The organism is Paenibacillus terrae (assembly GCF_005217525.1).
Taxonomy (GTDB): domain Bacteria; phylum Bacillota; class Bacilli; order Paenibacillales; family Paenibacillaceae; genus Paenibacillus; species Paenibacillus terrae_C.
The window spans coordinates 381,948-431,851 of the sequence record NZ_PNXQ01000016.1; the positions used below are offsets into that span (position 1 = coordinate 381,948).

Here is a 49,904-nt window from a genome sequence, read left to right on the forward strand (position 1 = left end):
ATAATAGTTGAATTGCACTTTTGTCGTGTCTTTGCCTAAAAATTCAATATCTATTTCATCCCATTTCGTGCCATTAGCAGGTCCCGTATATGTGAAAAAGGAAGATACGATTCCTGTATTTTTAGCAGGTTTCATGCTGACCTCGTATAAGCCGTATCCGTAAGTATTCTTCGAGCGATACTCTCCGCCGTCAAATTTATTGTACGCAGGACTTGTTAAGCTAAGCTTCATTTTGCCATCGTTAGTAAAATTGACATTATTGGCACGCCAAGTGCAATTAAACATGCTCCCATTGGAATATCCATCTGCCTTTTGCCATGTACTCGAATTAAAATAACTTAATGGTTCCCAGAACACATCCGCCGCCAAAGCGCTTACCGAAAAAAACAGAGAAACTACACCCGTGGTTACCAGCGTAAACCAATACTTCTTCTTCATAAATACACCTCCATGTAATTCCAAACATGAACAATGTTGTGGAAATACGGTTTCCAGAAAATGTGGTACGGGCTGCCGGAAACCAAATAATAGAGCGCTTACATATTTGGTGTCCTCATTATATATGGACATAGTGCAGTAAACTATAGAAAACTTTAAAGAAGTATATTCACTTTTTAAGATTCGTGTCAGGACGACGTGAAAGATCTGTTCACGGATGTCCCGGTTTCACAAAAGGTCCAAAACAACTACTGTTTATACGAGCGATCATTATGAAAATTCAATGAAATCCACGTAGGCATCCCAAGTGCCGTCATCGCTCGTCAAGGTGAGTTTGACCTCCTGATCTCCGGTAGCGTGAGTAATATTGGACAAGGTTTGGACAGTCGGCGTTTTGCCCGTGAAATAGAAGGAACCTACAGTTACTCCTCCAATAACCAAGTCCACCTTGGCCGTACCAGCATTGCTTGAAGCCCCCCGCACTGAGATATTATGCGTAGATTTAGCAAAATACTGTGAATATGATGCGTAGTCAGCAGTGGCTTACAAGGCGACCCCGTCAAACGGTGCACTGATCTTGCCCGCATAAGTGCCGCCAATATTCATATTTTCAGCTTCAACCTTTGTCCCCGTATTGCCCCCCGTGTTGGGAGTGAACTGCCAGGCATCCAGATTGAAGAGATTGCCGCTGCCTGCCCCAGTAAACACCAGATATATGTTGTGAACTCCAGTGGCATTGCTAATCGTGGTCTGTACTTCTCTCCAGATTTGCATCCCTCCAGTTGAAGGTACGTTCAAGGTACCGACCAGAGGGCCTGTCTCACGATCAAGCCGTACTTCAATATTGCCACCAGCATTCGTGGCCACATTAGCTTTGAAGGTTTTCGCTCCGTTAGAACCAAAATCGGCTTTCCCGACAGCGATCCAGTCCCCATTGTGGATGTTGGTTACATTCAGATTACTAATCGGCCCACCGCTGGCTTGCGTGGGTTCGGTCGTAACGCCTGCTTGCCATGCAATGGTCTCCGCTTCAACTCTGGTATACGGATTCAGATTGGATAGTTGAGCGATTCCTGTCATATTCCCCTGCACCTCAGAGATGCTCCCGTCCGCATTATGCACCAGCTTATTAATATGCGGAGAGCGATAGCCTTTTCCATCTCCAATTTGAGCCTTGCTGACCGTTTGGGCATGGTACACGACATACCATTCATTCTTAAAATTAAATACTGCATGGTGATTGTTGCCGCCAACGCCGAAGAACGTATACGGATTTTTTAGGAAATGGCCTTTATAAGTGAAAGGACCCATCGGGTTGTCGCTGACCGTATAGCCGATTTCACCTGCAGGGTACTGCGGCGGATGTGATCCGGCAAAATTGATACAGTACGAATAGTAGTACTTGCCGTTGTGCTTATGAATGCCGGAATCCTCAAACAGGTAAGGAGCATCAATGGTGGTAGCGCTCCCAATCACACTGATCATATCCGCGCCTAATTTGATGACTCTGGCAGTTTTCGGATTAGCAATGGAAGCCGAATCGGATTCATTAGGAATTCCTCCACCACTATACAGGTATCCTGTACCATCATCATCCACCAGTACAGCCGGATCAAAAAGCCAAGTCACGCCAGCCATCCCAGGTGTACTATGTGTCACAAGTGCTTTGCCAAGCGGGTCTGTCCAAGGTCCGATAGGCGTGTCCGCTGTCAGGACGCCAATACCTGCTCCGCCATTGGCGAAATATAAAAAGAACTTGTCTCTGCCATTTATTTTTTTATGCGCAATGGCTGGAGCCCAGGAGTTAGAAGCCCATTTGGCAATGCCTCTACCGTTGTTCTTGTTGTTGGCACCTGCGACTGGTATCGTTCCGTGATCCGTCCAGTTCACCATGTCCGCAGAGGATATGACCTGGATGCGATCCAGTGCACTGAAGTCATTGTCTTTAATCGACCCATTCTTGTTATACACATACGTATCACTTGACATGTAGATATACACCCTTCCGTCATACACCAATGCATAAGGGTCAGCTCCCAATTTATGATCCATCAGAGGGTTGGAATTTCCTGGTAGTTTAGCCAGTGGTCGATTGGCAGCATTCACATTTAGCATGGGAAAGACACCGAGCAATAAAGCGAAGGAAAGAAATAAAACTAAACATTTTCTAATCATAACATTACCTCCGTTTTTTTATATGGTAAGCCGAGCTACCCGTAAATTCATCAAATTCAGGAATATGCTCAGACCTCTACCCGTAAGGGGAACGGCTGTGAAGAATGGTTAGAGATAGAAACAAAAATGAAATCGCTTACAAAATTATTATTTAGGAGCGCTCTACGAGAGGGGAATCGCTACATACTTATCTCTGTTCTTCTATTGGCAGCTCCAGTTATTGATTGAAAATAATGGGTTTTATTTGGCGTAATTGTAACATGCTCTATTAAAAATAACAATATCATTCTATTTTAAAAAAGAGCAAACCGAAAGGGATGAAACTCAATGGTTTACTCCGTAAAATACTGACATCAGATCAGGCGATCTTGGCTCCACTCTTGAGACCTCTGACTCTCAATCAGCATGACCAGTTTGAGTCTAGAGTCATAGCGAGATATTGTGAGGAGACCAATTCCCACAAATTATGATAACTGTCAAGCATGGTGCCCTACTGGGGGTAAATCCTGTTCTGCGTTTCTTATCCATTACATACGGTCTAAAAACAATCAGCACCTCCAACACCAGCTTTTTGGTCGGTCTTACGACGACCATACAACGAACCATGTCGCTATAATCCATGAGCATTCATATAGTTCACTGCTGTTCTAAAACGACCAATTTATCTATTACCATCATTATTCAGCTTACCAGTTTTAGACCAACTGCTGAACCGAGTACCATTGCAATGAACAGAATTCTCGCGGTATTATGCGGTTCACCGTAAAAGATCATACCTAATATGGCCCCGCCCGAAGCTCCAATACCGGTCCAGACGGCATAGGCTGTTCCCATTGGTAGTGTTTCCATGGCCAGGTTTAGGAACAAAAAGCTCAATCCAAAGCCTCCAAGCAAGTAGAAAGCGGACAGGAAATTCCGGTCTTTATGGAGTTTATTAATCATGAGAACTCCAATCATCTCAAATACGCCTGCCAAAATTAGAAAGACCCAGTTCATATGTCAGTGCACCTCTTCTCCTTCTTTCTTCTCTTTGCTCTGTATTTTGAGTCCTACAACCCCGAGCAGAAGCAGCCCGATCAGCATCAATTTAGATCCCTGTACCTCAGCACCAAACAACAAAATTTCTGCCAATACAGTGCCGGCCGTTCCCAAACCGACAAACACTGCATATACTGTTCCTACCGGAAGTGTACGGGAAGCCATAATCATGAGTATGAAACTGACAAAAATGGCGACTAAAGTCCCCACCCACTCTAACCATCCACTGGCATGTTTCAAGCCGATAACCCATCCAACTTCAAATAATGCTGCAATTACAACAGATAACCATGTCTTGTTCATTCTGTGCTTCCTCCTTTTTGATAACGCTGCAAATGTAGTATGGATTTAAAGCAGCAAATAAAAAAAGCCTGAGATCATACTGCATACAGCAGTTTTTCTCCCAGGCTTTTATCCCTCCGTGACACAGTACGACGACTGTGAGTTTTCTCTCGGACCAGCCGATATTACATCGCGGAACCCTAGAAAACATTTTTGAATTCAATTATAGTTAATATTATACATATTAGTGAATAAATAACAACATAAAATTAATAAGGACTTGGATATCATCAGGTAGTGCTAAGTAAGCTGTCCCAATATCACATATCCCAATGTATATTTCTTTATGCAACTATGTGCCTTTTGTATCATGATCATTTGGATAATGCTTTGTTTTGGTCATTATGAAATCAATTTGTTCTTCATCACCCATATAAAAAGAGTGTGCTCCAGTTTGAACAAACCCCATTTTCTTATAAAAAGAAATAGCATTTTCATTTTTTTTCCATACGCCGAGCCAGATTTTGTTTTTATTTTGTTCCATTGCAATTTCCATAGCTTTATTTAGCAGATACTTACCAAGTCCATGTTTTTGAAATTTGTTCTTTATATAGATTCTCTCAATTTCGAGTGACTCATCACCCATATTTTCGGATTGGGCATCATTCATATTTACTTTTAAATATCCAGCAAGTTCTTCATTAAAATAGATGAAAAAGATTTCTGAAGAGACATTGGACAATTCCTCCTCCAACTGTTTAGAGTTAAATGCTCTTTCCAGATAGGCTTTCATATTTTCATGTGAATTCTGATCTTTAAAAGTATCGTTGAATGTTTCAACACTTATTTCTTGGAGTATTTGTAAATCTTCACGGCTGCACTTTATTGTTTTTACAGTCATTTTTTGGGTATCGCTCCTTCATATAAATCAATCAATAATTTCTTTTGTTCCCCTTTTTCACGAATTCCCAGTCATTTCCTATGTTTTCTCTTACTCTTTGAAGAAGATTGAAAATGGTTTCTACTTCTCTTTCCGAAAATCCCTCTAATGCAACGTTATTGGAATAAACATTTTCTCTTTTTATAAAAGGATAAACATTGTTCCCTTTCTCTGTTGGAAAGAGTTTTTTGATTTTTTTGTTATGGTTATCCTCTTTCTTTTCAATAAATCCATTAATTACAAGTTTCTTTATGGCACGAGATGCTGTTGTTCGATCTACTTTTATCATCTCAGCTAACTTTTCTTGAATGATTCCTGGGTTTTCGCATATTCGCACAAGGTACAAATACTGCCCTTTTGTAAGGTCATATTCCTTAAATTCGATATTACTTATAGAATCCAATGCCCTTGCTATCATTCCAATTTCACGAAGTACTTCCTTCATAATTAACTCCTTTGTCTCTATTTTGTTGCAAATGCAATAAAAATGGTATGTATTAAATTTACTCTAATTTTGTTGTATTTGCAACATGTAATTATGATAAAGAGGTTTGGTAGGACTGTCTATAAATGTGGGGATTGCACAATTTAATAACATCTGAACTATGGTACAGCAAAGCTGTTTGTTTTGGAATTGGTTTAATGGACCCATTGGTGTTGGAACTTTGTTAACCGTTTGCTTAGGGGGGCTAATACTCAATTGCTTTATGCCATTTACTGGGAAAGTACTAGACCGCATATTAACACACTCTGGTACATCACCAAATCATGAGAAAGATAAAAAGCATTCTATATAGGTAACTTTATAGCTCTTGCAGTAGTAACTTTATCCCAAAATTTCATGTTCGATAGTTCTTCTTGGTTAATTCCCTCATTATCATAGAATGGCTGGATGGTTGTTATCAAATCCAGTTGCAGTATTAAGGGCCATTATGCTCTCACACCATGAAATAGTAATTCGCCCTTTCCGGTAGTGGAAAGATTGTTACAATAAAGAAGACTGCCGATAAATTTCACCGACAGTCCTTCTCTTCCAAGTAGTATACTCCTCAATCCTATTCGCTGGATAACTCCTTGAGCGATTTGATTTTACCATGGGGATGCTGTTCTTGCTTTCGTGACTTCCAGGCAGCTTCTTTTCTTCTCTTCTGGTGAGCCATAACAGATATCCTCCTTTGGAAATTGTGATGTATACCACTTCCTTATGTTGTCATTTCTCGGCTCTGTTCATTCATAAAACTAAATTTGTTGGATTTTTTGTTATAACTCAGGGTGATACCTGCCCCGTTTTTACAATTCCAAAGTAGCTGGAACTGCTGTTAGTAGCTTCCAGAAAATATGAAAACTGCTGCTTTCCGATGTTCGACTCATCTGCGAATTCCTACTTCGGATTCCAGTTATCGCTCCCCATTTCTTACCTTGATAAAAGCGCAAAGGGTTACTTTTTCTGGCAACAAGCGATCGACAAGCTCACGAAATCCGGAGTGATCATCGGCTATGCCAGTGCAATCAGCACGAGCTGCTGGGATACAATACCGCCGTCGATATGGATGACTTTTTACAGGCTTTCTTCCGGTATCCGCTAGGACGCGCTATTTAGTTTGATTTGGACGAAAATCTATATTCTCAGACTCTCCATAAAAAAGCTCAATGCGTTGGACACCCACTTTTTGGGATGAAGAACAAGCTGGATCTCCAGCTTGAGCTCGGTATGCTCAAAGGGTAACACCTTTAGCTCTTCCCGTTCAATCTCCTCCAGCGCGGCCATTAGCGGTAGAATGGATATACCTTCTCCGGTTTTGATGCTCCGCTTGATCGCTTCCGGATTACCCAACTCTAGGCCCACTCGATAGGCGATTCCATTTGCGCGAAGCACCCTTTCCAGCAGCTGCCTGTAGTTGCACGTATGCTCGGGCATGATCCACTCCGCATCCACCAGATCGTCCAGCCTGATTCGCTCTTTAGCGATAAGCGGATGGTTCGGATGGACAATCAGCACAAGCGGTTCTTCGCGAATCCTAATCCACTGTAAGGCCGGATCGCTTGAATCGTCCGCGAGGATCAGCCCGACATCAGCCTCCCCTTCCCTGACCTGGTGCAAAATCATCTCTTCGCGATCCGTATGCAACCGTATGTTCAGATCAGGGTATTCTTTGCGGGTCGCCTGCATATACGGCGGCAAAAAATACGAAGCGATGGAATCCATGGTACCGATCATCATGGAACCCCCGCCCTGCTTGGCCAATTTTTCTTTGGATTGCTCGAAGAGCTCCAGCATTTGTCCGGCAAGCTTGAACAGCTCTTCCCCGGCGGAGGTAAGACGAATCTTGTTGTTGCTGTAGCGATCGAACAATTTGACCTGATACGCTTTCTCCAGCTTCTGAATCTGGGTCGTGACACTGGATTGTGCGTAACCGAGCACTTCTGCTGCTCTCGTAAAGCTTTCACGAATGGCAACTTCCCGAAATGTCTGAAGATAGATGAAATCCAAGCTGATCACCCCATCGAAATTATTGATGAGAATTATCACTTATTATAGATAACTCTGATGCTATCTCCTATGTTACATTAGATTTAATTCAACGGGAAGGGATAACTGATGATGATGAACGAACAACATATTCATGGGATTTTTATACCGCTGATTACACCTTTTTCGCGTGACTATAAGCTGGACATCAATTCGTACCGGAAGTATGTTACCTATCTTGCAGGCCATGACATCCAGGGTCTGGTGGTTAACGGTACGACGGGAGAGTCACCGACCGTATCCTGGGATGAAGTCAAACAGATGGTACAGGTAACGCAGGATGTTCTGAAGAGCATGAACAAAACTATTCCGATCATCATTGGCACGGGAACGAACGATACCTATTCAACGGTGCATCGGACGGAAATGGCGGCTGAATTAGGAGCGGATGCAGCCATGGTGGTCACTCCGTATTACAACCGGCCGACGCAGGAAGGAATCTTGGAGCATTTCCGTGTCGTATCTCGTGTAGGCCTGCCTGTGCTTGTATACGAGATTCCGGTTCGCACTGGCAGTCGCATGACATTAGATACAATACGCAAAGTACTCGACCTGGATGGCGTAATTGGGCTCAAGGACAGCACGGGCGGTCTTGATCTGCTCTTGAAATTGACCCAGTACGAGACTAAGCCTATCCTCTGCGGAGAGGATGCCTATTTCCATGCCATGCTATGTCAGGGGGCTGCTGGCGGTATGCTTGCATCCGCTCATATCAACATCCAGAAGTATGTGGAGATATACCAACGTTTTGTGACTGGTGATATGAACGGGGCGCGAGACAGTTTCATGCTACTGGAGCCGATGATCCAGCATGTATTTGCAGAGCCAGCCCCGGCCGCGATCAAGTGGTGGCTTGCCCAGCAAGAGATTATTGCCGCCGAGCAATTACGTCTGCCACTTATGCCGCTGTCGGATCAGGTGAAGCAGGGTCTCCTGAATTCGATCGTATCCTGATAAATCAACTTGTCTCAGACTTCCCAATCATAACGTAGAAGAAGGGGCTGTCCCAAAAGCAGCTTTTTCATTAAATAAGGACAGTCTCCTAAATGAAAAAAACACCGAACCGGGCAAGGAGGTCATTCTTGTCTGGTTCGGTTGTTTTTTTCGTCCACTTTGTGCTTTTTTAGCAGATTATGGGCAAGGGATACAGTGTTGCCCTCATCTTCCGTTTATACTGGAAGTACGGTAGACTGACCTGGATTTTGCGGTTACCGGCCGTCTTGGTACAAGAATGCTTTATATATTGTTATCAAAGAGTAGGCAGGCCTTTCATTAGCTATTTGTCATCATCCTCTTGTCGAGCAGCTCAAGTACAAACGGCCATGCCTGTTCATGCTGGTTTCTCGAATTCTCATCTGGAAAACCTGCGTGGGTTAATCGAAGTAACGTGCCATTTCCACTAAGTTCAAGCTCAACGGTAAGCACCGTTTCATATCCCTTGGTGCCTCCTTCCCCGGTAACCCAGGTCAGTTCGATAAGGCGATCTTGTTCTAGTCTCAGAAATCGTCCGTAGTGCGGATGGCGTTTCCCCTCAAAATGTGTTTCGAAAAAAAAGGCCGTATTCACTCGGGCCTCCATGATTACAGACCCTGGGGCTGCAAACCAATGGTCAAACCGCTTGGTCCACGCTTGATACAGAACATTGGGTGACGCTTCCATTTTTCGTTCCACTGTTAGATTAGACGGTCTTTGTGAAATATCCGGCAAAGAAATAATAACCGTTTTGACAAAGGATAGTCCACCAAAAATCAAAACTAAGGCCCCCGAGATGATCCAGGGGGTACTATCCGCGAAAAGTGAAACGATCAAAAGTCCCGCACCGAGCAGCAATAGTCCGGCAACCATGACAAAACGTGCTCCCCGCCTGTCGACTAAAGAACCACCAATGATCCCGAAAAGAATCACGCCAATCGTTCCAGGAAACAGAACACTGCCTCCAATGAGGCTTGTCGACATCCGATGTACTTCTCTCATCATGTAAGGGATCATGGACATAAATCCTGCAACGGTCGATCCGATCATTCCAAAAGCCTTTCCTTGATGCTGCTTTTCGATACTTCTGGTAACGATGACCATAATCAGCCCGGGAACGGCAGAAGCACCCGCTCCTTGAATAAATCGCGCGGCAAGTAAAGCCGGAAACCAGAAATGAAAAAGCAAGCCGATTAGCGATCCCCCGCCGTATATCAGCACACTGATGAAAAACAGTTTTTTTATGCCATAGATGTCCGATATTTTTCCGTAAACGGCCGTTCCTACTGCAAAAGAAAGAACGAAGCTGGTATTGACGTAATTTGCGACGGATGGCTCAATTCCAAATTGAACAGCAATATCGGGCAACGATACGTTGAACACCGTCTCATTCAATACACTGAAAAATGCAAGCACGCACAGCCAAATCAAGGATTTAGGGATGCGTTCCTCAACCGATTTTTCCATCATGCAAACCCCTTAAAAATGCCAGGGGAACACGCAGTTTATAGGGCCAGTGATGCGATGTCCCCTTTATTTTGTGCCCTTCTTTTCACTATGTACTTCATTCTAGCGCCTCCAAAAGTAAAAATCAGTTTAATCAAAACGACCTAACCATATTATCATAAAAATAATAAAAATATTACCTGCTATCAAATGATTCTCAAGATCAGAAAGAGTCATATTTGTGGTATCGGAATCCTTCCACAATTCATAGTAGTAGCCGTCTTGGGTATGATGTACAAAAATAAATGGGTTTCTCCAGCCATCAGCAGTATGGTCTCTCTAATACCGAGAGCATTTAGAAAACTGGATTATTTTGGTTTTCCGTTCCCCATTCACATAATTCTTCCAAAACAGGTAATAGTGTTTTCGCTTTATCGGTGAGACTGTACTCGACTTTAGGGGGAACTTGAGGATACTCTTTTCGTTTCACCATACCATCCGCTTCCAATTCTTTAAGTTGTGAACTCAATGTTTTATAGGTAATAGCTCCTATCTGTCTTTTCAGATCATTAAAGCGAACCGGTTCGTTTTCTGCTAGGAGGTAAATAATAACCATTTTCCATTTACCACCAATAACTGACAATGTATAACCAAAAGGTGTATCTTGAATATTTTTAACTTTACCTTTAAATTCGGCCATACTCATATTTACACTATCCTTTCGGGTAGTACCTATCAAAAAAGTGCGTACTACGTTTTTATTCGAGTTCAGTTTATACTAACCTCACTTTGAAGTAAAGGAGAGAACAACATGACTAAAAAAACAATACGTCTTTTAATGCCACAATGGCAAGGGGGGAACAACCCTAACTACTCTTTTGGAGCCGAACTGCTTGCTTGGCTAGCCCCGGACAATGATCAACCTCTTATTCATGTTCCAGTTCAAGCTTATGATGGAATTCCGCTTCAAAATGAGAACGGTATGTATGGGAGAAAACAGCTACTTGAACAATTAGAGGCTGCTCAACATATCATTGACGCACATAAGCCAGATCGCATTGTAATGTTTGGTGGTGACTGCTTAGTCGAGCAAGCCCCGTTTGCCTATTTAAACGAACGATACAGAGGTGAATTAGGCTTAATCTGGATCGATGCTCACAGTGATTTAGTTAGATATGTTGGTTATGATAACGGACATACATTACCGCTCGGGAATCTTTTGGGGGAAGGAGATGAGGAGTTCGCAAAACATGTGAAAATCCCTCTTAAACCTGAAAATGTCTTTATCGCGGGATTAGCGACTCCTACAGAACAAGAAACAGAAGTGATTTCAGAAGCGTTTCAAAGACTAGGCATTAAAACTGCAGAACAAGATACAGAAATGATTCAAAGACTAGGTATTAAAACTGCAGGAACCAAAGAGTTAACGAACAGTACTGCATCTATAAAAAAGTGGATTAAAGAAAGTGGCATTAAGCACCTGGCTATTCACCTGGATTTAGATGTGCTTGATCCCAAGGCATTTCGTTCTTTATTGTTCGCCAACCCTGAAGCACCTTATAAATATTCTCCTGCGGGAACAATGCAAATGCCTCAACTGCTTCATCTGATTAAAGAACTATCTGAAGAAACAGATGTGGTTGGATTAGGTATAACGGAGCATATGCCGTGGGATTCTATTAACTTGAAAAATCTACTTGGAGAAATACCTATTCTAAACAAATAAAAAGTCATAAACAGAATTATAGCAGAACAATGATCTGCTTGATCACAAAAATACACTCACGCACTTTTATGTTTGCGAGGGTGTTACATAATTCTCCCTTCTCTTTTCTCATACGAATAATTTTTCAAACATTTTCATGGATAATTTTATGTTATTGCAGAAGGATTTATAGTAAAATATATTGACACACAGGGAGGAAAATAGTGTATATTATGTAAAAACATCATCTTCTCTTTACGGATAATTTAAACCTATTCAAAATCTCCGCGACTTAGAAATGGTGGTGTTAACAGGCGTTAATAAGTAATAGAATAAAAAACATTTATCTGTAGAAGAGACTTTTCCCCATTCCCCTCTCTCCTGATCCTATCCATACTAAGGAGTGAAAGTGCTATGTGCGCACGAATGATAAAAGCGAATACAAGGAATGTAATCGGCAGTTATTGCAAATGGATCGCGGCTGGTATGATTTTAACTTTCACGGGATGCTCCCTTGCATCCGCAGCTCCTTCGCCCTCCTCAAGTGAAACTAATAGTGAACCCGCCTCCTCCCTAATTACATTTCAATTGCAAGAGGCTACGATTGCTCAGATGCAGGACGCGATGAAGTCAGGGGCACTGTCGAGTGTCGAGCTTACCGCCATGTACCTTAACCGGGTATATGCCTATGATTCTAGTGGCATTAGGCTCAATTCCATCCCTGTTTTGAACCCTGATGTACTAAAAGAAGCCGCTCAAGCTGATCAACTAAGGGCGCAGGGTATCAAGACCGGGCCTCTGCAAGGCATCCCCTACACGGTTAAAGACAGCTACAAGGTTAAGGGACTCACTGTCGCTTCTGGATCTCCGGCTTTCAAAAACCTGATGGCAAAGGATGATGCCTTTACAGTAGAGAAGATACGCAAATCCGGTGGGGTACTGATTGGTAAAACCAACATGCCGCCAATGGCAGCGGGGGGAATGCAAAGAGGGGTTTATGGCCGTGCTGAAAGTCCGTACAATCCAGATTATCTGGCTGCAGCCTGGTACTCTGGCTCCTCTAACGGATCTGGCGTCTCAACAGCCGCCAACCTCGCTGCCTTCGGTATGGGGGAAGAAACGGTATCTTCTGGAAGATCACCAGCATCTAACAATGGTTTAATTGCCTACACGCCATCGCGGGGCCTAATCTCCATTCGGGGGAATTGGCCGCTCTTCCCAATACGGGATGTCGTTGTCCCACATACGAGAACTGTCGAGGACATGCTCCGCTTGCTTGACGTGATCGTTGTAGAGGATAAGATCACCAAAGGCGATTTCTGGCGAGAACAGAAAGCCGTTCGGCTGCCTTCTGTCAACAGTATCCGCCCAAAATCCTATTTAGAACTGCGAGACACCCAAGCTTTGAAAGACAAACGCATTGGCGTTCCGAAAATCTATATCGGTAAGGACCATGAAACCACAACTCCGATCAAATTCAGACCTTCGATACAGGCATTATGGGAAAAAGCTGTAAAGGATTTAACTGCTCTCGGAGCTGAGGTTGTGGAAGTTGACTTCCCCCTGCAAGCGAACAGCGAGAAGGACCGGGCAACAGCGAAAACACCTGAAGAACGTGGTTTGATGCCGGTAAAGTGGGCCGAAAAGGAATTTGGGCTGCTTAATCCTTATGCGGCTGAGAAATTCCTCAAAAGTGTGGGCGATCCAAACTTCCCGTCATGGGCTAATATCGACCCTGCAACCGTCTTCCCGAATCCGCCCGGTTCGGTAGATGCCAAACGTGGCAGAGACCTTGGCCATTATGACGTATTCATTGATACCATAAAGAAAGGCGTCACCCCATACGAACAAATTCCGCAGTTTCATGAAGGGCTGCGGGGGCTTGAGAATGTACGGAAGATTGATTTTGAAGATTGGATGAAGCAAAACAACCTTGATTTTATTGTATTCCCGGCAAATTCCAATATCGGCAAAGCCGACTCCGATGTGAATGAAACGTCCTATGAGGAGGCTTGGGAAAATGGCAACTATTTCTCCAATACGAATTTCATTCTACGCGAGTACGGGATCCCAAGTGTGTCCGTGAGCATGGGCGCTATGAAGGATACCGGTATGCCCGTTAATCTAACGATGGCGGGTGCCGCATACAGCGATAATGACCTGTTGCGTTATGCTTATTCCTATGAGCAGGCGACAAAAAACCGGCCTATTGCAACGCGTACGCCAGCGCTTGAGGATGAAACCTTTTCCTATAACCCTAAAACTACGCTCCCACCCTCTAAACGCAAGGAAACAGACGTGCCTGTGCTCAATTTGAATGCCTCAATCAAGGACGATGTCCTCTCTTTGGAAGGTTCAGTCACAGATCAAAGCGCTATTGCACAGCTTAAAGTTTATGTCAATGGCATTCGTGTCGTTATTACAGAAGATAAAGCCAATTGGTCTGCAACGCTTCCAACTGCTAAATACAAACAGGCTGGCGCCTCCCAAGCCGATACGCTGCATATTCTTGTGCTGGCCAAGGATATTTACGGAAATACCTCTGCTCAAGTCAAGTCTGTCGCTTTACCCCAATGATGTAAGGACATCATAGAACTCACTATAATTGTGGGTGCCCTGACCGTAAGGTTCTCATTAGGAAAGCTATCGCTGCAGCTGGCCTGAGCGACGGGATAGTTGAGCTTGGCGGGCTGGAGGTTGGGCAGATGAAGCTGCAACTTCCAGCTCTTTAAATTCTAATGCAACTTGGCATGCTATAGCCTTGCTGTCAAGTTCATCGAACAATCGTTTTTCGATAGCTCAATCACTATTTGGATATTTGTTGAATAGGAACTCTAATATATCTTTCAAATAATCTTCGAACACACTTATATAATTTTTAAAGATGTTTTCACTTAGTAGTACATAAAGAGAGTCTTCGCTTTCCATATCACCAAGCATTTCGATCAAATCAATCGATGGCATTACATTTGTGTGCTGGTGGATCTGTTTAATCGAGAAATCATGGGTCATAGTGCAGGCCCGAACAAGGACGCTGCTCTGATTACCCATGCCTTCGCGACCGTTAAGGGTGATCTACGTCAGATTCAATGGTTTCATACCGACCGTGGCAGTGAGTTCAAAAATCAAAAGATGGACGAGCTTCGGTCGTCTTGTTTGCCATCTAAGACCATTCCTTTCTTTTGAGCCTGAACATCTCAATTTTATTGGAATGGTCTTAGTGGTGAAACCCTCGATCCCTCCACCCGCATAGCGGGTGGTTTTTTGTTTCGCGCGTTTCACGCACTCAACTGGCTAAAGCCATAATAAAAAAATCGCCTACTAAAGGCGATTTTAAAATGCTTGTTTTTTATATTCTTAACTGTATCCATGATTCGCTCTCAGCTCTTTTACTAATTGAGTAAAATGCACAGGCCGCACGTAGCTTAACTTATCAAATAGACCTTGTGCTTTGCAGGCAAGAATGACTGGGATGGTGACATAACCATATGCATAATTGTTTAAAATGGTTAACATGCTTTCACCCCTAAAGAAAATCTATATAGTCCAATTCATATGTTTCCAGTGTTCCGGACGCTGAAGTGCTGAAGGTAATTTCGTACTGTGGTCTCCCTTGGCCGAGTTGATCTGGTTCTGGGTAAGAAAGATACTGTTGGACAGATCCGTTCCTCTCAGATCCGCATTCCGGAAATCCGCCCCGATCAAATCCGCTCCTGTTAAGTTGTTTCCTCTCAAATCAGCTGCAATTAGGTAAGCTCCGCGCAAATTGGCCCCTCTTAAATCCACTTTTCTAAGATCAGCTCCAATGAGGTCTGCGCCACGGTCAATATTCTTTTTCCCGCCAGAGCGTCTCTTCTGTCCTGTGTGGTGGCCTTTCTGCTTCTGATGAACTTCGGCCCTTACAAGCTCACTCGTCTTCAAGAGTAGAACGTTCACTGAAGCCCTATGTTCTCCCACATCTAATTTCAGCAAATCATCTGGGCTAAGATATGTGAGCCTTTCTGTCTCTTCCAGCAAAGCCTGGATCTGATCATAAATCGAACGTGCCGGCTGCAACATCACTGCTTCTGTCAAGTACCACAGCAATTCATGAATTTGCATCATGGTCGTGAACACCTTGAACATCTTTGGGGCAACCTCTGGAGATGACTGCCAATCTTGTCCAGCAAAGCTCACTTGTGACACCTTTTGTCCTGCGCCAAAGCAATCAAATGATACACATCCCTTCAGCCCCGGTTTGCTAAGACTTTCGTGAATCCCACAGCGAAAATCTTTTTGCAAATGGACACAGGGCTGACCTGCATTTTTATCTATTGGAAAACCATCTGAAGCAGAGAAGCGTAGTGCCACACAACACAGACCGATGCATTTTTCGCAGTCCGCTCGAATGCTTCGTCGCCTCTCTTCCGATAGAGGGGCGACCGCTTCAGACAACAACTTGTTTTTCGTATTTTTGTTAAGATTGTTCAATTGTTTTACCTCCGACTACATGTATTAAAGTCTCGTTTCCAACACGAGATTCGACACTCTTCCATCTGGTTTTTCAGCGACCCTCTGGATAATGTCAAAGTATCATTCAACCATTGATTCCATCGTAGGCTTAATTGAGCAGATCAGCATTATATTCCAGGTAACTTTGAATGATCTGCTCTGGCGCAGGACTGAGAAAGGCTTCCGCCACCTCCGGTCGTGATATTTTGGCAGTGATTTTATGCAAAGTGATTACCTTGCCATCCGCACTCCGTTTTAATCCTTTGGCATGATCTCGTTTGTATCCCAGGTATTCATTAATATTTGCATACAACAGATAAAGCTAGCAAATGTTATCTGCGTACTGGGATATTGACTCACGAGCGACAGTCATGCTGAACTTGCATTACCCTATCCACTGCAAACCGCCAAAACAGCGGAGCAATACCAAACGACAATGGCCAATCCAGCGGAACCCGGTGCAATTTGCCTAAAATCCATAACCTATGCATGCGATCCAACGTACTGCAAGGATCTTGACGTTGAAGGGCGACTGACGACGGAGTCCGTCGACGGATCGGCCTTTGTGGACGACTAGGCATCCTGGCTCACAAAGACCTTCGGCTTTGGACCGAAAGCCATGCCGTTAAACGGCACGGTCTGGTATCCTGAAGACGATGGCCCCTTCCCGCTCGTGTTAATCGTGCACGGTAACCATCTCGCGACCGATTTCTCCGATCCGGGGTATGCCGATTTGGGCAAGTTGCTGGCAAGTCTCGGAACTTTTTATATCAGTAGCTTCTTTAAGTCATTGGGGGTAGCTGGAAAAGTACCATTTGGGAATGTAGGTTTGAAATTCATCATAGGCATCCAACACCAACTCAGCGCGATGCACCATATCGTCAACCTCTTCTTGTCCAAACGGAATCGCCCAGTGAATAGATGAGAGTTGATTGCTTGCAATATACAAGGCCATTAATCTGAAAAACAAATCAGGTACATGATGATTAAAATAACCGTGGATACGACCCGAAGCGAATAGCGGGCTTACGCCTGCACACCAGGTAATGCGATTGAATTCTTCCCAAGGATCGCCATAATCCAATCTGTTAAAATCAATGATACCCAGTTCACCAGATTTGGAGACTACCATGTTCCCCACATGATAGTCTCCATGCTGAAAGGTTTGAGGACGATCTTCTAATAGATGACGATTCTGCTCAATAAAGCGGAGCGCTTGATCTGCTCCCCTGAAGGGAATGCCGCAAGCTATATAATTGGTGATATATCTGTTTATTTTGGCATTATAATATTCAGCCCAGGGTACTTGATTTGGCTCCGCAGGAATGTCATGCATTTTTCTCAAGATTTCACCTGCCTGTACCCCGAGTTGATACTGATCGTTAGCATTTAAGGCGGGAATCATCTTCTCCGCATCTTCCCCTTTAATCCAGGTGAATAAGGAATATACAGACTCGCCATGATTGCAAATCCCGAAATCAAGCGGCCGGGACATTAAAATGCCCTTTAGGTGGTCCAGCTTTTTAACAGATTCAAACTCCCATTTTTTCTTTTCAAATTGGGATATATCCGACACTCGAAGTAGTAGCTCCCTGTTATCTTTTGTTTTGATATCGTATTTTTTATCTTTGGACCAGCCTTTATGGACTTCTTCTACTGTATTCCATGTATGGGCATCCGGTATTTCGCTAAACTTGTTAATCATTTCGTTACACCTACTGTGGGATAATATATTCTTGAAGCAATAGGGTTATAGTATGTATGATTTCGCCCTTATATTTTACTAATCTTTCCCTGATAATGCCACTAAAAAAAGAAAAGCCCCCTCTGCTACGCTGATAGGCTTATTTCAAACCCAAGTCAGTAGCAAAGGAGGTCAATACTTAGTAAGAATAAGAAAACTCATTTTTGAATTCATCCACGCGTTGGATGATATGCAGAATATTCCGACCTTCACGAGTACCATCAATAATACGACGAGCTTGTTTACTGTCCCCGATATTCACGACTTCCACTTGATGTTCCTTACCGTAATCGAGCAAGCTGTCCATAAGCGGACTGAATGAGCGCATTCCCAAGCATACGAAACCGAGATCAAAAGGAATCTCAAACTCCTGTTCTCCGTGTTTTACTTTGAAACGGTCGCTGCATACTTCTGTCAAAGCAGTTTCCGTATGAACGTTCACTTCCCGCTCCTCAACCATTTTCATCATGGAAATACGGGTAATCATATCAAGGTCTTTGCCCAGTAACGGCATCATTTCAATAATGGAAACCTCTTGAGCGCCACGCTCTGCATAATATTCGACAACGTCCAATCCCACGGCTCCGCCACCTACTACAGCAATACGTTTCCCTTCAAACTCTTGGAAGTTCTCCATATTGTGCAAAAGATCAAAGATAGAGAATACTTTGGTACCCGGTTTACCCAGTTGGTCATGCAAGCCAGCAATGGGCGGAAGCAGTGGTTTGGCACCCGTTGCATTGACAATAATATCGGGATTTAAAGCCGTAATCATCGGCAGATCTGCTTGGGTTCCTGTAATAATATCCAGATTGGTCAGTTGTTTGGTGCGTTGAATCAGATAATCTGGGAAATCATTAATACGCGTTTTGTCCGGCAATCGTGCAATATCACGAGCCAAGCCACCCAATTCTGGATTTTGTTCAAATAGGGTTACTTTGCAGCCTACTTCTGCCGCTGTACATGCCGCTTCTAGCCCTGCGGTACCCCCACCAATCACAACAACTTGAACATTATTCTTAACGTGTTGTTTCCGGTATTCAGCTTCTCTGAACAGGTCAGGATTTACCGTACAGCAAATCGGTTTGCTCTTGGAAATACGGTGATCGGCACAGCCGATGTTGCAGGAAATACATTTTCTAAGCAATTCTTCATGGCCATTCTGCACTTTAAGTACCCAGTTCGGTTCTGCGATCAGTCCTCTACCCATCGCCAGAAGATCAGCGTCTCCTCTCTCTAAAATATCCTGGGCAGCCTGCGGGCTCCGAATATTACCTGAGGTCATGGTGACCTTACCGAATTTGTCTTTTACCGCTTTGGCCATATAAGAGCGCCAGCCATCCGGCAGGTTCATCCCATCAATCTGGAACTGAATGGAATCATTCAGAGCAGCAGACACGTTCAGAATATCTACCTCATCATTCAAATATTCCAGCAATTCCAATGTATCCTCCAGTGTGTTACCGCCTTCTGTGAACTCTTCCGCACTAAAGCGTAAGCAGATCGGGAAAAATGGGCCAACCACCGAACGAATTTCATCAATCACCAATCTGGCAAACCGTGTGCGGTTTTCTGCGCTGCCACCAAATTCATCCGTACGTTTATTATACATGGGGGACAGGAACTGACTCAGCAAGTAGGAATGACCCGCATGTATTTCCACGCAGTCAAAGCCGGCCCGTTGGGCTCTTCCCGCTGCCTCTCCGTATTTGCGTACAATGGCGTAAATTTCTTCTTTTTGCAAAGGTCTTGGAATCGCTCCACCCTTTTTAGAAGGGATATTCGAAGAAGATACAGCCTGAACTCCATTCAATCGCCCAGCATAAGCGGAAGCACCTGCGTGGTTAATTTGGACAGAGACGCAAGCTCCATAAGAGTGCAGGGCTTCTGTTAATCTAAACAATCCGGGAATAAACTGATCATTATCCATACGCAACTGGGTCGTTCCGTTCGTACCCATTGGGAAATCCAGACAAACATTTTCTACGGTTATCAGGCCGGTACCACCTTTGGCCCGTTGCACGTAATAGTCAATATGATCCTGAACAAAGCTTCCGTCCATAGCCGCAAAATTAGTGCCCATCGGTGGCATAACAATCCGGTTTTTTAACGTCATACGACGTATTGTCAGAGGTTCAAAAATAGCAGGATAGTGGTTCATTGTTCTTCCTCCTTGCGAGTTTGCAGATTTCATGTTCAAGTTTTCATTAAAACATTTTACATGTGATTTTTTTCACTTTTAGGAGCGTCGAGGTACTTTGAGTACGACCGTTCCTTATGACTTGATTTTATATCATCTAATCTATAAATTCTAATGCTATTTTATGTTCTGAATCATAGTTTCAGTCTATGGATTTTAGCATATCGATCTCCCTTAAACTTACCCAATTGAGTGCTAACAGGGTATGTTTTCATGTCGCATGCGACAGTCCCAGTTTTCTTGAATACGCTTGCAAACTTCAACTTTATACATGATATCCGCCAAATGCTGAACAAGCTCTTCTCCTGAATAATAAATATTCAATATTTCGTAACTTTCTACCGTTTAACAAAATCATTTTATAGGCTATATTAAATTTTAAGTAATAGTAACAAGGGAGGTTTATTCATGTTCAAAAATGCTTTTAAGACGTTTGGCGTCATTGGTAATATTGAAGCGATTTCATATCTGCTGCTCGTATGTATCGCTATGCCGCTTAAATACGCAGCCGGGATGCCGCAAATGGTAAGATGGGTCGGTATGATCCATGGTATACTGTTCGTGACTTATGTAGTTGCGATTGTGGTCATGCTGATTTTGCGAAAGCTTTCGGTACTGCAAGGGCTTGTAGCCCTGATTGCCTCATTGCTGCCCTTCGGGCCTTTCATTTTTGACCGTAAGGTACTGAAGAAAGCCGAAGTACGCGATAACGGTGCTACTCCAGTAAAAGCTACATAGGGGAGTCAAAGAAAAGACTCTATGGACATAAGGATTTTATAGCACAAAAAAACACGGCTTTTCGAGGTTACATAACCCCGGATCGGCCGTGTTTTTGCTCACGTTAACCAACAAAGAAGCAACGCCAATAATATATCCCTTCAGACAATTCCGTGGATTCCTATTATGTAAAATGATATATAAACCCTGCTTAATCTCTTGGGTAATTCACACTCATGATATCCATAAAAGGAACTTTGTCCGTTTCACCATTACTTTCTACATGCACTCTGCCCGTTCTCGGATCCATTTTAACGATCTGCCCACGGGTTGTCTCCTGACGCCCCCATACGGTCAACACAACCTCGGACTGCTCTTGCTGCGCTTCTGCAAGCTGGTTCCCGATTTCCTCCAGCACAAATTCATCCCGGGTAGGACGTTTGGCCACCTTCGCCTTTGCCACTTGTTTTCACCCTTCCTTTGCTGCAAATCAAATTCATTCCATTTTACCATACTTTTCATCATTTGGTGCTGGTAATCTGAGTTAAATCGTGTCACTTGCGTATAAAAAAGAACCGATTTTCTCACGAACAAGAAAATCGGTTCTCAAAGCTGGTCAGCCAGGAAGCAATTCCATATCCTTTTTTTATTTTATCAGCTGTGGAATGTAATCCGCTACATTATAAATAGGTGCGCTGTTCTGCTGAGTAACGGCCAGAATTAAGGCGCCTTCCAGCATGGAAATGATAAGTACCGCCAGACTATGTGCCTTTGTCTCCGTCCATCCCGCCGTCTGAAGATGCTCCATATAGATATGTTGCCAATCTGTAAACGTATTCACACAAGCATGTCGAAGCGATTCGCTGATGCAGGAAGTTTCCGCAGCAGTCCAAAATCCGATGGGCATAAAGCCATTAAAGTTCGTTTGGTCCGCTTCCTCAGCTGCATTGCGGATGAAATCCTGTATGGCGAGGACAGGATCCTCGTTCCCTGATAGCGTTTCTTTCAACTTTTGCTTAATAAACTCATTCTTTCTTCTGATGCACTCCAAAGCTAATTCCTCTTTGCCACGTGGAAAATAATAATAAAGCGAGCCTTTCGGTGAGCCACTCTCCGCAAGAATCTGATTGAGTCCGGTAGCATGGTAGCCCTGATGAAAAAAGAGCCTCGAAGCGGTTTGTACAATATTTTCATATGATTCGGGTTTAGTAGCCATATACAGCATCCTTCATTAATATAATATTTACAATTTTTATTTTGACAAAGAAATAACTTCATGTTTATTATATATAGACCGATCGTTATAATTCAATACCATCAATTTATTGGAGGAACAAAAACAACATGAGTACAATGACTCAAACAAGCCCTCCGTCTGATCCCAAGACGTTCAAGGTGCTGCCTATTATGATTGCCCTGCTGCTTAGCGGCTTTATCGGAATGTTCAGTGAAACGGCGTTGAACATTGCGCTGAATGATTTGATGCAGATTTTGCACATTACAACAGCAACAGCCCAATGGTTGACCACGGCCTTTCTGCTGACACTCGGTATTTTGGTACCTGTATCGGGTTTGCTGCTTCAAACCTTTACGACAAGACAGCTTTTCGTCACATCACTGCTGTTCTCTATTGCAGGCTGTCTCGTTGCTGCGTTAGCACCAAGCTTTACGGTGCTATTGATCGCACGCATTCTTCAAGCCGTCGGTACGGCGCTCTTATTGCCGTTGATGTTTAATACGATCTTGATCATTTTCCCGGCTGAAAAGAGAGGTGCAGCTATGGGAATCATCGGATTGGTTATTATGTTTGCTCCTGCGGTTGGACCTACGATTGCGGGTCTGGTGCTGCAAAATCTGTCCTGGCACTGGATTTTCTGGATTTCCCTTCCTTTTCTGATTCTTTCGCTGATTTGCGGTATCCTGTTTATGCAAAATGTTTCGGAAATTTCAAAGCCGAAAATTGACATTCCATCTATCCTGTTATCTTCCATTGGCTTCGGTGGTGTTGTGTTTGGTTTCAGTAAATCAGGAGAAGGCGGCGAAGGCTGGGCTAGCCCGGTTGTTTTGCTCCCTCTGATTATCGGATTGGTATCTTTGATTCTGTTCTCTGTACGCCAGTTAAAAATGAAGCAGCCTATGCTGAATTTGCGCGTCTTTAAATATCCGATGTTTGTTATCGGCGTTGTGATGGTCTTCCTGTGTATGATGACGATCCTTTCTACAATGCTGATTCTCCCACTCTTTTTGCAAAAAGGGCTGGCCCTGTCCGCGCTGTCCGCAGGATTGGTGCTTCTGCCCGGCGGAATTATCAATGGTCTGTTGTCACCCATCATGGGTTCCCTGTTCGATAAATTCGGTCCCAAATGGCTCGTTATTCCGGGACTTGTGATCGTTGCCGCTGTCTTGTTTTTCCTATCCGGCATTACGACGACATCAGCTATCGTACTCATTATTGTGCTGCATAGCTGCCTTATGATCGGCATTTCTATGATCATGATGCCTGCTCAGACGAACGGTCTGAATCAGTTGCCGATGGATCTGTACCCGGACGGTACAGCCATTATGAGTACGCTCCAGCAAGTTGCCGGTGCAATCGGTACAGCCGTGGCGGTTAGCATTCTCTCCAAGGGCATGGAAAGCTATTTGAGCCAATCCAGCATGCCGAAATCTGTAGAAGAATTGGCGAATGCTATGGCGTTTGGATCACAGAATTCTTTCTTCTTTGCCATGATCGTCAGTGTAATTGGATTAATTCTTGCGTTCTTCATTCGCAGAGTTCATGTAGAAAAAGGGGCTGCTCAAGCTCCCATGCATTAATAGATAATTTTATAGCTATCTATGTTCAAAAATATCCTAAAAGTGAAAAGGCTGCTGACCTATCTCCATGGTCAAGCAGCTTTTTTCTTTTATGACCCTATATACATATTTCTATAATTACATATTCACAAACCTTCTCCATTTGGTTACGATATGCCTCATGGACTAAAGTGTAAAAATTACGATTACGATCAAGGAGGAACATCTGTTGTTTAAGAATCAGTATTTTAAACTCTTCATACTGTCGGTACTGGCAGGGATGATGGCGGCGTGCTCTTCAGCACCATCAGCTTCACCCTCTTCATCTGCTGCAAATGTACCACAAGATAAAAGTGTTACCCTATTGTTCAATGTGCAAAGCCCTTCTGTAGATCCTCATACGGATGTGAATTACACAGCCGTTCGTGCCGGAGTGAGTGAAACGCTTGTCAAGGTGAGCAAGGATCTCAAGCTGGAAGCTTGGCTTGCAGAGAAATGGGACAGTAAAGACGGACAACACTGGACCTTCAACATTCGTTCAGGCGTGATCTTCCATAGCGGTAAAGCTGTCGATGCCGCTGCTGTCAAAGACTCTCTGGAAAGAGCACAAAAACTCAATCCATCAGTTAAAAATGCGCTGCATATCCGTGATATTCAAGCAGATGGTCAGATTTTAATCATCACGACAGACAAGCCTTTTCCGGAATTTGTATCTGAGCTGGTTCATCCGAATACGGCGGTGATAGATACCATCTTTACAGGTGATCTTCCATCAGGGACAGGCCCGTTCAAGGCCGCCAGCTTCCGCGCCGGAAGTGAACTGAATCTGGATCGTAATGAGCAATACTGGAATGGCGAAGTGAAGCTGAAGCATGCCAAATTCATGTTTAACGAAGACGCCAATGCACGTCAGCTTGCCTTTCAAGCCAAGGATGTCGATATTGTGTAACGTTTGGATAAAAATGTTAAATTTTAGGAATCCCAAGTTAAATCATGAATCACGAACCGTGATTGTTTGATCCAAGGGGGGTTCCGAAATATTCGTTTGAAACGCAACAGCAAGAAAACGGCACGCATGAGTAAGTCAATAGCAACCGAAAGCCATACGCCAGCGATTTCCAACCCTAGATAAATGCATAACACGTAAACCCCTACAACGCGTATTAACCACTGCAGCAGTATCCCCCAAAGGATAAAGTCGTTTTATCTAAAGTAGGCGAAATTACCGATGAGTCTGAATTTCTGGGGAACATTTACGAAGTGTCTCAACTCGGGACGGCCGACGTGGAATTGGCCAGCGGTGATAAAATTGCTGATGCTACGTTCCTTTTCCCTGGCTACTCCGGATCCCTATACGAAGATCGAGGAGCATAAGGGCTACTCTATTTTGCAGTATGGAATGGAGGATGGCTATAGGGTAGACTTTGGTACGAAGCGCTCTATTGAGCTTCCCACGGTAGATGCAGCCAAGCAGATGATCGATAATACTAATTAAACCAATAGAAGGTACTCCAATGCTGATAAATTAGTGTAAGCAAGGAATGGATAATAAATCAAACGTTTTGATACTGGTAAGAGGCCCTCTTCGAATTGAAGAGGGCCTTTTCTTTTTGAAAAGACAACGAAACGATTGCCGGACTTATCCCTCCCAGAAAAAATTTAGACCCTGTAGTAACTATTGTCCCTGGTGGAACAATGGTTAACCCGGGAAGGTGCACGTACCTGCCTTGGACGAATCGAGAGGCAGCTAAATAATCCAACCGGTTCGCTCGATAGGCATAAAATGACTCGATCAAGCCTCCAAGCCTGCGAGCTCCCCCGCGTAACACGTTGGCCAGTTCTGCCTAATTTTTTGCGGTACTCATATTTTTCGAGATTTTTGGAGTAAACTTTGAACTTTTCTCTTTATTTAGATAACGGGAAAAACAGGCTCCTGAATGGTTAGACACAGTAGCGATGGAATCCTGGAATATACAGAATCGGAGGTGCTTATAAGGAAGGATACGATATGATTCATCAAAAAATTTAAAATTCTCGCATCTCTGTTAGGAGTCTTTAAAGATTTTGACAAAAGAATATTGTAACAAAATCATAATGAGGAGGAATACAAATGCAACAACAATGGATGGAAATGGTGAATCACGTAGTCGAATGGGGAAAGGGGATTCCTTGGTCCAAGGGTTTCCAGGGTGCGAAAGAAACGGTTGAATTCGCCTGCAGCTGCCTGGAATTCATCCTCTTTGCAAAAGCTGTTAAAGACGATAACAATGATCCGAAGCCGCCGCAGCTGCCTCTGTGTCCAACCGATTTAAACATGCAATCAAGAAGAAGTTTAAAGCGAAACACAAAGTATCGCAGACGCAACCGAAAATTACGCAAGAAAAGATTAAATTCAGCTAAAAATAATATGGCCCTTCGTCCTACAAAAATAAAACCCCGCCAGTACTGGCGGGATTTTATTTATGCATCGATCTGAAGGAGGCATGCCCCCAACTGCAGGACATTATTCAGGTTTAAATTTGCTTTTCATTTCGACAATGAAAGACTCTAAGGCCTCCAGGGAGGGTGCTATTTTCCGGTAGCATAGATGGCGCTCGTGATAACATTGAAGAGATGATCGGTCCGTGGCGCGAATGAAGGTTGGCCGACAAGCCAGCCGAGCGCCGATATCAGGGCGAACAAGTCGTCCCCATTCATATCGGCGCGAGCCGTTCCCTCGGTCTGAGCTCGGAGCAATAGTCGCTCGCCTGCTGAGTGCACCGCTGCGCATGTAGCGTAAAGCGCGGAGTCCGGGTCCGCGTGGGCGCTCGCCATCAAAGCGACAACGCCGCTATAGCTTTGGACGAAAGCCACCTGTTCGCGAACCCAAGACACGAGCGCTTCGTCAGGTGGTTTCAACGTTTCGAGTTCGCCTGCCTTCTGCGTCAGTGCCTCCAGATTCGTACGCAGCAACGCTTCGAACAAAGCTTCCCGCGTCGGGAAATGACGAAGCAATGTGGCCAACCCGACGTCGGCCCGGCGGGCGATATCTCGCATGGACGCATCGACACCATGCTCGGCGACGACGTCACGCGCGACTGTAAGTAGATGACTGTAATTTTTTCTGGCGTCGGCTCGCATCATGTTTTCACCCCACTCAAAATACGCGACTTTTCTCGGCATACGCCTAGTTATAACTTGATCTGTAAAAACCACAAAAAGATTTGTTTTTGGGACATTCCATCGAAATCATTATATCAAATTCAATCTTCCTCCGCCAGATGATCGGCAAGCGTCTGTCTACCGGCGTCGCCCTCGCTTCAATCAAACTGTGGCTGCTCTTTGTCCACGAGGCAGGATTGCATCGGAATTTGCGATCACGATTCATCAGTCGAGCTTGACCAAATCCTTAAAGATCAGTTGCCCCCAGCTATTTCCGCGCGCCTGCACAAGCAGTCCGCCTTCCGAAAGCCCGCCAAGTTTGATCGGCGCGAAACCGAGATTTTCCGCAAGCGCACCAATCTCCGCTGCTGCGCCGTCATCGTCGCTCGCCAGGAACACGACTCTCCTGCCACCATGAACGGCCGGATCTTGGTCAAGGACGGCAGCCACCAAATGGTTGAAGCCCTTGACCAATCGTCCACCAGTGAAGGCCTGCGCGACGAACTTGGAAGAAGGCTGTCCTCCCAGTTCCTCAGGGGGCACACCGTAGGCATTGGTCACATCGACGATGGTCTTCCCCTGCCAGGTGGGGAGCGCCTTCGCGACATCCGGGTGCGACTCGAAACGGACAGCCAAAAAGATGATGTCCGCCTTGACGGCGTCCGCCAATTTTTTGGGAATGATCTCTGGTCCGATCGCGGCCGCAGCGGATGCAAAGCTTTCCGGGTCGCGAGTGGTTGCAACGGATACTTCGATGCCGCTTCGGGCAAACGCCTTAGCAAGAGCCTGGCCGATCTTGCCGAAGCCAATAATTGCGTAGCTCATATATTCTTCTCCTTCGGTTTACCACGCCCTACGGGCTCCTAATATCGAATGGAGTGACCGGCCGGGCGTAGCGTGTCAGATTTGCGCTAGACCGCCGTCGACGGCGACCTCGCTGGCGGTCATGAAGCTGCTGTCCGATGATGCGAGAAAGGCGGCTACCGCCCCAATCTCCGCCGGATCAGCCATGCGCTGGAGCGGAGTCATCGAGGCGAAGACTTTTTGGCCCTCCTCGCCTAGCGATTCCTTCGCGAGCTCGGTTGCCGTCGCTCCGGGCGACAGCACGTTTACCCGGATGCCGGTGCCCTTCAGGTCCTCCGCCCAGGTCCGCGCGAGGTTGCGAACTGCCGCCTTACTCGCGCTGTAGGCGCTCATTGCCGGGGCGCCCGTGGTGCCAGCGCTCGATCCCGTTAGGATGATCGAACCGCCCTGGCCCATCAGCGGTAGCGCCTTCTGGACCGTGAGGATCGAACCCTTCACATTGGTGTCGAAGATTTCGTCAATGTGCTCAGCGGTGATCTCGCCGAGCGGAAGCTGGCTTCCCGCCCCGGCATTGGCGAAGACGATGTCGAGAGTTCCGCGCTCGGACTTCACCGCCGCGTAGAGTCGGTCGAGGTCGGCCAGATCGGAGACCGAGCCCTTCACCGCGCGGGCATTGGGCCCAAGGTCGGCCACAGCGGCGTCGAGCGCTTCCTGCCTGCGGCCGAAAATGAATACGAAGGCGCCCTCCTCGATGAATCGCTTTGCTGCGGCGCGGCCGATGCCGGTAGCGCCCCCCGTGATGACTGCAACCTTACCTTCAAGCTTTCCCATGAATTTTCACCCTTTCGTTGTGTTGGACAGCATCTCTGGCCCATTTGCACAGATTGCTGTATCTTATGGATTTCACTGATCCAGTCACCGATTACTGTATTCGGATCAGTGATCCAATTATAATGGATCACTGATCCGTTTGTCAAGGCAACCATGCGAGCTGACGCCAGGAAAAATTGCAGTCATCTACTTGGGGTAGTACCAGCGTAGCTGACACCACCCGGTTAGTGGTGTCAGCTATCGTTAGATCATTTGCCAAAGCAACCACTTCCTATCGAATGTAATTATCTAATGCTTTATTTAGATCGGACAGTACCTTTTCTTGATTTCCGTGGTGTACAGCGTCCACAACACAACTCTCCAAGTGATCCTTGAGGAGAAGTTTGGCCGCATTGTCTAATGCTTTCTGCACTGCGGCGATTTGTAGTAAAACTTCTGAACAATCACGGCCTTCATTTGTCATCTTCTTTACAGCTTTCCCATGACCTTCGATTCTTGCTAATCGGTTAACGATTTGTTTTCGATACTTGTGTTCATGCGCGTGATCGTGGGGGTTATTGAAAAGCGTCTTCATTATTCTTGAGATTTTTCAAAAGTTCCGGTTATAATTTTGTAAACGGAAATATGGTAAGTTTGCCTCTCTGGCTAAAAAGAAATACGCTATACCATCTCTAGTTTTACATCTTTTGTTCCGATACTTACTGTTATAGGAACTTTATTTGGAGGGGATAACATGAAGCGAAATTGAGAACTAGACGAATTAATCGAGCATTTTACGATCCTACCGAACGAAATGAAGTTGATCGAGAACAAAACCGGGGAAACCAGGATTGGGTTTGCCGTACTCCTCAAGTTCTTTCAAAATGAAGCCCGTTTCCCAACCCATAAGTACGAAGTTCCGAAAGCAGTGATCTCGTACATTGCAAAACAAATTCTTCTCTGAGCCGGAATTATATGCTAAGTACGATTGGACTTCACTTACCACCGAACGCAGATCCGGGAGTTCTTCGGGTTCCGCGAGGATACGATCGAGGATGCACAGGAAATGACAGAATGGCTATAAACCTGGCTAAAAAAGCAGGGCATTGATGACGCGCTGATTCAACCTTGTTCATGAAAGCAGAAAGTCGTTAGAAGTTTATTCAAAGCTGGCGATTACCGATGCACAAAATGAATATAACGAGGTTATTAATAAATTCCCTATTTAATCCACTCGTTTGCGGGTGGTGTCAGCAGCGCTGGTACTACCCCAGACTGACGATCCTGCAATCGTTGATGGAACCGCTGGATCAGCTCAAAGGCTATGTTCCCTCCTATATGACGGGTATGCCTTCGGGACGTAGGGACATGGCCGAGCACTTGCTCGGTATGGTGAAGCTTCCCTCCAGCTATCTGGACAAGTATCCCCATCAGCTCAGCGGCGGGGAAAAGCAACGCGTAACCATTGCGCGTGCCATCAGCACCGAGCCGGATTTTATCGTGCTGGATGAGCCGACGGCCAGTCTGGATGTGACCACACAGGCCACCGTTCTAAATCTGCTAAAGGATTTGCAGGACGAACTGGGATTGGCATATCTCTTTATTTCCCATGACCTGGCAGCCGTACACTTTATGAGTGACCGAATCATGGTTATGAAAGATGGCAATGTCCTTGAGCATTTTTCCAAGGAAGCTTTATTTCACTCAGATCGCCATTCCTATACACAATCGCTACTGGAGGTTTTTTCAACATGTTGCCTTCCCACCGAGCCTATCTTGCTTTAGCCATTCCTTTAATTATCTCAACGATTACGACCCCGCTACTCGGTGCGGTAGATACTGCGGTAATCGGTCATTTGAGCCATTCTGCCTATTTGGGCGGTGTGGCAGTGGGTACTCTTATTTTCAATACTTTATATTGGCTGTTTGGCTTTCTGCGCGTCAGCACATCGGCTTTTACCGCACAGGCTGCCGGGGCTAAAAATAACGACCAGGGTATAGCCGCCCTCATGCGTCCGATGGGGATTGCTTTGGTGATCGGGGCCTTGTTCATACTGCTGCAAAAGCCGATTCTGCTCGCTTCTCTCCAGCTTATTCATCCTGCTGCGGATGTGGCGGCGCAGGCATCAATCTATTTTAACATTCGTATTTGGGGAGCGCCCCTCACGCTGGTGAACTATGTACTGCTCGGCTGGCTAATGGGATTGTCTCGCGTAAAGGCGACACTGCTTTTGCAAATTTCCATGAATGTCATCAATATGGTGCTGGCTATTGTATTCACACAAATCATGCAATGGGATGTAGCAGGTGTGGCTGGTGCTACTCTGATTGCTGAGGTCTTCGCATGTGTGCTGGGTTTTGTGCTTGTACTTCGTTCATCTGTCTGGAATGAATGGAAGCGCAGCGGACATCGGGATTGGCGGAGGTGGTTTGGAGCTTCGGAGCTGAAAAACGTTATGGCTACGAACCTGGACCTTATGATCCGCACAGCCTGTCTGCTGACGATGTTTAATCTCTTTACATCGCGCAGTGCAAGTTTTGGAACCGATCAGCTTGCGGCCAACGCTATTTTGCTGCAAATCCACTACCTTATGGCTTACTTTTTTGACGGATTTGCCAACGCCAGCAGCATTATGACGGGTCAGGCCCGGGGTGCAAGAGATCCAAAAATGCTGCAAAGAGTGATTCATTTATCCTGGTTCTGGACGATTGTAACTAGCGTGCTGACGGGTGGGCTGTATTTTGCATTGAAGGAGCCGCTTATCCGTCTGTTTACCGATAACACTACCGTGATCAGCCTTACGGGTCCATATAACGGTTGGCTAGTCGCCTTTCCACTGGCCGCCGGACTGGGACTGGTCTTCTACGGTGTATTTACAGGCATGACGGTGACGTACCCGATCCGTAATTCCATGCTCATTTCATTGGTCTTCTTTCTGATCTCGCTGTTCTGGTGCGTTCCACACTATGGGAATCATGGGCTTTGGCTCTCGTTCATCGTATTTGCTTTAGGGCGGTCGCTGTTTCTTGTGATCTATTTGCCTCGGTTGCAGAGGATATAGCAGCTGAGTGTGATTCAATACATCTGGAGACAACAGCGACTGGAGCAACGTTTCCTTTCGCGGAGCGTCTACTACAAACACCTGCTTTACATCGCACACAAAAGTAAAGGATGTCCCATCAACCATCTATATGACGGCGTTGGGACATCCTTTTATTTTATGGAGAAGCCTTGAAACTAACGTATACAAATACCTTATTCGCCTTGAGGAACGGTCAAGCCCAAACCTTCGGCTACACGGCGTCCGTACTCAGGATCAGCCTTGTAGAAATGTCCGATCTGACGCAACTTGATTTCATCACTTTCCACAGGCTTCATCGCACCCACGATGTTTTGTACCAGTCGCGCCCGTTCTTCTTCGCTGAGCAAGCGGTACAGATCGCCCGGTTGAGTATAGTGATCATGATGATCATAACCCACACTTTGTGCTTCTCCACTCACTTCAAAAGGAGCGATGTTGTGCGCTGGAGACTCTTTCGGCCCACCGAGGCTATTGGGCTCATAATAGACCGATCCACCTCCATTGTCGTCACTGCGCAATGCACCATCACGTTGATAGTTGTGTACTTCTGCATGTGGTCGGTTGATCGGAAGTGAATTGTGATTTGCGCCTACACGGTAGCGATGTGCGTCTCCGTAGGCAAACAGGCGTCCTTGCAGCATTTTATCCGGAGACGCTTCAATACCAGGAACGAACGAGCCTGGAGAGAACGTTGCCTGTTCTACTTCTGCAAAATAGTTCTCAGGATTGCGATTTAATACCATGCGTCCCAGTTCGATCAGCGGGTAATCCTTTTGCGACCATACTTTCGTCACATCAAATGGATCAAAGCGGTATGTGTCCGCATCCTCCACAGGCATAATTTGCACATGAAGCCTCCATGCAGGAAAATCACCCTTGTCAATGGCATTAAACAGATCTTCGGTATGATAATCCGGGTTTTCACCGGCAATTTTGGCAGCCAGCTCTACATCAAGATTTTGTACGCCTTGCTCTGTTTTAAAATGATATTTTACCCATACCGCCTGCCCTTCGGCATTGACCCACTTGAACGTGTGGCTACCGAATCCATGCATATGTCTGAGTGTAGCGGGAATGCCGCGATCGGACATCAGAATACTTACTTGATGCAGCGATTCAGGAGATAAGGACCAGAAATCCCAAACGGCATTAGGGTTTTTTAGATGAGTTTGGGGGTGACGTTTTTGCGTATGAATAAAGTCTGGAAATTTGATCGCATCCCGGATGAAAAATACGGGTGTATTGTTGCCTACGAGATCGTAGTTGCCTTCCTCGGTATAAAACTTCACCGCAAAACCTCGTGGGTCGCGTACCGTATCAGACGAGCCTTGCTCACCGGCAACCGTAGAAAAACGGATAAACATCGGTGTGCACTTGCCCACCTCAGATAAAAAGCTTGCTTTTGTATACGCAGATAAATCATTAGTGACTTCAAAATAGCCGTGCGCTCCTGCACCCTTGGCATGAACCACACGCTCCGGCACACGTTCCCGGTTAAAGTGCGCAAGCTTTTCTAGCAGATGCACATCCTGAATCAATGTAGGCCCGCGTGATCCAGCCGTTATGGAATTTTGATTATCACCTACAGGAGCGCCCCAGCTGGTAGTCAGGTTGGTGGGTTGTTTATTCATCATTGAAATCACCTCTTGAATGAATTGGTTGGCTATGTGCTGTAAACAAAAAACCTCCCGCCTCTAGCGCCGAATATCTAAAAAAACTAGGGGGAAATTTCAGACGGCTTCAAGATCGAGAGGTCTATTCTATTTAAACATGAATTCCATTTTTGATAATGAAGATTTCAGGAAGATTTGAAAAAGGTTTGGCGAAGATTAGAGCAACAATGATTCCCTATCGAGAAAATCCAGTATATCCTGTACCGACTGGCCAATCTCCCGGTCTTCAGTGGATACGATGAGCTCAGGCTCCAAAGGTGCCTCGTAAGGCGCGTCAATACCAGTAAAATGACGTATTTCTCCGGCTCTCGCCTTCTTGTACATGCCTTTGGGATCACGTCGTTCGCATTCCTCCAGACTGCACTGGATATAGATTTCATAACAGCCTTCCTGCCGCAAAATATCCTTGACCATTTCCCGATCCTCACGATAAGGAGAGATTGTAGCGCAAATCGTCAACACCCCCGCAAGTGACATCAGCTTCGCTACTTCAGCAATACGACGGATGTTTTCTTTGCGGTCAGCGGGCAGGAAACCCAGATTGCGATTTAAACCATGCCGAACATTATCCCCATCCAAAATAAACGTGCGTATACCTCGTGCAAACAGTGCTTTTTCCAATGTGGAGGATACCGTTGATTTTCCCGAGCCTGACAATCCTGTAAACCACAGTACCGGGCTTTTATGCCCATTCAGAAGCTGGCGCGCTTGCTTGTCAACGTCTGACGCATGCCAGGTGACGTTCGAATCCAGATTCATTCAGCACTCTCCTTTTTCATAACCTATCATAGTATATAGTTATTGAAACACGTCCTCCAGCTTTAGGAAAGGCCGTGTTTAAAAGCGTTCAAGGTTCGCTGCCCTGATGTGTGATCCAGCACGAGATGCTTTACCACGTTTTGCATAGCCAGCTGAGTATGTAACGGATTCGCTCCAGCATCACTTCGCCAATCCTACTCCCCAAATCGTGTCCGTTGGACTAGACTCAACCAGCGTAGTTCCTTTCGTTTTGAGCAGATGCTTAAGTAAATTCGGATTTTGTGTAAATTTGGCGTAGCTACCGTCAAACACAAATTGTCGGCAATTCGCCTCCCACAAGGATTGATCAAATCCGCGCACACTACGTCCTCGGGCTTTTTGCTCACGCAGGGTAGGGGCTTGCATAATTTTACTGGCCGCCTCCTCATCTCCAAAAAGCTGTGCTTTTTTAAACATCATATATTGCTCAACGCAGTTGAATTCCAATCCATCCACGATAAACACAGAGGGATACCATTGTGAAAATGGCGACTGACTGCGATAAAAAAATGTAAACTTTTCCACGAAAATTCCTCATTTCATATACCTTCATTTACATTAAACGCGACCGGGGCTTGAAACGGTATAGCTTGGACGGACGATGTCCGGCAGCCTTTCTATATTCATTCGTCTCTTCCACAAGCTCGGCTATTTTGCGACGGAAGGCTGCAGCCAACAGCTCCTTACCCAGAATAATTTCATACACCTGTTGAAGCTCACTCAAGGTAAACAGGGTTGGCATCAGGTGGAAAGCGATATCTGTATATTCTATCTTGCTGCGCAAACGCTCAATGCCGTACACGATGATTTTGGCATGGTCAAAGGCAATTCCCTGAGATTCCAGAACTTCTCGCTTGACCTCAATCGTTTTGCCCTTGAGAATTTCAGTTACTTTTACTTTGGCTGACAGGTGAATGTCCCCATGCTTCAATGTAATGTTAATGTCTTGTTCCCACCTGTAACCTTCCGTGTGATTTGTCCGTGTCTCCTGAGCCACACTGTAGCCAAGCTCAAACCATTGGGCATCCGCAGCATCATCACCGGCTTGTATCTCCAGTGAATCGTGATCTACCAATGCCATGTAAGCGCAGCTGATGACCCGCGTACGTGGATCACGTGCTACATCTCCCCACGTATATAGCTGCTCCATATAAATCCGGTCCACATTCGTTTCAGTCTTAAGCTCACGTCGTGCAGCCTCCTCCAGGCTTTCATCCATCCCTACAAAGCCGCCTGGCAACGCCCATTGTCCCAGAAACGGATGCTCTCCCCTCTGGATCAGAAGTAGCTGGAGTGTCTTCTCCGGCAGCTTGCGGTAATTGTGCTGGAGCTGATTCATCACAGTAAAAAGCAACATATCCACTGTTACCGATGGACGCTCATACTGCTTGGCATCATATGCAGCCAAAAATTGTTCCTCCGTCATGCCGTTATGATTGTGCTTTGATGTATTTGTCACTTACGTCACCTGCCTGTTCATATATGGGTAAGGTCGCTTATGTAAAGCGTTTTAATTTCACTTTTATGATAACAACAAAATGTTAATATCAATATAATAATATATAAGTCATTCGTCAACAGCATCTTCATGATATACGTCTCCAATCCAGATAAAGGACACCCCATTCCTATGTCTAAAAAAAGAAAAAAGAAGCCCTCGTTTTGTATCGACCGGGCTTCTCTGCCAGCTAAACCTGGCTACCTTTACTTATACCAAAGATCTTTTATTTCAAGCTCCTGCAAACTGCTCAAAAACGATTTTGAGTTATCAACATAAAGCTCGGTATCGATATAGTACAGTTTTTTATCATGCAAACATTGATCAATATAATCTGCATTCAATATACTTTTATCCTCTACATTGGCGGCAAATGCCTGTAGCTTGGGAAGCGCGGTTTTCTGATATTCAAGCCACGAATGATGGAATCCTGCTGGTTCTTCCAGACAATAGATGTCTTGGTACAGTGCTTCAGCAATCCCCTTCTTCCTGAGATAGTCAGATGAGAATGGCATACTTTTAAAATACCGGCCTGTCATGGCAAATACGCGATAGCTCCAATGAGGAGCGCCATGATTGGATTGGCAAAAAAGATTCAGAAAGAATACAGAGTAGTGCATTTTTATCGTAATAATCTCATGCCTCTTCACTTCTGAAACCAAACGATCCGCCATTCGGCTATCAATGATCTCATCGAAATCAGCTAAAATGATTATATCATCGTCCTCAACCTTATCCCGCAAAATAGAGGCACTTTGGTTTCGTTGGCAAGCTTCGTTATGAAACGCGCTGTTGTAGCTAAGCAGACGCCAGTACCAGCGGTCAAAATGATCCGCACCGCAGCTATCCACATTAAAATACAATGATTCCTTCTCTGGTTTGCGAAACAGCTCATCGGCATGAAATGGATGATGAATGACTTTGGGGCCAAGAACATCCACATTAAAGTTGAGGGGCTTCTCCAAATAGCTGAACGTCTTGTTGGCTTCGATCACATGCAACTCGTCAATCCAGCGGGCGTTTTCTTTTATTTTGATATCAGCAATCCGGTTTTCATTAAAAAAAGGGCAAAATTCGTATATTTTCATAGCAGGAAGCCTCCTTTCACTATCATAGTATTTGGACGAACACCGATGCTTTGGCACAGATAGCCGGATATTAAGCGTACAAATTCAGTAATCGTTCGGTCTTCATAATGGAGTGAACTGGAATAACAGGTTAAACTTAACCGATCATGTTTAAGGCTTGCCGTCATATTTAGCTTGTAAGCGGAGGGGTTGTCCGCTGCGTTCGTATTTCCGTAAGGAAGGGCCAAAGGCTCGTACAAATCATCAGCCAGCCCGTTCATTTCCTCGGATTGATAATGAAAAAGCATGTGTGTTCCGTCTTTTAGCGGCTCTGTATGAGAACCCATATCCTGTATCAAATATTGTAAAATAAAGTAATCCAGTCCTTCAGATGGAATATGCTGCAATGTGCGCTTGACATGCTCCAGTACAGCCTCCCCATTTTTAGATAACCCCTCTTCCGGGATCTGAATTCGAATGGGATAAGCTCCGGCAAAAAAACCGATCGTACGATCAATTACAATCCCAGGCAAAAAGGACTCACGCTGATAAGACATCACATGGAGCAGCAAATCCGATTGCCTTTTCAATTGGTAACAAGCCTGCGACAATGCCGTAAGTATCAAGCTCAGCGGTGTAGTATGCTGCTTGACAGCCAACGCTTTTAAAAGGCGAATATGTTCCTCTCCTTCAAGCAAATCTTGTGTTATGGTTGTCATATGACGGTGGAGAGGTCGTGTCTCCGATTCCGTGTCAACCTGTAAAGACTTGCCGCCTTCCACAACCTTGGCCCAGAAGGCTGAAGCGTCAGGAGAAAGGTCCTTTGCCGCATATTGTGTCAACCCCATGCACCAATCCCGATAGCTGCTTTCTTCCTCCCTATGCAGGAGCCAATCACTCCCCTTTTCCAGTAAGAGAAGATGCCTCAAGTCTTCCAAAAAAATGTTTATGGATATCCCGTCAAAAATTAAATGATGAAACAGGAGTAATACCACCTGCCGTCTCTCTCCGCGATAATGGTCAAACAGCACGACTTTCCATAAAGGTCCAGCCCCGATGTCAAATCCATGCTGAGCATTCGAGCAGTATTCCGAAATGCAGGCGTCATGTGAGCCTGGGACCGCTTGCAAATCTACATAAGAAACAACCTGCTCCACACTCATGGTCTGCTCATATTGATACCATTCATTATGATCCAGCTGAGCAAATGACAAGCGTAGGGCCGCATGTTTGTTCCATAGTGCCTCCAGCGACGAGTCCAGCAATTGTCTGGGGATGTATTTCTTGAGCAGAGCCAGGTAAGGTACATTAAACATGTTGCGATTCAGCAGATCTCTTTGAAAAAAACGTTTTTGTACAGCAGACAGTGGAAATCCGTCATTCGGGTACACCTTTTTTATCGTCTGAATATATGGGATATGCCTATCCGAACAAAGGGCAGTTACAGTTTCCGTCCTGGCTTTGCTCAATGCAAGGGCCAAACGTTCGATGGTCTGTTCACGAAATATTTGGTTGACTGTAACCGGATATCCGCTTTTTTGCAGCATGCTGGCTATACGCAGCGCATGAAGCGAATGCCCTCCCAACGTGTGAAAATCTTCATTCTTACGGATAGTCTCAAGTTGCAGAACCTCGCTCCAAATCTCTTCAATAATTTGTTCCAATTCAGTTTTTGGACTGGAATTTGGTTCTTTATGGCTGTTCTGGCTTTCCGGTAAAGGAAGCTTTTTACGGTCGATTTTCCCATTAGCTGTTAATGGGAACGACTTCAGCCAAATGTAACGGAAGGGTAGCATATAAGCCGGAAGCACCTCAGCCATAAACGTATGAAGCTCTCCCTCCCGCTCCTCCTCTTCCGCTGTATAGTAAGCGATCAGCCGTAATTCACCGTGAAGCTCGCGGGCAGCAACCAGACATTCTTTCACGACAGGATAGCGGCCAAGCCTGAACTCGACTTCGCCAGGTTCGATTCGATAGCCGCGAAGCTTCACCTGATCGTCAACCCGTCCAATATATTCGATATTACCGTCCGGTAGCCATTTCGCCCGATCTCCTGTACGATAAAGAACCCGATTTCCTCCTCTTGCACGATCTTTGGCAGAAGTATAAGAATTCGGAATAAAAGCATACTGTGTCATTTGGTTTTGCAGCCAATAGCCCCTCGCAACCCCGTCTCCTCCTACATATAGTTCCCCGACCGCCCCGATAGGCTGAATACGACCCTGTTTGTCCAGGATATAACAAGTTGAATTATTAATCGGCTTGCCAATGGGGATATCTTGCTCAAAAGTCTCTTTGATCCGATAGCTCGTTGAAAACGTGGTGTTCTCCGTTGGGCCATATACATTAAGAATCGAAAGCTCTGAATAGGCCAGCCGGATACGGTTTATATGCTTAGTCGATAAAACTTCCCCGCCCACGACCAACCATTTAAGTTCAGCAAACATCTTTTCATTTTCTTCAATCCATTGATTGCACAATGCGGAACTTAGCCATAGTGTATTAATTTTCCACTCCTTCATTCGATGCTCCAGCAGTTGGATATTGAGAAGATCATCTTTTGAAACTACAAACAGACGACCTCCATTTAGCAATGTTCCCCAAATTTCAAACGTGGAAGCGTCAAAAACAGGCGAACCTGTATAAAGCAACCTGATGTCAGAGGAAAACGGGATATAGCTGGTGTTTTTAACCAAGCGGATGACATTGCGATGTTCTACCATCACGCCTTTCGGTTTTCCCGTTGAGCCGGATGTATACAGTAGGTAAGCAAGGTCATTAGGAGCAATTATAGGCTCCTTCTCTTCTTGCGGTACAACTCCAGTCTGTTCAAAACGCTCTATATCAATCAGTTTTAAATGGATTCCATTACAGGCTTTCGAGATACCTTCCGCTCCTTTATGTGAGGTGATGATGGTGTCCAGCTTGGCGTCCTCGATCAATTCACGTGTTCTTTCTGCCGGAAAATCGGGGTCTATCGGCACATAAGCACATCCCGCTTTCATAATCGCCAGAATGGAGACAATGAACTCGATGGATCGCGGCAAATAAACCCCGATCAACTTCCCATGACTGTCGGTATCATCTACTAGCAAATGGGCAATCTGCCGGGACATTTGGTTCATGGTGCGGTAAGTTATAATCTTGTTGCTTGCAATTACCGCCGGCTGTGAAGGGCGCAGCCTCGCTTGCTCCTGAAACAAGTCAACAATCGAACGATTTCTGGGATAGTCTGTATACGTATCGTTCCAGTCGTAGACGACTTGATCATATTCGTCCTTGCTTATAAAACACACGTCTCCGACGGAGTGACTCGGATGTTCCAGCACATAGTGCAATGTATTTAGCAGATGCTCAGCTAGGCGACAAACCGTTGCTTGCTTCAAGCGATCCGCATCGTAAATAAATTTGACAGTGATCTGTTCCCCGTCATTGGCAATGGTGATAGTCATCGGGTAATTGGTTTTCTCCCGTTCCTCCATAGCTGACATCTCCAACCCATGTTCAGGCTGACGGTAGTCGTTCATATAATTCTCGAAGGCCACGATGCTGTAAAACATGGCATGACCATGAATAGCACTCCACCTCTTCAGTTCGTTCAGGCTCACATAGCAGTAGTCATTCAATTTCTGAATCGTCTGGTGCAGGTGCTTAACATATTCTGTGATGGTTTGCTCCACATTCCAGTGCATCACCAAGGGCAACGTATTAATCAGCATACCTGTAATGCGATCCCCTTTTGCAAGATCCGATCCTCTCCCGGAAACGACCATGCCGAATACGGTTGTATCTGCATCATGATAGACCTGTAGCACTTTCCCCCATGCAAACTGCACCAAGGTATTGAGCGAAACCTGTGTTTGCTGTACAAAGGTGGCAATACGTTTGGTTAGACTCGAATCCATGTGAAGAGTCTGGATCTGCTGGTTCTTAATCGGTTGATGTACATCGGGAATCGCACTTCCCTTCTCGATTGGCAGCAGGGTCGGCTCCGTTACTTCCGCCAAATAAGCCTTCCAGAATAACTCGGCCTCTGTGCGATCCTTATCATTCAGCCAATGAATATACGCTTCAAAAGAGCGGGACAAGCTGCGCTGTGGCATTCTGTTTTGCAATCTACAGGCATAAAGTTCATGAACCCGGTTTAGCAGCAGCGGCAGGCTCCAACCGTCCAGCAAAATATGGTGATAGCTCCAGAGCATCGTCCATTCTTCCGGTGCAGTCTGAATCAGTGTGATGCGGTACGCAGGCCGGCTCAGATCAAAACGACGATTGCGATCCATCTCCATCCACTGTTCAATACATTCCTGCTGCCGCTTGGGTTGCTCTGCTCCAACATCCAGGAATGTCCAGTCCCATTCTGCTGTTTGGATAATGCATTGTACGGGCTTATCCAGCGTGTCCCAAATGAAACATGTCCGCAAGCAATCATTTTCGGCAATGACACTGTCCCAGGCTTCCCGATACTGGTTTACCTCCAGCCTCCCACGATATTTCCAATTAACCTGCACAAAGTATTGATCGGAAGCAGGGTACTCTAAATAATGAAACAACAGCCCTTCCTGCAAAGGACTTAAATACATCATTTTATTCAGACCATATTGCATAGAATAGGTCTTTACAATCTGATCCAGCGAATGCTGCTCCAGTGACACTGATGGAAAATCACTTGGTGTAAACTCTTCATAACTAACCTGGCTGCAATGCTCAATGATAGAAAGTAAACGTGATATGAAAGTATTTATGAACTGAGTAATGGTCGTTTCTTCATAGTGACGTTTGCTATATTTCATGAATAAATGCAGTTGTCCATGAACGATGGAACAGTTAAGTTCCAACAGGCTTGTTCCATGATTAAGCGGCGAGCTATGGTCCTGTGCTGCTTCACGTGTAAAACCTATCCACTGCTCTAGCCCGCTCGTATTTGTCTGATCGAATTGACCCAAATAATTGAATAGAGCCTGTGGCTCGGAAGCTGTTAGCTCGGAACGGACTTCTTCGTTCGGATGACAATATCTCAAAGCACCGTATGACATGCCGCGATGAGGAATAGAACGCAGCTGTTCTTTGACTGATTTAATCGTCGCCCCCAAGCTGCAATTGTCCTTGATCCGAATGCACACCGGAAACATTGAGGTAAACCAGCCGACGGTTCTTGTCAGATCCATATCGGCTACAAAATGCTCACGTCCATGACCCTCTAACCGAAACGCGATCGTCTTCTGCCCAGACCAAGCGGAGAGCGCCAGCGACCAGGCCGTAAGCAGCAGATCATTGATCTCGGTATGATATGCCTGTGAGCAATGGTACAAGAGTAGCTGCGTATCGTTGGGAGTAAGCATTGTAACCAATTCCGAAGATTCACTGCTCATTTTATGATCCGCGCAATGGTCTACCGGCAGCACAAATGCTGCATTTTGGAGATGTACTTTTTTCCAGTAATCTATATGACTTAGAGTATTCTGGTGTTTGGAATAATCCATCCATGCATAGTGCCACCTTTTGTATGGATTTAAAACAGGAGGCAGCTCTGAGCCATGATACAATTGATCCAATTCCTGAACCAATATTCTCCAGGACACGCCATCAATAACCAAATGATGAATCGTCATAAACAAGCGGACTTGACCGTCAGGGTGACCCTGGATTACGCCTGCATAAATCATCTGGCCTGTCGCGTAATTCAATTGTCTGTTCCATGTATCACATATGCTTGAAATTTCAGATTCGGGATCAGCAATGTGCTGAATGGTGTGACTGGCAAGTTGAATGGTGGTATCTGTTCGGTAGCGCTGCGCATATCCATGCTTGTCAGCTACAATCTCCATTGAAAGCTCTGGATGGAGTCGGATCAATTGTCTGATGGCCGTTTCCAGCTTTACGGGATCACAATCACGGAGTAGAAACAACTGGGATTGATTGAAATAATGCGGTTCTTTGAACTGCTGCTCGAAAAACCAGTGCTGGATCGGCGTCAGACCAAATTCGCCTGTCAAATCAACCATACTATCTTCCTTCTTCTCACGTTCTGTCCAAGTAACCACAGCAGCTAATTCCTTGATAGTTGGATGCTCTGCAACTTGTCTTGGAGTCAGCATCATACCGTGATCTCTGGCCATAGAGACGACCTGAATGGCAAGGATTGAATCTCCCCCGGCCGCGTAAAAATGATCGTTTACACCGATATCTCCTCTTTTTAAAATTTGTCGCCAAATGCAAAGCAGTCGCTTTTCGAAACTGCCCTCCCCTGCTTCCGCAGCATTCTCAGCAGGGACAAATAATGTGGTCGGATCAGGAAGAGCTTGACGATCAACTTTCCCGTTTGTATTTACGGGGATTGAATCCAACTGACAGAAATAAGCAGGAACCATATAAGCAGGTAAAATAGAGCCTGCATACTGGGCCAATTCAGCCTCAGTCAGCCTTTTTAAGGCAGTATAGTAAGCCACTAGTTTATGGAAGGACTCGTCCTTCCAGGCTCGAACGACACATTGACGGATGTCAGGGTGCTGGCGAAGCTGATGCTCTATTTCACCCAGTTCGATACGGTAGCCTCTGATTTTAATCTGTTCATCACTACGGCCGATAAATACCAGTTCACCCTCTGGCGTCCATTTCACGACATCCCCGGTTCGATATAACCGCTCTCGCTGTGGATACTCATTTCCGATGCTCATCTCTTTGTGAACAAAACGCTCCTGGGTCAGCTCCTCACGATTCAGGTATCCTCTGGCAAGCCCTATGCCGCCCACCCATAATTCACCGGGAACACCGACCGGCACAGAATTACCAAATGGATTGAATACAAACAATCGTTTGTTATAGGCGGGTTTGCCAATCGTGATTGCTGCCTCTGGCTTGCATACCGCGGTGGAACATAAAATCGTCACTTCGGTCGGTCCGTAAGCATTCACAAACAGTCGTCCTCTTCCCCAATAATTCACAATATCAGGAGTACAGGGTTCTCCAGCGGATACGATTGTGTGCAGTTCAGACAGTTCTCTTGGTTTCATGGTTCGCAGCACAGACGGCGTCAGCATGGCAATATGGATATTTTTCTCTTCGAGTACATCTGAAATATCCGCATAAGGAGGCAGCTCCTCATTCGACAGCACAACAAGTGTCCCGCCTACTGTTAATGTTCCGATCCATTCGTAGACCGAAGCGTCGAAACTGATGGAAGCGAATTGCATAACTCTGGAGACAGGGGTAATACGAAACTTTTCAATAAGGTAAGGAGTTAACGCAACCAGTCCGGCGTGCTCAATAAGCGTCCCCTTCGGATTTCCAGTGGAGCCGGATGTGTAAATGACATAGGCCAGGTCGTTCTGTTTAACCTGAATATTCAAATTCTCGTCGGGATGATCGTACTGCTGCACTAAGCATTCATCTACACAGATAACCGAATGCGCTTTCATTCTCATTTGATTCATAGATGGATTTAGCTTGTTTACCAGATGGCTGTGCGTGATAATCATTTTGGCCTGCGCATCTTCTAAAATAAATCGAACCCGTTCTCCAGGGTATTGGGGATCGACCGGAAGATAAGCGGCCCCTGCCTTCATAACTCCTAGTATTGCCGGGATTACATCTGCGCTTCTGTCCATAAAGATGGCAATCAGCGTGCCGGGTTGTAAAACGCCCTCCTCTCCTGTGGAAACCGATTCTAAAATCACGCGGCCGATTTGATTAGCCCGCTGATTTAACTGCGAATAGGTCAGCTTCTGCCCTTCAAACTCCAATGCGATTGCATCGGGAGTTCTGGCAGCCTGCTCTTCAATCAGTTGAACCACGGTTTTATCCAAAGGATAGGCTTGTTCCGTATCATTCCATTGTTGTATCTGCTCGTATTCTTTCGTTGTCAGTATGGGGTGAAGGAGTACCGCTTTCTCCGGAAGATGGAGTGCATTGGCCAGTAGTATCTGAAAGTGGCCTGCGAGATTAGCGATCTGCTTTTTACCAAAATACCTGCTATCATACTGTATTGCGCACTCTAATCTTTCCGAACCATAACGGTAGCAGAGCGCAATCTCAGGCTGATTTATACCGCTTAGAGAAGCTAGTGCTTTTGTGCTCAAACTTGAATGCGAGAGTTCACCACAAGTCTCTACGATGCCCACATTAAAAAAATCCTCATCTTTTTCAGATAGGTAATCCACTTTCATGTGCTGCGAAAAATCCTCACTCCACTTACTGCTGCTATCTCTATCCCATTTTCCCTTTATTTTTTTCATCAAGGAGAGAAGATGATCTTCCTTCTGAATATGGATAAAAAGCGGATAGTCCTGACGACGTGGTGTTCCCTCATTGTCTGATAACATGGAGTATAAAACAGGTACTGTATATTGATTGGCGTAATGGGATAAAAGCACGGACCATATGGCTGCGATAAAAGAAGGCATGCCCAACTGATGCTGCTGTACAAACTCCATGATCGGTTTGACCTGTCTTGTTTCCAAACGAATATGGTAAAGGACTTGAACTTTGTCTTCAGGCTGTCCGGCTTCCCCTTTGTGATGGGAAAATAGAGGCAAGTAAGGTTGGATCACTTATAGAACCTCCCCTATCTGAGATGCTATACCGGCGGCCTGATAAAAAGCAGCCCTAACTTCCTCAACCTCTATCTCGTAACTGCACCGCATCGAAAAAATAAGACCATCTGTGTAGGAGGTAGCGATGCAGTTGAACAGCGAATAGATCGGCAGCGGATTCGGTTGCTTTATGACCGTATCATCGTAAAATTGGCTATACTTCAACCCTTCCTTTGCGCTATTGGCCAAATAGTTAAACATGAATACATCTAGATGCTCATACTGCTTCCCAAATTGTACAAGTGTTCTGGTCCGTTCCCACCTGTTTTTATAGGCAGGTCCTGTAAGCAGGTTCATAAAATTAATCGTGTGGTGTTTTAATAATTCCAGCCTATTTCTGACAGTCAGCAGCATTTCATCCGGCTTCTGCTTCATGTCCATCAGCATAGGCACAAAATCAATAAACTCACCGACCGTGTTATAATACGTCGCCTCATCGTACCTTCTTCCATCATATAAAAATAACAATGGCAACTGGTTCATACCTAAATAGATTTGCATGCCCCTTGTAAAGACAGAGAGCGCAAACTCCAAGGATGGGTTTTTAGCCGGGATGCTCACGCTAAACAGATAGGCTTCTGTGCTCGTTCTTAGCTTCGGAGTTTGTAACAGGTCCTGCTTGCTTTGCTGGAATGCTTCCAGATGAAAGTCGTATATCAATGCCTGTTCGGTGATTCCGCTGGGTCCGCTTTGGATTTGTTCTACATAATCCTTATAGGGTTTTACTTCATCCGTAGGAAGGGATTCGTTTTGAAGCAGACTCCTGTAGCAAGCCATTACCTGTCGTTCAGCTACTTCCGAAGTCACCCGATCGCATATCGCATGATGATAAAGCGTAATAACAACATGCTCACGCAGATTTCGTTTTAGCACAAACATCTGAAACAAAGCACGCTCTCCCGTGTATCGGGTATTCGTCATGTAGTCATTTATCATTTCCATAAAGGGGCCATATGGATTGCAGTCCGTTACGTCAAGGATGGTGAGTGTTGGCAAATCGGCGTCGTGAAGTACGTATTCCCTCCAATACGTCCATTCATCTCTTTGCACAGGAATGCTTCTTAGTAATCCTTGACTTTGTACAAATTGAGCATAAGCCTGATTCAAAAAATCATAATTCACATACTCGTCCAGCCTAAATAAGCCAATACTCGGCGGTGTATGAAATGAAATTTGCATTTGTTGAATTCCACTTAGCGGATATTCTTGTGCCACTTGCCCCGTTTTAACCCACTGATCTCTTTTTAAATAATCGTCTTCCAGTCGCTCGCGCAACCTTGCTGCCTGATCCGTGTCCATGGTTTTCAAGCCCAGACGCTGGACAAACTCCTCTTCATCGAAGACCTGGTATTGATTATCCATTTTTACTTTTTGATGCAATGGTACAATATAATGCGGCTGGAGTTCTTTAGCGACTTTCCCGTTCATGATCCGCATGACAGGATTAACGTTGTCCTCAGAATTGAAGTAAAGTACTCGAATATCTCTCACTTCGTGAAGAAAATCCCGCACTTGATACTTCACCAGCTCATACACACCATCTGTTTCTTGGTGCAGCCAGGAAATCAACTCTTGCTTGGTTTCTATGGTGCCCTGCTGCTTCAAGGCTCTTTCACTATCTTGAGCCGATTGAAGATAAGCAGCGAGCGCACGGATCGTCTTATAGTGGTAAATATCTGCCAAAGTGGTATGATATCCAGCCACCTCCATCCTTGACATTAACGTAAGCGCATGAATAGAATGTCCACCAAGGTCGAAGAAGCTGTCCACAACACTGAACTGCTGAATACCTAATACATCCTGCCAGATTTCCATCAGCCTGGCTTCCAGCCCTGCCTCAGGAGATATGTTTGCTGCCACGGTATGTCCATTGTCTACAAAGGACAACAGTACCTTGCGATCCAGCTTTCCATTCCGTGTCAGTGGCATCTGCTCTAATTGAACAAAAAAAGAGGGAATCATGTATTTCGGCAGCTTTGCAAAAAGCGTGTTTTTAATTTCATCTGCCGGCAGCCTTTGGCTTGCCCTATAGTACGCTCCCAGTTGCTTCTGTCCGTTCCCATCTTCACGCACGATAACAACCGCTTCTTGTATATCCTTTATTTTTATTAGCTGTGCCTCAATTTCCCCTGGCTCAATTCGGTAGCCCCGTATTTTCACTTGCTCGTCAATCCGGCCGATATATTCAATGTTTCCGTCCGCTTGCTCTTTTGCCCAATCTCCGGTTCGGTACAACCTGCCCCCCGGCACCCCTGGAAAAGGAATAAACCTTTCCTCTGTCAGCTCTGGACGGTTCAAATAACCTTTCACTAATCCATCACCAGCGATGTACAGTTCACCTGCAACTCCTTGTGGCAAAGGATGCTGGTTATGATCCATGATGTAAACCGACGTATTGCTGATGGGTTTACCAATCGGTACGGTATTTGCAGCCTCATCCAAATGATCAATCCGGTAAAACGTTGCAAATACTGTACTCTCGGTCGGTCCGTAGACATGAATTAAACGGCCAGAGCCCAGACGGGCAAATGCTTTGCGCACATGGCTGACCGACACCTTTTCACCACCGAATAGCAAGGTATCAAGTGTGGCAAAGCAATCCGGATCAATATCCACCATTGCATTAAAAAGTGCTGTTGTAATGAAGCATTTTGTAATCTGTTGTGTGTGCAGTACACTCGATAGCTCTCGTGCATTCATGATGTGGGCTTGTGGGGTCAAAACGAGGGTGGCTCCGTTGAGCAGTGCCCCGTAAATGCCAAATGTAGAACCATCGAACGAAAAACTGGCCAATTGCAAGATTCGATCTTTTGCCGCGAATCGGATGTAATTTGTTTCTTTGACAACACGTGTAATATTGTAGTGCATCGTCAAGTTTCCCTTCGGTTCGCCCGTAGAGCCTGACGTATACATAATGCAGGCTAGTGCATCTGAGTCATGAATGGAGGTGAGATTCCCTGCTTCTTCCCTGTTATTTCTCTTGTCCGACAAATCCAGTACAGGAACGTTGAGCTCCACTTGTTGCTCAATTGGTAGCCGGGTTAGCAGGAGCTTTGCGCCAGAATCTTTCAGCATATAGCGTATACGTTCCTTGGGGTATTCCGGATCAATCGGCACATAGGCTCCCCCGGCTTTTAAAATCCCGAAAATACCGACGATCATTTCTAATGAGCATTCGGCCATAATCCCGACGGGGTCGCCTTTATTTACACCTTTGTTCCGCAGAACCCGGGCAAGCTGATTAGCCTGTTTGTTCAGATCACCATACGTCAAATGCTTGTCTTCCAATACAACTGCCACTTGCTCTGGTGTGCGCTCGGCCTCCCCCTCAAACAACTGATGAATCGTTGTATCCCGCGGGTAATCCGCTAACGTACCATGTAACATGCTCCGTCTCATCTCCTTCTCCCATTAACATTCATACGATTTAAGGTTTGCTCTACAAGCATCTTTTTCGAAAGAAGTCGTTTATGGTTAAACTATAATCACAACTTTATATTAAAATGGGGATTTAGCTGGAGATGAAGAAATGACATCAGGTGACAGAATAGTACACTTTTTCTCTTCGTTTTACGCCTTTAGTTTCACAGCATAGCGATATTGCATGCCCGACATTTCAGGCATTTCCAGAAATTCGAGTCTGCCCTGAGCGATCAACTGTTGAACCCGGTATTCCAAAAAAGTATCGCTTCTCAGCTGTGACAACTGTGTTAAAGCCTCATCTATTATTTTTCCCGCGTGTACAAATTGCCGATTATCCTCTGCTTGCAGTTGACCGATCAAATCCAGCAAAGCCTGATCAAAGGAATCTTCTGGCACATGATCGATATGGTCATTTTCCCATAATCTCAGCACACTTGCCTGTTCACTAAGCTCCAGCCAATCTTGTTCATGTCGATGTCGATCTTCCATACTTAAAGCATGAATTTTCTCTTTATTTTGCGTTATGAAGCGTGCAATTTCTTTCGAATACACCACGTTCATGGATAGAGGAAACTTACTTTCCATGTATAAAGGATCACTCGGCTCCCGTTCCAAGGAATCTGTTACGTTTACGACCCCGATAGGAGCAGTTCTGTTCCGCAAAAGGTATAATGCAAAACGTAATCCGATCTGTTCGTGAGCATTAGAGCCGCACCAGATCGTTATAGACTTATCATCAGAAATTGCAGTAAGAGTAGCCGTCATCTGTTCAATGCGGTGCTCCCAATTCGCGTAATAGAAAAATTCATAATCCACGATCCGTTCAGCCAACCAGTTGTGACGGTTCTCTTGTCCTTCTGGTGTTTCCAGCTTCCACAACGGCCCTATGGAAAATAGATCATTAAAAGACAGCACTTCACTCTCATAACGCAATCCTGCTCCAGAAAGGCCTACTTTCATCGAGCCAGCAGCAGACTGAGAGAACAGTAGGTGTACATTGTTAGATGACAAGTCAACTGCCTCCTTTCACTGTGATCAATAATATCTTGTCTTTCGACCAGAAATATCTTTAGAATAGGCGTATAGCTATCATATCTTGCTCCACAATAACAATACCACAGGATGATTACTCGACTGGAGGAAAAGAAATGACATCGGAGTGGCAGAGACTACAGACCAAACTGCCGGAATGGGTGGAACAGAGCCGTCATCAGTATATTCATGGCAAGGTGGCAGCGTATATTCCCGAATTGTCCAAAGCCCCGGCCGACGCGCTGGGAGTTGTCGTGATGAACAAAACCGGCGAGACCGTGGTAGCAGGAGATACCGAAATAAGCTTTACGATGCAAAGCATTTCGAAGGTATTCACGCTTATTTTGGCCTTGATGGATAATGGAGAGGATGTGGTCTTCTCCAAGGTCGGTATGGAGCCTACCGGAGACCGTTTCAATTCCATGCTGAAGCTGGAACTGGTCGAGCCGGGCATCCCGTTTAACCCGCTGATTAATGCCGGAGCCATCGCCGTGTCCTCTTTGATTCGTG

The 49,904-nt window shown here is 45.3% G+C and carries 41 protein-coding genes, 4 pseudogenes and 1 riboswitch; of the genes and pseudogenes, 15 read left to right on the forward strand and 30 right to left on the reverse strand.

Annotation, left to right across the window (positions count from 1 at the left end):
* From C1I60_RS19355 to C1I60_RS19380, 7 genes are all read right to left on the reverse strand, one after another.
* Positions 1-438: family 16 glycosylhydrolase (locus tag C1I60_RS19355; RefSeq protein WP_137063853.1), on the reverse strand; the 438-nt coding region annotated here is incomplete at its 3' end.
* A 270-nt stretch (positions 439-708) separates the two neighbouring features.
* Positions 709-921, reverse strand: coding sequence for a carbohydrate-binding protein (locus tag C1I60_RS25860; RefSeq protein WP_252361790.1), 213 nt, complete (start codon positions 919-921; stop codon positions 709-711).
* 60 nt (positions 922-981) lie between these two features.
* Entirely contained in the window at positions 982-2,613 is a 1,632-nt protein-coding gene (locus C1I60_RS19360; protein ID WP_289306534.1) for a carbohydrate-binding protein, read from the reverse strand.
* Positions 2,614-3,294: 681 nt separating this feature from the next.
* On the reverse strand, positions 3,295-3,609 hold the full coding sequence (locus C1I60_RS19365; RefSeq protein WP_137063191.1) for a DMT family transporter: 315 nt from the start codon (positions 3,607-3,609) through the stop codon (positions 3,295-3,297).
* Between the two features lie 3 nt (positions 3,610-3,612).
* Positions 3,613-3,954, reverse strand: a complete 342-nt coding sequence (locus C1I60_RS19370) for a DMT family transporter (RefSeq protein ID WP_137063192.1) — start codon at positions 3,952-3,954, stop codon at positions 3,613-3,615.
* Between the two features lie 95 nt (positions 3,955-4,049).
* Positions 4,050-4,148, reverse strand: a riboswitch (guanidine-I (ykkC/yxkD leader).
* Positions 4,149-4,285: 137 nt separating this feature from the next.
* Positions 4,286-4,834, reverse strand: a complete 549-nt coding sequence (paiA, locus tag C1I60_RS19375) for a spermidine/spermine N(1)-acetyltransferase (RefSeq protein WP_137063193.1) — start codon at positions 4,832-4,834, stop codon at positions 4,286-4,288.
* A gap of 31 nt (positions 4,835-4,865) precedes the next feature.
* Positions 4,866-5,318, reverse strand: a complete 453-nt coding sequence (locus C1I60_RS19380; protein WP_137063194.1) for a MarR family winged helix-turn-helix transcriptional regulator — start codon at positions 5,316-5,318, stop codon at positions 4,866-4,868.
* Positions 5,319-5,514: 196 nt separating this feature from the next.
* Here C1I60_RS19380 and C1I60_RS25865 point away from each other — a divergent pair.
* Positions 5,515-5,670 (forward strand): annotated as a pseudogene (locus C1I60_RS25865) (YitT family protein); the annotation flags it as partial.
* Between the two features lie 258 nt (positions 5,671-5,928).
* Here the strand turns inward: C1I60_RS25865 and C1I60_RS25870 are convergent.
* Positions 5,929-6,033 (reverse strand): DUF6254 family protein, encoded by a 105-nt coding sequence (locus tag C1I60_RS25870; protein WP_015735743.1) that lies wholly within the window; start codon positions 6,031-6,033, stop codon positions 5,929-5,931.
* 458 nt (positions 6,034-6,491) lie between these two features.
* The gene (locus C1I60_RS19395; RefSeq protein WP_137063195.1) at positions 6,492-7,364 is read right to left on the reverse strand and encodes a LysR family transcriptional regulator; all 873 of its coding nucleotides are present in this window, start codon (positions 7,362-7,364) and stop codon (positions 6,492-6,494) included.
* Positions 7,365-7,475: 111 nt separating this feature from the next.
* Here C1I60_RS19395 and dapA point away from each other — a divergent pair, with 111 nt between their 5' ends.
* On the forward strand, positions 7,476-8,357 hold the full coding sequence (gene dapA / locus C1I60_RS19400; RefSeq protein WP_137063854.1) for a 4-hydroxy-tetrahydrodipicolinate synthase: 882 nt from the start codon (positions 7,476-7,478) through the stop codon (positions 8,355-8,357).
* 318 nt (positions 8,358-8,675) lie between these two features.
* Here dapA and C1I60_RS25875 read toward each other — a convergent pair whose 3' ends face one another.
* Both C1I60_RS25875 and C1I60_RS19410 read right to left on the reverse strand, forming a co-directional pair.
* Positions 8,676-9,842, reverse strand: a complete 1,167-nt coding sequence (locus tag C1I60_RS25875; protein ID WP_137063196.1) for an MFS transporter — start codon at positions 9,840-9,842, stop codon at positions 8,676-8,678.
* Positions 9,843-10,176: 334 nt separating this feature from the next.
* Complete coding sequence (locus C1I60_RS19410) at positions 10,177-10,527, reverse strand: winged helix-turn-helix transcriptional regulator (RefSeq protein ID WP_137063197.1); 351 nt, start codon at positions 10,525-10,527, stop codon at positions 10,177-10,179.
* A 105-nt stretch (positions 10,528-10,632) separates the two neighbouring features.
* Between C1I60_RS19410 and C1I60_RS19415 the strand changes: the two genes are divergently transcribed.
* The 4 genes and pseudogenes from C1I60_RS19415 to C1I60_RS24950 all read left to right on the forward strand — a co-directional run.
* The gene (locus C1I60_RS19415) at positions 10,633-11,547 is read left to right on the forward strand and encodes an arginase family protein (RefSeq protein ID WP_137063198.1); all 915 of its coding nucleotides are present in this window, start codon (positions 10,633-10,635) and stop codon (positions 11,545-11,547) included.
* A gap of 395 nt (positions 11,548-11,942) precedes the next feature.
* Positions 11,943-12,074, forward strand: a complete 132-nt coding sequence (locus C1I60_RS26230) for a hypothetical protein (RefSeq protein ID WP_289306535.1) — start codon at positions 11,943-11,945, stop codon at positions 12,072-12,074.
* Between the two features lie 40 nt (positions 12,075-12,114).
* Complete coding sequence (locus C1I60_RS19420; RefSeq protein WP_252361791.1) at positions 12,115-14,103, forward strand: amidase; 1,989 nt, start codon at positions 12,115-12,117, stop codon at positions 14,101-14,103.
* Positions 14,104-14,430: 327 nt separating this feature from the next.
* Positions 14,431-14,667: pseudogene (locus C1I60_RS24950) on the forward strand (DDE-type integrase/transposase/recombinase); the annotation flags it as partial.
* Positions 14,668-14,883: 216 nt separating this feature from the next.
* Here C1I60_RS24950 and C1I60_RS26470 read toward each other — a convergent pair.
* From C1I60_RS26470 to C1I60_RS19445, 5 genes are all read right to left on the reverse strand, one after another.
* Positions 14,884-15,042, reverse strand: coding sequence for a hypothetical protein (locus C1I60_RS26470; RefSeq protein WP_434784412.1), 159 nt, complete (start codon positions 15,040-15,042; stop codon positions 14,884-14,886).
* Between the two features lie 21 nt (positions 15,043-15,063).
* On the reverse strand, positions 15,064-15,963 hold the full coding sequence (locus tag C1I60_RS19430; protein ID WP_137063855.1) for a pentapeptide repeat-containing protein: 900 nt from the start codon (positions 15,961-15,963) through the stop codon (positions 15,064-15,066).
* A gap of 163 nt (positions 15,964-16,126) precedes the next feature.
* Positions 16,127-16,330 carry a hypothetical protein gene (locus C1I60_RS26475; protein ID WP_137063201.1) on the reverse strand — a complete coding sequence of 68 codons (204 nt, stop codon included), beginning with the start codon at positions 16,328-16,330 and terminating at the stop codon, positions 16,127-16,129.
* Between the two features lie 474 nt (positions 16,331-16,804).
* On the reverse strand, positions 16,805-17,722 hold the full coding sequence (locus C1I60_RS19440) for an aminoglycoside phosphotransferase family protein (protein ID WP_137063202.1): 918 nt from the start codon (positions 17,720-17,722) through the stop codon (positions 16,805-16,807).
* 178 nt (positions 17,723-17,900) lie between these two features.
* Positions 17,901-19,922 carry an NAD(P)/FAD-dependent oxidoreductase gene (locus C1I60_RS19445; protein WP_137063203.1) on the reverse strand — a complete coding sequence of 674 codons (2,022 nt, stop codon included), beginning with the start codon at positions 19,920-19,922 and terminating at the stop codon, positions 17,901-17,903.
* 447 nt (positions 19,923-20,369) lie between these two features.
* On the opposite strand from C1I60_RS19445, the gene C1I60_RS19450 reads away from it, so the two are divergent.
* On the forward strand, positions 20,370-20,699 hold the full coding sequence (locus C1I60_RS19450) for a DUF3817 domain-containing protein (protein WP_137063204.1): 330 nt from the start codon (positions 20,370-20,372) through the stop codon (positions 20,697-20,699).
* 190 nt (positions 20,700-20,889) lie between these two features.
* Here C1I60_RS19450 and C1I60_RS19455 read toward each other — a convergent pair whose 3' ends face one another.
* Complete coding sequence (locus C1I60_RS19455; protein WP_014281611.1) at positions 20,890-21,141, reverse strand: YolD-like family protein; 252 nt, start codon at positions 21,139-21,141, stop codon at positions 20,890-20,892.
* A 183-nt stretch (positions 21,142-21,324) separates the two neighbouring features.
* Complete coding sequence (locus C1I60_RS19460) at positions 21,325-21,894, reverse strand: TetR/AcrR family transcriptional regulator (RefSeq protein WP_137063205.1); 570 nt, start codon at positions 21,892-21,894, stop codon at positions 21,325-21,327.
* 137 nt (positions 21,895-22,031) lie between these two features.
* Between C1I60_RS19460 and C1I60_RS19465 the strand changes: the two genes are divergently transcribed.
* The 4 genes from C1I60_RS19465 (at position 22,032) to C1I60_RS19485 (ending at position 25,950) form a co-directional block, all read left to right on the forward strand.
* A complete protein-coding gene (locus tag C1I60_RS19465; RefSeq protein WP_170970880.1) occupies positions 22,032-23,495 on the forward strand; it encodes a DHA2 family efflux MFS transporter permease subunit in 1,464 nt (487 codons plus the stop codon).
* Positions 23,496-23,703: 208 nt separating this feature from the next.
* Complete coding sequence (locus C1I60_RS19470; protein WP_252361792.1) at positions 23,704-24,423, forward strand: ABC transporter substrate-binding protein; 720 nt, start codon at positions 23,704-23,706, stop codon at positions 24,421-24,423.
* A 279-nt stretch (positions 24,424-24,702) separates the two neighbouring features.
* Positions 24,703-24,969, forward strand: a complete 267-nt coding sequence (locus tag C1I60_RS19480; protein WP_137063207.1) for a hypothetical protein — start codon at positions 24,703-24,705, stop codon at positions 24,967-24,969.
* Positions 24,970-25,584: 615 nt separating this feature from the next.
* Complete coding sequence (locus C1I60_RS19485; RefSeq protein ID WP_137063208.1) at positions 25,585-25,950, forward strand: hypothetical protein; 366 nt, start codon at positions 25,585-25,587, stop codon at positions 25,948-25,950.
* Between the two features lie 92 nt (positions 25,951-26,042).
* On the opposite strand, the gene C1I60_RS19490 is transcribed toward C1I60_RS19485, so the two are convergent.
* From C1I60_RS19490 to C1I60_RS19505, 4 genes are all read right to left on the reverse strand, one after another.
* On the reverse strand, positions 26,043-26,636 hold the full coding sequence (locus C1I60_RS19490) for a TetR/AcrR family transcriptional regulator (RefSeq protein WP_252361793.1): 594 nt from the start codon (positions 26,634-26,636) through the stop codon (positions 26,043-26,045).
* Positions 26,637-26,840: 204 nt separating this feature from the next.
* Positions 26,841-27,440, reverse strand: a complete 600-nt coding sequence (locus C1I60_RS19495; RefSeq protein ID WP_137063209.1) for an NADPH-dependent F420 reductase — start codon at positions 27,438-27,440, stop codon at positions 26,841-26,843.
* Positions 27,441-27,515: 75 nt separating this feature from the next.
* Positions 27,516-28,250, reverse strand: a complete 735-nt coding sequence (locus tag C1I60_RS19500; protein ID WP_014277674.1) for an SDR family NAD(P)-dependent oxidoreductase — start codon at positions 28,248-28,250, stop codon at positions 27,516-27,518.
* Positions 28,251-28,521: 271 nt separating this feature from the next.
* Complete coding sequence (locus tag C1I60_RS19505) at positions 28,522-28,824, reverse strand: metal-sensing transcriptional repressor (RefSeq protein WP_137063210.1); 303 nt, start codon at positions 28,822-28,824, stop codon at positions 28,522-28,524.
* Positions 28,825-29,013: 189 nt separating this feature from the next.
* On the opposite strand from C1I60_RS19505, the gene C1I60_RS19510 reads away from it, so the two are divergent.
* The 3 genes and pseudogenes from C1I60_RS19510 (at position 29,014) to C1I60_RS19525 (ending at position 31,291) form a co-directional block, all read left to right on the forward strand.
* Complete coding sequence (locus C1I60_RS19510) at positions 29,014-29,193, forward strand: DUF4158 domain-containing protein (RefSeq protein ID WP_289306540.1); 180 nt, start codon at positions 29,014-29,016, stop codon at positions 29,191-29,193.
* Positions 29,194-29,498: 305 nt separating this feature from the next.
* A pseudogene (locus C1I60_RS19520) lies at positions 29,499-30,014 on the forward strand (ATP-binding cassette domain-containing protein); the annotation flags it as partial.
* Positions 29,981-31,291, forward strand: a complete 1,311-nt coding sequence (locus C1I60_RS19525; RefSeq protein WP_137063212.1) for an MATE family efflux transporter — start codon at positions 29,981-29,983, stop codon at positions 31,289-31,291. The pseudogene C1I60_RS19520 and the gene C1I60_RS19525, both read left to right, overlap by 34 nt.
* A 194-nt stretch (positions 31,292-31,485) precedes the next feature.
* On the opposite strand, the gene katA is transcribed toward C1I60_RS19525, so the two are convergent.
* From katA to C1I60_RS19565, 8 genes and pseudogenes are all read right to left on the reverse strand, one after another.
* Positions 31,486-32,943: a catalase KatA gene (gene katA / locus C1I60_RS19530; RefSeq protein ID WP_137063857.1), complete on the reverse strand. Its 1,458-nt coding sequence runs from the start codon at positions 32,941-32,943 to the stop codon at positions 31,486-31,488.
* 198 nt (positions 32,944-33,141) lie between these two features.
* Positions 33,142-33,744: an adenylyl-sulfate kinase gene (cysC, locus tag C1I60_RS19535; RefSeq protein WP_137063213.1), complete on the reverse strand. Its 603-nt coding sequence runs from the start codon at positions 33,742-33,744 to the stop codon at positions 33,142-33,144.
* 183 nt (positions 33,745-33,927) lie between these two features.
* Positions 33,928-34,308, reverse strand: a pseudogene (ybiA, locus tag C1I60_RS19540) (riboflavin biosynthesis intermediates N-glycosidase); the annotation flags it as partial.
* 28 nt (positions 34,309-34,336) lie between these two features.
* Positions 34,337-35,242, reverse strand: coding sequence for an NUDIX hydrolase (locus C1I60_RS19545; RefSeq protein WP_137063214.1), 906 nt, complete (start codon positions 35,240-35,242; stop codon positions 34,337-34,339).
* A 245-nt stretch (positions 35,243-35,487) separates the two neighbouring features.
* Complete coding sequence (locus tag C1I60_RS19550; protein ID WP_137063215.1) at positions 35,488-36,369, reverse strand: glycosyltransferase family 17 protein; 882 nt, start codon at positions 36,367-36,369, stop codon at positions 35,488-35,490.
* Positions 36,366-44,897, reverse strand: a complete 8,532-nt coding sequence (locus C1I60_RS19555; RefSeq protein ID WP_252361795.1) for a non-ribosomal peptide synthetase — start codon at positions 44,895-44,897, stop codon at positions 36,366-36,368. Before C1I60_RS19555 ends, C1I60_RS19550 begins: the two co-directional genes overlap by 4 nt.
* Positions 44,898-48,326: a non-ribosomal peptide synthetase gene (locus C1I60_RS19560; protein WP_137063216.1), complete on the reverse strand. Its 3,429-nt coding sequence runs from the start codon at positions 48,324-48,326 to the stop codon at positions 44,898-44,900.
* 183 nt (positions 48,327-48,509) lie between these two features.
* Positions 48,510-49,373 (reverse strand): DUF1835 domain-containing protein, encoded by an 864-nt coding sequence (locus C1I60_RS19565; protein ID WP_252361796.1) that lies wholly within the window; start codon positions 49,371-49,373, stop codon positions 48,510-48,512.
* A gap of 137 nt (positions 49,374-49,510) precedes the next feature.
* On the opposite strand from C1I60_RS19565, the gene C1I60_RS25885 reads away from it, so the two are divergent.
* The coding region (locus C1I60_RS25885; RefSeq protein WP_252361797.1) for a glutaminase at positions 49,511-49,904 on the forward strand (394 nt) is incomplete at its 3' end.

Coding starts and splice junctions, on each gene's coding strand:
- C1I60_RS19360 (WP_289306534.1), bottom strand. CDS start 2,613: ATGATTAGAAAATGTTTAGTTTTATTTCTTTCCTTCGCTTTATTGCTC.
- C1I60_RS19365 (WP_137063191.1), bottom strand. CDS start 3,609: ATGAACTGGGTCTTTCTAATTTTGGCAGGCGTATTTGAGATGATTGGA.
- C1I60_RS19370 (WP_137063192.1), bottom strand. CDS start 3,954: ATGAACAAGACATGGTTATCTGTTGTAATTGCAGCATTATTTGAAGTT.
- paiA (WP_137063193.1), bottom strand. CDS start 4,834: ATGACTGTAAAAACAATAAAGTGCAGCCGTGAAGATTTACAAATACTC.
- C1I60_RS19380 (WP_137063194.1), bottom strand. CDS start 5,318: ATGAAGGAAGTACTTCGTGAAATTGGAATGATAGCAAGGGCATTGGAT.
- C1I60_RS25870 (WP_015735743.1), bottom strand. CDS start 6,033: ATGGCTCACCAGAAGAGAAGAAAAGAAGCTGCCTGGAAGTCACGAAAG.
- dapA (WP_137063854.1), top strand. CDS start 7,476: ATGATGAACGAACAACATATTCATGGGATTTTTATACCGCTGATTACA.
- C1I60_RS25875 (WP_137063196.1), bottom strand. CDS start 9,842: ATGGAAAAATCGGTTGAGGAACGCATCCCTAAATCCTTGATTTGGCTG.
- C1I60_RS19410 (WP_137063197.1), bottom strand. CDS start 10,527: ATGAGTATGGCCGAATTTAAAGGTAAAGTTAAAAATATTCAAGATACA.
- C1I60_RS19415 (WP_137063198.1), top strand. CDS start 10,633: ATGACTAAAAAAACAATACGTCTTTTAATGCCACAATGGCAAGGGGGG.
- C1I60_RS26470 (WP_434784412.1), bottom strand. CDS start 15,042: ATGTTAACCATTTTAAACAATTATGCATATGGTTATGTCACCATCCCA.
- C1I60_RS19440 (WP_137063202.1), bottom strand. CDS start 17,722: ATGATTAACAAGTTTAGCGAAATACCGGATGCCCATACATGGAATACA.
- C1I60_RS19445 (WP_137063203.1), bottom strand. CDS start 19,922: ATGAACCACTATCCTGCTATTTTTGAACCTCTGACAATACGTCGTATG.
- C1I60_RS19450 (WP_137063204.1), top strand. CDS start 20,370: ATGTTCAAAAATGCTTTTAAGACGTTTGGCGTCATTGGTAATATTGAA.
- C1I60_RS19460 (WP_137063205.1), bottom strand. CDS start 21,894: ATGGCTACTAAACCCGAATCATATGAAAATATTGTACAAACCGCTTCG.
- C1I60_RS19465 (WP_170970880.1), top strand. CDS start 22,032: ATGACTCAAACAAGCCCTCCGTCTGATCCCAAGACGTTCAAGGTGCTG.
- C1I60_RS19480 (WP_137063207.1), top strand. CDS start 24,703: ATGAGTCTGAATTTCTGGGGAACATTTACGAAGTGTCTCAACTCGGGA.
- C1I60_RS19485 (WP_137063208.1), top strand. CDS start 25,585: ATGCAACAACAATGGATGGAAATGGTGAATCACGTAGTCGAATGGGGA.
- C1I60_RS19490 (WP_252361793.1), bottom strand. CDS start 26,636: ATGCCGAGAAAAGTCGCGTATTTTGAGTGGGGTGAAAACATGATGCGA.
- C1I60_RS19495 (WP_137063209.1), bottom strand. CDS start 27,440: ATGAGCTACGCAATTATTGGCTTCGGCAAGATCGGCCAGGCTCTTGCT.
- C1I60_RS19500 (WP_014277674.1), bottom strand. CDS start 28,250: ATGGGAAAGCTTGAAGGTAAGGTTGCAGTCATCACGGGGGGCGCTACC.
- C1I60_RS19505 (WP_137063210.1), bottom strand. CDS start 28,824: ATGAAGACGCTTTTCAATAACCCCCACGATCACGCGCATGAACACAAG.
- C1I60_RS19525 (WP_137063212.1), top strand. CDS start 29,981: ATGTTGCCTTCCCACCGAGCCTATCTTGCTTTAGCCATTCCTTTAATT.
- katA (WP_137063857.1), bottom strand. CDS start 32,943: ATGAATAAACAACCCACCAACCTGACTACCAGCTGGGGCGCTCCTGTA.
- cysC (WP_137063213.1), bottom strand. CDS start 33,744: ATGAATCTGGATTCGAACGTCACCTGGCATGCGTCAGACGTTGACAAG.
- C1I60_RS19550 (WP_137063215.1), bottom strand. CDS start 36,369: ATGAAAATATACGAATTTTGCCCTTTTTTTAATGAAAACCGGATTGCT.
- C1I60_RS19560 (WP_137063216.1), bottom strand. CDS start 48,326: ATGTTACATGGTACGTTAGCGGATTACCCGCGGGATACAACGATTCAT.